Origin of the sequence: Candidatus Nesciobacter abundans (assembly GCF_008189525.1) — a bacterium.
GTDB classification, from domain to species: Bacteria; Pseudomonadota; Alphaproteobacteria; order CAJXXZ01; family 1604HC; genus Nesciobacter; species Nesciobacter abundans.
Genome location: NZ_CP043314.1, coordinates 288,358 through 346,028, shown reverse-complemented (window position 1 = coordinate 346,028; position 57,671 = coordinate 288,358). Strand labels below are relative to the sequence as shown.

Here is a 57,671-nt window from a genome sequence, read left to right as displayed (position 1 = left end):
AGTAACTTCAGTCTCTTGTGCTGACATAAGATTACATTCCTTTCGATTTTTGAGGGGAAATTTATCTAGTCATGGTATATGTTTTATAGAAAAAGGTCAAATGATTACCTTATATAGTATATTTTGTTTTAGATTTTGGGATTACATATATAAGTTACATGTAATTGAATTTTTTTTAATTTTAGATTTAATATTAATATTTATCTTATTTTGCAATAGAATAAAAAGTATGTACTTATTATTATTCTTTATAACACTGCTTAATACTGTATTTATTTCTGGGGAAAGCAATTCTAGAGCAGAGTCTAAAAACGAAATTACAAAAACCAAAAACATTACTCCATTAAAAAATTCTGTTAGTAAAAAAGAAAATAAGAATTCAGTAAACAAAAAATCAAAATATGTACAAATAGGAAACCTAAATTATACAAAAAGTGATTTAGATGGAATAAGTAAATTCTTAGATTCTGCTTATTCTGAGTTGATGAAAGTTCCTAACTTTATGCCAGCTCAATCTTTAAGAAAATTCAATGTAGTAGATTTCTTAGTTGAGTGTGAAGCTGTTTTGGTTGGAACTGAACAAAATTTGTCAAAAATGTCAAATAAAGAAGAACTAGAAAAATATTTAGGCTCTATTATAAGTTCTGAACATGAAATTAAACAAAAGTTTATAAGAATGATAATTGGTCAAATGTCTATTCTTTCTGTAAATAATAATCAAGGTAATGAGTCTAAAGTTGAGTTAAATCACAGTAAATTAATAAAAAGTTTTAATGTCATTCTTATAAAATCTAAAAAGAAATTAGATTTAGAGAGATTTAAAGGAAGAGTTGCGAAAATAGAAAAAGAACAATATTTCTCAGAAGTTATAAAAATGGATTATTCTGTATTCACAGTGCCAATACATGAGTATCAATTAAATTCCAAAAATACGAAAGTAATAAAAGATACATTTTTAGGTGAGTTTTCAGAAATAGTTTTTGAAGAAGGTTATTATAAAATATTCTTTGTAATAGATAGTAATTATTTGAATATAGAGCTAATAAACAAGATCAGAAATTCTCAAGAGGCAGAAAATCTGTACAGGAGAGTAGTTAGATTTAATAAGCCTTTAGTTTATGTTAAATACTTTTGATTATATAATTTAATTTCAAATACATGTTATCAAATTTTATCAAATGTGTTTTTGTAGTGCTTAGGTTATATCTACAAATTGTGAACAAGCTTTGTGAACAAATCGTGAATTTGAATTAATAATATACCAATAACAAAATAATAAACTAATAATGAATTTAGGTTTTATTATTTTTATTCTCATTACAAGTTTTATCTCATTTCAATGTCTTATCTCAAATTTGTTTAATATAGATTTATTCTATTGGTGAGGTTATGTATACGAAATTTGGCTCTTGCATGCTTTTTAGAATTATAGGTTTGTTTTTTCCATGATATTCTACTTTTATATTTCCAGAATTAAATGCTCTTAGAAAATCCATCCATGTTTGAAATTGTATTTTAAATGAAGATTCATCTCCCAAATGAATTCCATCTATATCTTCTTTACTTGATCCATAATTGTCATTGTAGCACTCTAGATTCATTTTGGATTTCAAGTTTACAGATATATTTTTCAAACTGTCCATAGAAATAGTTGAAACTCTATCTAATACTTCCTTTAAATCCTCCAAAGAGCATTCAAACGAGCTTTCTTCATTTTTTAGTACTAGATTTTGATAGTCTTTTGGAAAATTTTCAGGTAAAAGTCTGCTTGTTAAAGAAAAATTACTAGATTCTATTTTTACATGCTGTTCATTTTTGTAGAAACTTAGTTCAGTAGAATCTTCAAGTAATATTAAAATTATTTCTACTAATTTTTTAGAAATCATAAATTTAAATTTATTAAACACTTCTAAGCTTGTATTGTTTTTTTGTAAATCTTCATTTGAGATTATATCTCGAGAATATATAGACATTCTAAAGGAATCTGTTGATGCGAATACTACATCCTCACCATTACATTCCAACAAAACTCCATTAAAAGAAGATCTAATTGCTTCATTTGATGATATAGATGTTTTTGATACTCTAAGTATTTTAATAAGCTCTGCTGATTTTCCTGAGAAGCATTTTTGGTGCTCTTGTTGGGTTAATTTAGGCCACTTTTCATGATTTATTACCTCTAAATCAAAAGATCCTTTTTTATATTTTACGCAAGCGCTTTGAGTCGAGGTTTGAGATATTTCTATTTTAGTGTCAGATATTTTTCTTACTAAATTATAAAACATGTTTCCAGGCAATGTTATAACTCCCTCACCTATTATATCCACTTTAGTTTTGTGATTTAGTAAAGTATCTCCATCAGTGCTTTCTATAACCAGACTATTGTCTTTTGCTTCTAATTTAATATAAGAGAAAATTATTTGAGTTGGTTTCTTGTCTATTATTTGTTGATGTACCCTAAGGGATTTTATTAGTTCGCTTTTTTCTATGACTACTCTGAACATTTCAAGCCTTCCTTTATTATTAGTTGATGTCGATTTAATAAACTGTTTTTTAATTTTTTAGAGTTTTAATCTTAACCTTTTTATTCTATATAATTATGATTTTATACAATATATATGATTAACACTACCTTATCTTATTATTCTGATTGGATTTTCAATATTTTGTTTTAGTTCTCTAAGAAACAGAGCAGCATCATATCCATCTATTATTCTATGATCTATGGACAAAGAAAGATTTATTCTATTGTTTAATCCAGAACCTACAGCCAATATTGCTCCTTGAGGAGGATTTATCACAGCATCAAAGGACTCTATTCCAAGCATTCCTAGATTTGAGATTGTAAAAGTTCCTCCTTGGTATTCATGGGATTGTAATTTCCCAGACTTGGCTTTTTCTGCTAATTCTGATGATATAGAAACTATTTCTTCCAAAGTTTTTTGTTCAGCTTTCCTAATTACTGGAGTAATCAATCCACCATCTATCGTTACTGCAAAATTTAGATCTATATTTTCGTAGTTTTTAACATAAGATTCAGATTCAGAGACAAACAAAGCAGAATTCATGGATGGAAACTTTTTAAGAGTTTTTGAAGTCATAAATAATATCCAATGATTTATAGTCGTTTTTAATCCATCTTCTTGTAGATCAGATTTCAAAGACTTAAGTTTTGAAATATCTGCGCTAAGCCTTAAGTAAGCATGCGGTATACTTTGCTTTGAAAAAGACATTCTATCTGAAATAACTTGTCTCATTCCTGAGAGAGATGTTTTGGTATGTTTTGGTTCATGTTCAGAGAACATTTGACAATTTGTATTGGTATCATTTCTTCTAGAGCTAACTGCTGATCTAGAGTTAGTTTGGTTTGGTTTTGTTTTTAGGTAAGAAACAACATCTTCTTTTACTATCCTACCATTTGGACCTGTTCCATTTATATTATTTAAATCAATGTCTTTTCCACTAATCAATCTTTTCGCTAAGGGGCTGATTTTTATTCTATTAGCATGACTTGTATTTGAATTATTCAAAGAATCAGTATTAAAGTCAGTGCCAGGTTTTGTAGAATTACAATCACTTCTGTCATTAGAGTCGCTTACGTTAATTTCTCCTACATTTATATCACTTCTTACAGAGCTCAGGTTATCTGCTAATTTTGTGTTTTCTAAGCAACCGTTAGAACTATTATTTTTTTCATTAGAAGATTCTAAATTCTCATTTTCTGAAGGGTTGGTTTTTATATAATCTTCCAAATCTGCTATTGTTTCATCTTCTTCTAAAATCCACCCTATAATTGATCCGACAGGTATGTTTTCTTGACCATTTTTTACGAGTAATTTTGCTATGGTTCCATCTGTTATAGAGTCAAACTCCATTACAGATTTATCAGTCTCAATTTCAGCTATTATATCCCCTATTTTCACTTCCTGTCCTTCTTTTACAGTCCATTTTGTAAGAGATCCTTTTTTCATTGTAGGTGATAACACTGGCATTTTGATTGAAATAGGCATTTAAAATTTATAACATATCTGGCATGCAAAAGTAACCTAAGCACAAAGCACTTATTATTTATTATATAATAACGGTTTAATATTAATTGTATAAATGCAAATGGTATGAAAATTAGTTTAAAAAACATATTTATATTGAGGTTTATAATAAGATTTACAATTATTAATAGTTTAATATTAATAATATTTATTAGATTAAATTTTGTTAGTTAAGTATTTAATTTTATTTATTATTTTTTCTACAGTAGGTACTGCAAGTTCTTCTAAGTTTTTTGCATAAGGGAGTAATGTATTTTCTGCCGTAACCCTTAGTGGTTCAGCATCTAATGAATCCCATGCCTTTTCATTTACTATAGATATAACCTCTGATGCTATGCCAGAATACGCCCAACCTTCTTCGATAGCCAAAACCCTATTAGTTTTCTTTACAGAGCTTATTATTGTTTTTTCATCTATAGGTCTTAATGTTCTTAAATCTACAACTTCACAGGAAATTCCTAATTTTTCACATTCTTCTGCAGCTTTGAGTGCAAAACCAACCATTCTAGAGAATGAAACTAAAGTTACATCAGTCCCTTTTCTAATAACAGCAGCTTTTCCTATCTCTACTTTTTCATTTGTAAGTGCGAAACCTTCTCCATACATAAGTTCCTGTTCCAGAAATACAACTGGATCTGGATCTTTTATAGATGCCTTTAGTAGTTCTTTAGCGCTATGTGAGTCGTAAGGAGAAATTACTTTTAATCCTGGGCAATGTGCGTACCAGCTTGCAAAACATTGTGAATGCTGAGCTCCAGTTCCTGCTGCCATTCCGTTAGGTCCTCTAAATACTATTGGACAAACAGCTTCTCCTCCAGACATGTAACTAGACTTTGCTGCAGAGTTTATAATATGATCTATAGCTTGCATTGCAAAGTTGAATGTCATGAATTCAACAACTGGTCTTAATCCAGATAATGCAGCTCCAACACCTATTCCACCAAATCCCATTTCTGATATTGGTGTATCGATTACTCTTTTATCACCAAATTCTTTATGCAATCCTTCAGTTACTTTGTAACTTCCTCCGTAATGTGCAACATCTTCTCCCATTACAAAAACAGTTTCATCTTCTCTCATGCATTCTGCCATTGCGTCTCTAAGTGCTACTCTTACAGGTACTTTTTCTGAATTCATTTTCACTCCTATGTTTTTTTATTTGTACTAAATCTTATTCTCTCGATTTGCTGATTCTTTATTTTTTTTATCTATGTTTTATTGATTGATTTCTAATTAATCATATTTTTTATAAAGATTTTGTATAAAGATCCTCAAACATTTCATGATTTTCTGGAAATGGAGATTCTTTCGCAAACTTTACAGATTCAGAAACAATTTCCTTAACTTCTTTTTTGATTTGCTTTACTTCATCTTCGGTCATGAATTTATTTTTTAAACACTTTTGTTCATATGAAGAAATTGGATCCAAAGCTTTGTACTTATCTATTTCTTCTTTTGATCTGTGCTTGTCAGGATCTGACATTGAGTGAGGCCTAAACCTGTAAGTTGCAGCTTCTATAATATATGGCTTTCCTGATCTTGCTATGCTTAAACCTCTATCTGCAGCTTCTGACATCTTTTCTACATCCATTCCATCAACTTCTTCTGAGTCAATTCCGAAACATTCACCTCTTTTATGTAATGGACCTCCAGCAGCAGATCTTTCTACAGACGTTCCTATCGCATATCCATTATTTTCTATTATATAAAGTACTGGTAGATTCCATAAAGAAGCCATATTCATAGATTCGAAAAACTGACCTTGATTTGAAGATCCATCACCTAGAAATACAACACAAACTCCATTGTCTTCTTTGTATTTATGTGAAAATCCTATTCCAGTTCCTAAAGAAGTCCATGCTCCAACTATTCCATGACCTCCATAAAATCTGTTTTTTATAGAAAACATGTGCATGGATCCACCCTTACCTTTTGAGCATCCAGTCGATCTTCCAGTTAACTCTGCCATTACAGATTTAGGATCACATCCAGCTATGATTGTATGTGCATGACATCTATATCCTGTTATCATGCTGTCTTGAGATTGCATTTTTGAATTTATTCCAATTAAAACAGCTTCTTGTCCTATATAAGGATGACAAAACCCTCTTATTAGTCCTTCTCTGTAAAGTTGAACAGTTGCTTCTTCGAATTTTCTAGCAAGAAGCATTTGCTTATATATTTTGTGATACTTATTATCTTTATCCACAAATAATGTTGGCATAATAAACTAAATTTATCAATGAAATCACCAAAACACTCAGTATAATCATGTTATATATTCATTATTATTGTATAAGTAAAATTGCCTATAAGATTATATTTTTATAAACCAATACGTATTGCAGTAGTGATATTAACTATTTCTAAAATAAAAATTAGTTATAATTTTGAATAAAATGTAATTTAATATTTTTATATAATTGTATATTATTTTACTTTTGTTTAATCAAAAGAAATTAATCTGTGTTTTAGAAGGGGTTCTTTACTTATGAACATGAAAAAATTCGTTTCTTTTGCTATATTAGGTCTTTGCTGTTTTAATGCTGAGGCAGGTTTTAGAAGTAGTTTGAAAAAAGCTGCTGGAGGTGCTTACGGTGCTGCTAAAGGTGCTGCTAAAGGAGCAACAAAAGTAGCTAGTTCTGCTGCTAACGTAGCTTACCAAGGAGCTAGCTATGCTGGTCACGGGATTTACAACGCAGGAAGATCTGCTATAAACTCACAAGCTGGACAAAATGCTATATCACAAGCAAAACAAGCTGCTACTGAAGCAGGAAATGTAGCTTACAATAGTGCAAAACAGACTTGGGATGAAGGAAATTACAAAAATAGAGTCTTTGACCCAAATAAAGTTTCACAGGTAGTTACAGGAGTTGCTCAATACACAACAACAGGAGATTCTTCTGGGTTGAAAAACACAGCTAACAACTTCTATGGAAGAGCAAAAGATGCTGCTCACACAGGTTATGTAACTGGTGTAAGTAATGTAACTGGTGCAGTAGGATCACATGTTACAGGAAAAATAAATGGAATGTCTGGTTACTCAAATGAAGGAATGCATCAACCATCTGCTCCTCCAATGCCAAAAACTGGATCTGACGTTTACTAAACACGGAATCTGATTTTTAAAAATCACTAAATGCCTCTGAGTGATTTACTGATTAAACTTACATTAAGCAGTTTATTAGAGGCTTTTAGTTTAAAGCTATTATTAACTTTTAAAGTTATCTTAGAGTTTTGTTACTATTTAATTTTACTTAACCAACAGCTATTAACTACATAACTGTATTAGTTTTTATTGGCTTAGTATTAATTTAAATATTGTACTAATCAAACTTCTTACCAATTATTATTTATTATTTAATTGAAAATTACTAAATTACTAAATTACTAAAATTTACTTTTACTTCTTTTGAAGATATGAGTTTAAATTGAAGATATGAACTTAAATGACAGTAATATTACAAAAATAATTTGTGAAATATAGAAATACTTTATATTTTCATTATATAAATAGCTAAATTTAAGAGCATTCCATTCCAAAGCATTGAGATAACTTAGCTTTCTTATATTTTTTGTTTGATATGAAAATAGGAATTATTGTCCAAAATGAGATTAACAATGATGTTCCTCCATGACTTATAAAAGGTAATGTTATTCCTTTTGTAGGTATTATCCATAATGCAGAAGCCATATTTATCCAGGCTTGTATAAAAATCACAAAAACAGAGCTTAAGATCAAATAATATTCTGGGTATGGCTTTAGTATTTTTGATTTTCTTACATTTGATAAAACTATATATCCAAAACAGTACAAAATTAGGAAACACCCTACCATACCTAGTTCTTCAGCTATAACAGAAAATATAAAATCAGAATAAGCATCTGGAATGTATTTTTTAAACACGCCTTTTCCTAATCCTAACCCTAGCAGTCCACCGTTTTTTATTGCTTGTACAGACCTAAATCCTTGGTATCCACCCTCTAGGATGTTTTCATTTCCTAAGAAGAAGTTTTTTATTCTAATTCTGACATGTGGGAAATATATTATTACAAAAATACAGAATACTAATCCTAGCCAAAACAGTGGATATAGCTTTTCTTTTTTAAAGTCAGAATATAAAAGCTGAATTATCATTACAGATCCTAAAAGTAATGTTGATCCAAAATCAGGTTGAGTTATTAATAAAATAAAAGAAACAAAATAAGATAAAAAGAAATGTTTTAAATTGTTTTCATATATATAATTTGCACATATCGCTATGCATGAGCTCTTTAATAACTCGGACGGTTGTATAGAAAGTCCAGCAATGCTTATCCATCTTTTTGACCCCTTTGTTACTGTTCCTTTGAAAAAAGTAAATATAATTAAGAAAACAGATATAAAAAACAGTATTCTAGAAATTTCTATATATGAATCATACCCTTTTTTCGTAATGAAATTTATTAAGAAAAAACCTACAACCCATATGATTATATGTCTGAATATTGATATGTTCCATGGTATGTAAGCTGCCATGAAAAATGTACTTATTAGGAAAAACATTACAAAAGGGAAAAATGTCCTTAAATCTAACCTTCTAAACATAATTTCTAATTTCTTTATCACAAAACTATTTTACTTTATTGTTGAGAAAATTCCATAATACTATTCAAATATTGGATTGTTTTTGAATAAAATATTCCCTAAATACAAGAAACAAAATTGAAAATTAATTGTATGAAAATGTATCATATTATATGTGATTACAACTGAAGAATATGAAAGAACTAAAATTTTAAATGAAACAAAAAACGAATCAAAGCAAGAACTAATAAACAAACAAAACAACTTAACTGTATCAGAAGAGTTATCAATGTCAGAGAAATTATCTAGCATATCAAGAAAATTATGTATGCCAAGACGCTTATCTAGTAAATTATCCAAATTAAGAAATATGCTTACTTCCTTTTCTCATAAAAAGAAAAAGCAGTACGATTGGAACAATTTGGCTAGGGAATCTCAGAGAATTCCACAATCAAATTGGGATACATGGTTAATAATGGCTGGAAGAGGTTTTGGAAAAACAAGAACTGGAGCTGAATCCATAAAGTTATTGATAGAACAAGGCTACAAAAGAGTTTGCTTGTTAGGAAGAACTATAGATGAAGTTAAAAAAATAATGATAAATGGGAATAGTGGATTGCTAAACATATACCCTGAAGGAAATAAGCCTAAGTTTTTAGAATCTAAAAATATTATAAAGTGGAAAAATGGAGCTGTTGCAGAAATACATAGTTCAGAATCTTATGAAAGCTTAAGAGGACCGCAATTTGATTTAGCCTGGGTAGATGAATTAGCAAAGTTTAGCAATGTAGATCAGGTTTGGGATCAGCTCATGATGACAATGAGATTAGGGAATCCTAAAACAATAATTACAACTACACCTCGTAATTTAAGTTTGCTAGATAAATTAATGAAACAAGAAAATGTGTTTGTTACAAAAGGTAAAACTTTAGAAAACAAAGAAAACCTTTCAGAAACTTTTTTGAAGAATGTTTATGGTCAGTATTCTAGTACTAATTTTGGGTTGCAAGAATTAGATGGAGAAATAGTTAAAGAGTTTGAGTTCTGGAATCAAAGTATGTTTGTTTATGAAAGTCTAGATAACTTGGATATAAGAATGTCAGAAAAAATAGTTATTTCAATTGATCCAGCTATAACAAGTAAAGATAATAGTGATGAAACTGGAATTATAGTTGGAATGAAGCTTAATAATGGTAAGATTTATATTTTAGAAGATTGTAGTGGAAAGTGGGGAGTTAATCAGTGGCCTGCTCTTTGTGTAGATTTGTATAAAAAATACAAAGAAAAGTGTAGGAATGTGAGAATCATAGCTGAAAACAATCAAGGTGGAGATATGATAGAGCAATTGATCAGAAGTGAATTACGAGACGTTGATTTTCTCTCTAAGAGGAGCTATCAAAGTAAGAAAAACAGAGCAGCCCCTATTTCTTGTTTGTACCAAAAAAACAAAGTTATTCATGTGAATAAATTTGAAAAACTTGAACAGCAAATGATTGATTTTCCTTCAAAGAAATCTCCAGATAGGCTTGATGCACTGTGTATGTCCGTAAATGAATTACAGGTTAGTGACTCATCTTCTTATAGCAAAATCATGTTTATTTAAATTTATGTTTATTTTGAATTAATATTTATTTATTTAGTATAGAGAAAACATTACATCTTTCTATTAACATATGCTTTATGCTAGAATCCCTCATGGCGTTTTCTATAAACATGGTAATAGTATCTGGTAATGTGGGCAGTGATCCAGAAATAAAGCAAATGAACAGCGGAAAAGGTAAGTTTGTTACATTTCCAATTGCTGTAGAAGAATTTTGGACAAATAAAGAAACTGGTGAGAAAAATTCTAAAACTAGTTGGTTTAAAATAATATCTTTCAATCCTTACTTAGTTGAGCTTTCAGAGAGAAAAATCAACAAAGGTTCAAAGGTTTTTATTAAAGGTAAATTAAAGAAATCTACATGGACTGATGAGAACAACAAATCTATGAGCTCCATAAACATAGAGCCTTCAGATATTTCTGTACTTGGATCAAAAGCAAACGAAGGAACTTCAGAAGGTGGAAATGACTTTGAATCTTCTGGAAATGAATTCGAAGATCTACCAATATAATTAAATAAAATCTCGTTACTTAGTTATTTAAATTATTTGTATAATTTATATGAATGATTAAGTATTATAAGTGATTTTACTTTATATAATCTTGCTCATAGCTTTGTTTTATGTAATTTATGAATTGTTTCTTATGTTATTTAATGAGGCTAATTCAATCTAAAGCAAGATTAACTCGATCTAAAATTTCAAATCTTAAACAATACTAACACTAATTAAACTATTTGTAGTATTTGTGCCTAATACTCTTTTATATTTTACTATAAATATTTTCTACTCAAGCTTTTTTTACTGTTAAAGATTTTTTAATAGGAATTTTATGTAAAAAAAATAAAAACTATACTACAATGTAGGGATGCTTAAGAAAATATTAAAAAAATACACAACGTTTATTGCTTTGCTTGTTTTTATTCCAGTTATTTATATTTTCTGGTTTAAGGATTGCAAAATTTGTAGAAGAGGAATGAAAGTCTATGGAGAGAATAAAAAAGTAATCGATATTAGGAAAATGAAAGATCCTTCTATAATTGCTTTTCTTTCTATAGATTTTAAAAATTTACCTATTTCTAGAGAAAATTACCTTATGATATTTCAAATGAATAATGTACATGATTTGATGGATAAAAATAATATCAAACAAATTATAGTTATAGATGGTAGAAATATTAAACAAGAACAAGAAGAATCTATAATAAGTGGATTAAATAAAATAAAAAGAGGAAATAAAAGCGATCTTGAGTTTTATATAGATAGAAATGGTAGTGTGATTAATCTGTTGAAATTAAAATCCTTCCCTAGCCTAATAATGATAAAGAATGGTAAGCAGTTATTCAAAACTTCCGAGGTTTCTGATCTTAATATTTTTAATATGTTTAGTAATATTTCCAGTTACCTTGGAATAAGTATAGGAACTTCTTAAGTTCATTTTTTGCTTAGTCCTTTATAATATTTCCATTGCTTCTGGCTATTTCTGTGATTTAGATTAAAATGAACTAAGTTTGAGTAAAGTGAATTCTAATTTAAAAAAAATAGCACATGTAATATCTTTAAAAGGGTTTACCAGTAGAAGAAAAGCTGAGAAGTTAATTAATGAAGGTAAGGTTTTTGTAAATGATACAAAAGTAGAATCATGTGCAATAAGAATTTCTGAAGATGATTCTATAAAAATAAATGGAGTTCATTTAGAAAAAGCAGAGTTTGAATTTTATATTCTTTATAAGCCGATTATGTATATATGTAGTCATAATGGACAAAATAAATTTAAAACTATATTTGACTATGTTAAGAGAAAAAATTTACCCTATCTAACTTTTATAGGAAGATTGGATTATATGTCAGAAGGTTTAATCTTTTTAACAAATAATTCCACACTAGTTGATAAGTTTTCTAAATTATATAAAAGAGTATATGAGTTAAGAGTAAACAAGGTGCCGCAGTCTTTTATAGAAGATATAAAGAATCCTATAGTAGATTTTATGAATTTAAAGCCTATTAAGCTTCTTAAAAACGAAATTTTTATGCAAAAAGTAGGTAGAGTTGATAAAGATATTAATAAAAACAATACGGTTAATGAGCATAAAAGTAATAATTGCTTTATAAGAAAAGAAAATGTAATAACTTTAGAATTATCAGAAGGTAAAAACAGAGAAATAAGAAAACTATGTGAAAAACATGGAATGACTATTTTCATGCTTAAAAGAATATCTTACGGACCGTTTAGTTTGGCTGATTTAGGAAGAAATTCAATAAAGAAGATTAGTAAAGATTCTTTCTTAAAAAAAGTACCAAGCTGCGATATTTAATAATTAATAGCTTTATTAAAATGCTATTTTTCTTGAAATTGTTAAGAGTTTTTTATAGGTACAGTGAGATTGTTATTTATTACTTTGATAATTATTTAATGAATCAAATATATAAATGATTGTATGCATGATTGTATGCAAGGTATAAAAAACATAATATAAAAAATTTCAATTATAAAACTATTTTTATTTTGAGGTTTAAAAAACAAAAAATCCATTTGCTTGATATGTATTTTTTTTACAAAACTGTATTAAATATTAAATTTAAGGTTAATGTGCTTTATGAGCATTATGCTCAAAGCTATTTTTATTATAAATATAGAAATACTTATTCAGAAATTTCTTCATCTTTTATATCTTTTACAACTACTACATCAGATATAGCATCACTTTCTTGTAGCTTTGTTAAAATCACACCCTGAGTTTTCCTTCCAGAAACTCTTATATTTTCAACATTAAATCTAATGACCTGCCCTTGCTTTGTCATCATTATTATTTCAGTTTCATCAGAGACTTCATAAGCTCCAACTACTTTTCCAGTTTTTTCTGTGACATTTAATGCAGAAACTCCTTTTGCTCCTCTTCCAGAGATTTTGTAATTGGATTTCGAGCTTCTCTTTCCATATCCTTTTTCACTTATTGTTAAAATAAGGCTGTCTTTTGATTCTCCAATTAGATCCGCAGAAACTATTTTATTCTTTTCTGTATCACTTAGGTTCATTCCTCTAACACCTCTGGAAGATCTGCTCTGGAATACTCTTATATCAGAAACAGAAAATCTAGTAATTTTTCCTAAAGAAGAAACTAATAATATATCATCTATGTCTTGGCATACCAAAACTTTTAATAGATCTTCGCCTTCATCAAGCTTGATGGCAATTTTACCGTTTGATCTTATTTTTTCGAAATCTGAAAGGTTATTTTTTCTGACATATCCTTTAGATGTGATAAACATTAATCTTAAGCTATCTTCTCTTGTAAGAGGAAATACCACTGATCCTGTTATCTTTTCATTCTCAGAAAGTGGGAAAATATTTACAATTGATTTTCCTCTACCTTGTCCTGAAGATATCAAAGGAAGTCTGTATGTTTTTATAGGATAAGCGTATCCTGTGTTGCTGAAGAATACTATTTCTTGGTGAGTATTTGCAGTGAATATGTTTTCTATTGGATCAGAAATATCCATTCCTTGCTTCCCTTTTCCTCCTCGTTTTTGCAGTCTGTATGAAGAAAGTGGGATTCTTTTTACATATCCTTTTTTACTTATACTAACTACCATATCCTCAGATTCTATGTAATCTTCATCTGAATCTTCTCCTAATGAACTTTCTATAGCGCTTCTTCTTTTATTTCCGAATTTTTCTTTTATCTCTATAAGTTCATTTTTTATGATTTCAAATCTTTTTTCAGAATTGTTCAATATTTCTATATATTGCTTTATATTATCTCCTAAGATTTTTATTTGCTCTTCTAATTTATCTCTTTCAAGTCCTGTAAGTTTTTGCAGCTTCAAGTTTAGAATTGCTTTTGCCTGTTCTTCAGAGAATGTATAAGTTTCGTATACGTTTGTATCACCTAAGATTTTTAAGTAAATTTCTATATCATTCCACTTCCATTTTATGCTTTGTAATTTCTCTTGCGCTTCAGATGTGTTAGAAGATGATTTAATGCATGCAATAACTTCATCTAGCTTTCTGAGAGCTAAAGCCAGTCCCCACAAAATATGAGATTTAGATCTTGCGTTTCTTAGGAAGAAATTTGTTCTTCTTATAAGTACTTTTTCTCTGGAATTTAAGAATATATCTAATACTTCTTTAAGTCCTAATCTTTGAGGTCTGTTTTTGTTCAATGCAAGCATATTTACATGCATAGAAGATTGCATTTGAGTGAATTTGTATACTCTGTTCATTACCAAGTCAGAGTTTGAATCTTTTTTAAGCTCTAAAACAACTCTCATTCCATCTCTGTTTGATTCATCTCTAAATGTATGGATGCTAGACAGTGTTTCTGTTTGCATTAGCTCAGAAATTTTATCCATCAATATTTCTTTATTTATTTGATAAGGTATAGATTTTATAACCAATGCATCTCTTCCATTTACATTTTCTTGTGTTATTAACCCTCTTACTACAAAGCTACCTTTACCTTTTTCATATACATCTTTTAATCCTTTGCTTCTAAAGATTATTCCACCTAAAGGGAAATCAGGAGCTGGCAAGTATTCCATTAAAGATAGAGAATCTAAATCTCTGTTTTCTATCAAAGCACATGTAGCATCAATAACCTCTGACAAGTTATGCGGAGGTATAAATGTAGCCATTCCTACAGCAATTCCATTTGCACCATTTACCAAAAGGTTTGGGAAACGAGCAGGAAGTACGTTGGGCATTTTTAGAGTTCCATCATAGTTCAAAGACATGTCTACTGTGTCTTTTTCGTAATCCTCTAAAAGATAGTTTGAAACTTTAGAAAGTCTAGCCTCTGTATAACGCATTGAAGCAGGCTTATCTCCATCTATAGAACCAAAGTTACCTTGTCCATCTATAAGTGGAGCGTACATAGAGAAATTTTGCCCCATTCTAGTCATAGCATCATATATAGCAGCTTCACCATGAGGGTGATACTTACCAAGAACATCACCAACTATTCTGGCAGATTTTCTGTGTGGATTTTCGTATACACAGTTCTCTTCTATCATTGAGTATAAAATTCTTCTTTGTACAGGTTTTAATCCATCATAAGCATCTGGAACAGCTCTGCTTATAATAACACTCATTGAGTAATCTAAATAAGAAGCTTGTAGCTCTTTTTCAAAAAACTTAAATGGTTTTGAAATTTTTTGTTCTTCACTAGGTGTATCTGAAAGATCTTTTATATTCATCTGTATTTATATTAAATTTTATTATCTTTTATGTCTATCGTTAAGCTTGCTAATTAAGCTGTATTTAGCTAATTAGTCAGGTTTTTGCATATATGGACTGGTTAAAAGTAAATTTGGCATGATTTGCACAGTTACACTTTGTTTTGTTTATTGTAATTTTAGGGTTGTGATAGGAATAATAAGACAGTGTTTAAAGTATGTTAAATAAATCATACTCATATTCAAATAAGTCATGTTACTGTTTTTATTTTAGTGTGTAAGTTTAATTATCTTACTTTTATATCTGCAATTCCAGAATCTTTTACTTTGTTAATCTGAATATTCGCTATTTGTCTTGCAATTTTGCCCATTACACCCCTACTTGCTCCATCTTTACTAGACCCATGAGGTAATGCAAATCTAACAGCCATATTGTTTATGTGAAAACTTACATGAGATCCTTTTATATTAATTTTATTTACTTCGTCATATAAATTTGTGTGTTTTAACCACTTTGATATAAGCTTTATCATATTTTGTTTTTTTAACGATTTTTTATTTTCTGCATGGCTATATAAAGCTTCTGTCATAAAATCTATTTTTTCATCTTCAGTGCTTTCTATTACAAGTTCTTCTTCAGGTTCAGTATTGTTTTCGTATTCATCTTTGCTCAATGGTGCGATTTCTATTTTATCTTGATCTTCTCCATGTGTTTCTGATTCTTTCTCATCTATTTCTACTTCTTTGCTTGTTAATTCTTCTATTTCATGTTCCGATTCTTCTACGAATTCTTCTTCACACTGTTCTTCCAACTTTTCTGTAACTTTTATTTTACTAGATTTATTCTTTCTACTCTTATGTTTTTTACCTTTCTTCCCTTTTGCCTTCTTAGAGATTGATTTTGCTTTTTTTAGTTCTTCTTCATTTTGTTTTTCATATTTTGCTAAATATTCAGAGAAATCTAAAAACAATGACATAGCAGTATCAATATCACTTTCTGTAACAGTTATGAGCTCCATTATATCAAAAAACATTTTTTGAGTTATTTGGTTAAACATATACATTTTATCTTTTTTACAAAATAATTCATTTTTATATTTTTTAATAAAATTTTTAACTAGACATGGTTTTTCTTTTTCTATGGTGCTTTCATGTTGGAAAAACATGGAATTCTCAAAATTTCTTTCTATTCCATATGAAAGAATAAAATTAAGGTAACCATGATCTTTTGAAATTCTAAATAATGGTTTTTCAAAAATTTTACCTTCATGAATTAATACTATAAGTGAGTGTCTTCCAATAAAAATACTTTTATAATTCAGCTTTAGGATTGTATCAAAAACAAATGGAATACTTCTGCCAAGGCAATCTTTTATAAATATTATTTTAAGTGGAGCATTATTTTTAGAATTATATAACCCTTTATAATTTATTGTATATTCTGCTCCACTTTTTATTTCTAACTTTACACTAACCCTATTGAAAAACTCAATTAAATTTGAGAATCCAGTACAAAATTTTTCATACTTATATTTTTCTATTTTTTCGTTCAAGTCTTTAGGGTTGCTATGTTCAATCTGTTGTTCATATAATTCCGAATCAATTCTCATAAATTCATAGAACCTTGCTAAGTAGTGTATAATAAGATGTTTATTTTTTAATAACTCTTTGAGCCTTTAGGGTTTTCTATTAATTCTGTAAATTTAAGTCCCTTGGCTGCTTCTATGGCTTTTATATATTTCTCAGGAAATTCCGTAAGCTTAACCGAATTTTGAGTGTCCATCAATTCTGGGTTTTCCCTTAATCGTTGTTGTAGACCTGATTCTCCTATTGAAGCTGCGTTTGTGCTTAATATGTGAAAAAATAAGCTTAGTAAGATTAATTTCTTATTCATTTTTAGAATATACACGTAATGTTTGTAGTATTGTAGATTAATAATTGTTTTTTATTTTAATTTGCAGAAAATAATTTAAAAAGATTGTTTGTTTAAATGAAATGGTTGAAATAAATTGGCTTTTCATGCATTTGGTGTACTTTGGGTATAACTTAAGTTTCATTTTAAAGTTATTTTTAACTGTCTTTTGGTGGGTTAATATAGTTAATGTTTATTAAAACCTACAAGTATCATATCACTAACATATGATATTAGGCTTGGTTTATAGATAGATTTCGATTTTTATTGTAGAATTTAGTCATGAACTGGTTTACGGATTGGGTAAAACCAAAATTAAAAAACAAAGCATTGAAAGAAAGTGACTCAAACTTATGGATAAAATGCACAGGGTGTGAAAAGATGATCTTTCGTGAAAAATATGAAAAATTTCTGTCTGTTTGTCCTGAATGTGGATTTCATGGAAGATTAAGTGCTTTAGGTAGAATAAAACATACATTAGATGAGGGCTTTGAGTTGATAGAGTTCAAAGCATCAAAGAAAGATCCTATATCTTTTTACGATGTATCATCCTATATAGAAAAAATAAAAAAAGCACAATCTAGAACTGGGTTGGAAGATGCTTGTTTAGTTGCTAGAGGTAAAATTTTAGGAAGAGAATGCATTGTTTTAGCTATGGATTTCGCTTTTATAGGTGGATCGATGGGTACTTTTGTTGGGAACTCTATATTTGGAGCATGTGAAATGGCAGAAGAAAATAATCTTCCATTTATAACATTTTCTTCTTCAGGTGGGGCTAGAATGCAAGAAGGATTATTTGCTTTAATGCAGATGCCAAGAAGTGTTTTGGCCATAAAAAGTTTAAAGAATGCAAAATTACCATATATTTCTGTAATGTGCGATCCTACTACTGGTGGTGTGGAAGCTTCTTTTTCAATGCTTGGTAGCATAAACATATCAGAACCAAAAGCTACAATAGGATTTGCTGGGATAAGAGTTATTAAAGAAACTATAAACCAAGAACTTCCTAAAGGATTTCAGAAATCTGAATTTCAATTTAAGCACGGTTATTTAGATCAAATAATTGAAAGATCTAAAATGAAAGATGAGCTTTCGAAAGTACTAAGAATATTAAATTGATAAAAAACTAATTAACTTATAATTAGTGCTTTTCTATTAATTTCTATTCATAAAAATAAAGTTGTTTGCTTTGATAATATTGTTTAATTTTTTATTACAACATAATAAATGCTTAAAATAATAGATTAAAAGAGCAAGTTGTTAGTGTTTAGGTTTTTTCTTCTTAATCAGCTGGTTATTAAATAATCTGATAAATTCTATTTTATTGTTTTGATATTTTTAATTATTTCATGCCTGCTTGAATTGTGTGAAAAGCTGTAAGATATGATTTTTTAGATTAATTATTACTACTTTTCTCTGATTCTTGCTTTATTCTAGATATTTGTTTGGCAATTTTACCCATTACATTTTTGCTTGCTCCGTCTGAACTGGATCCATGTGGTAATGCAAACTTAACATACATATTATTTATATGAAAACTTACATGAGATCCTTTTATATTAACTTTATTTACTTTGTCATATAGATTTGTGTGTTTTAACCAGTCTGAAATTATGCTTAGCATGTGATCTTTTTTGAAAATAGATTTTCCTTCTACTTTACTAAGCAATGCATTACTTATTAGATTGATTTTCTCTTCTTTGCTCAAATGAATTGCTCTTCTATTATCAGAAGCAACTTCATCTCCTTCATTTGTTTCTATTGCCAACTCTTCTTCGGTAGCACTTTCTGAATCAGACTTAATCTCTCTTGTAAATTGATCTTCATCTCTTGTGGCTTCTGTATCACTAACTGCCCTTACATCCTGATTGTCTATGATTGCATTTTCAGATTCTTCAATTGTTTCAACATTATCTATATCTACTTCTTCAACTATTTTTTCTTCTTGTTCAGATTCTAATGTTTTTTTAATTTCATGTTTACTTGACAAGATTTTTTTCTTATTTTTTTTCTTTGAACATGTGTTTTTTTTACTTTTCTTCTGAATTTTATGTTCTGTTAGAATTGATTCATGTTCATGATAATTATCTATAGTTTGTAGATAATTAATTAACCCCAAAATTATTTTTTGAGCAGAATCTTCTTGAAAAGTTGCAAGTTTCATTGTATCAAATACCATTTCTTTTGTAATTTTTGTGAACAGTGTATCTTTGTCAGGAAATCCATATCTTTTTATTTCACCAGAGAAAATTATTTTGTCTTTATATTTTTCTACTAATTTTTTCATTAAATCTGAGAATTCTTTTTTCTCTGAATCATTATATAAAAGCTGAGAAACAAAAGTAGCGCTATCTAATCCTTCGCTTTCTCCATATACGAAATGTATACCAGTGTATTTTCTTAGTTCACATATATGTATTGCTGGTTCTTGAATTACATTGCCATTGTAGATCCAAAGTTCAGGTGTTCCAATAAAGCTCCCTAAGAAAATTTCTTTTACACCTAACTTGCAATTTGCATCATAAATAAATGGAACTTTTTTTCCTATATGATCTGTTATAAATCTTATTTTTAGCTTCATTGTGTTTACATCACATTTATCATTTATACTAAAAGCTCTAATATGCTTAGATACACATGTAAATTCATTTTCTAACTTTACTTTTTCATTGACTCTATAAAAAAATTCCACCAGATATGCTATTTCATTCTTGAATTTCTTATTTAGTAATTCACGTGAAGGTTTATCGCTTATGCCTTCATATCTCAAATCTTCAAGTGAATGGTTTTCAAGAATTACTTGAGATTCATATAAAGCAGTCATTATTAGAATTTTATTTTCAAGAATTTCTCTAGAGTTTTTTGGATTTTCTTTGATTTTTAATACTGTATCTGTTGTGACTTCTAATTCCAATTTTTTTGCATCAGTTTCTTTTATATCAGAAAGCATGTTTTTAATCCAAGTTGATATTTTGGTTTGTAGATCTTCAAATGTTAGTTCTTTTACTTCTTCCACTGTTTTGGAAAGATATGCATTTATACTTTTTTTAGTTGAGAGAAATGTATGGCCAAGAACTGATGTTTGAACATTTTTATGTAGATTAGATAGTTCTAATTCATAACTAGAAGTTATATGGTTAGTTAATAATGCAAACAGAATAAGTTTATTTTTCATAATTCTATTTTATAATTCTTTAGAATATTTTCCAGCTCTTTATGTATTTTACCTTCTAATTGCTAGTATGATTTAAAACTCAAGGATAGGAAATTTGTAGCATATTTTTTCTATTTCAGATTTGAAATTATTCTTTCCTTTTGAGTTTATAATTTCTTTAATATATCTTGATATTTCTATAATTGTAGATTTATCTACTTTTCTGGAAGAGCAAGATGGAGTTCCTATTCTTATTCCAGATGTTTCTGCAGGAGATTTTTTATCATTAGGCACTGTGTTTTTATTAACTATAATTCCAGATTCTTCTAACCATTTTTGAGCCTCTTTTCCAGAGCAATCATTTAATTTGACTACAAACATATGTGTATCTGTTCCTCCAGAAATTATTTCAAAATCTGTTGATAATTCATCAGCCATAAGTTGTGCATTTTTAATTACATCTTTTATATAGTTTTTAAAATTTTCTTGATTTGCGCTTTCAAAACAAATTGCTTTTGCTGCTATAGAGTGCATCATAGGCCCTCCTTGTACTGCAGGGAAAGTTCCTTTATTAATCTTATTAAATATATCTGAGTTGTTTGTAAGAATTAGACCTCCTCTTGGTCCTCTTAATGTTTTATGTGTTGTAGATGTTACTACATCTGCTTCATGTATTGGATTAGGGTATTCTTTTGCTGCAATTAATCCAGATACATGAGCTATATCACAAAGCAAAATAGCGCCTACTTCATCACATATAGATCTAAATTTCTTCCAATCTAAAATTCTGCTGTATGATGATATTCCGGCTATAATCATTTTTGGTTTATGTTTTATTGCAAGATCTCTTACTTCATTCATATCTATGATCCCATCGTTATTCACGCCATATGAAATTGAATTATAGAATTGTCCAGAGAAGTTTACTTTAAATCCATGAGTTAAATGCCCTCCAGATTGTAAGGACATCCCTAAAATAGTATCTCCAGGGTTTAAAAGTCCAAAGAAAACTCCCATATTTGCCTGAGATCCAGAATGTGGTTGTACATTTGCATGCTTGGCTCCAAATAATGCACAAGCATTTTCAATCGCTCTTTCTTCTATTTTATCGACTACAGTGCATCCGCCATAGTATCTTTTTCCTGAATAACCTTCAGCATATTTATTTGTTAAGCAAGATCCTTGGGCAATCATAACGTCTTTGGATGTTATGTTTTCTGAAGCTATTAAAGATAAAGTTTCTTTTTGTCTTTTTTCTTCTTCTTTGATTAACTGAAATATACTTTCTTTATTTGTATATTCTTTATTCTCTGCGTTCATATATATCTTATAACATTTTTAAAATTGTATTGTATTATGATTTTAATACTTACTTTGTTATTGATATTTTTTAATTCGTAAAAGAAAAATTTAAGTGAACAAGATTTGTGAGATTATGAACAAGGTTTATGAAAAGCACTAGATATTTCCATTATTTACTCAAGAGATTTTATGATTTTTTCCATTGATTCAAATGTCATGAGGTTTGAATCGTTAATAGAATGTATGGTTACTTTAGATCTGTGGTCTGTAATTCTGTTTTGTGGAAAATTATATGTTCTAATTTTTTCAGATCTATCGGCTGAACCTATTTGCTCCTTTTTTATACTAGCTAAATTTTCTTGTTCTTTTCTTTCCACCATATCTACTAACCTGGTTTTCAAAACTTTCATTCCTTTTTCTTTATTTTTATGTTGAGATTTTTCATCTTGTATGCAAACTGTAATTGTATCTAAATCAGGATCTGAATAGGTTAATCTAACTGCGCTATCAGTTGTATTTACAGATTGCCCGCCAGGTCCGCTAGATCTGTATACATCTACTCTAAGATAATTCTCATCTATTTTTATATCTACATTTTCTTTTTCTTGCATAACAGATACAGCTGATGTAGATGTATGTATTCTTCCAGATGACTCTGTTTTAGGAACTCTTTGCACTCTATGTACACCAGATTCATTTTTTAGTAAATTAAATGCATTTTCTCCACTTATATTTATAATAACTTCCTTCAATCCACCTATATCAGTTATATTTTGGTTTATTATTTCGAATTTAAATTTTCTGTTTGTACAATAATTTGCATACATTGATAATAATAAAGAAGAAAATAAAGCAGCTTCATCTCCTCCTACACCAGGTTTTATTTCCATTATAATTGATTGATCAGATTCTTGGGTTTTGTTTTTTAAATCAGAAAAATCAGTTTTTAATTTTTCTAAATCATTTAAAAGGTCTGATTGCTCTTTTCTTAATTCATTTGCAAATTCATCTTCTTGTTCAAATTTCGACAACTCTTCAATTTGCAAAATGGTATCAAAAGCTAATTCTGCTTTTTTGGATATTTCTAATTCTTTAAAAATCATACCCATTCTCTTATAAACATCTGCTTTTTCTGCTCCACTTAAGAACATATCTTCAGATTTTTTTTCAAGAAATGCATATTCTTCAATGATTTCTTTCCACCAATTATTTTGTTTTGCTTCATCGATTTTAGACAGGATTTTCAATGTATTTTTACTAATATTCCCTGATTTTATATTCATATTAACTCCATTATAATGAATAGTAATTTTATTTAAACAAGAACTGTTTCTATATCATCATAAGAAATGTTTTTTTGCTCTTTTGTAGAGCAGTTTTTTATAGTAATTTTCATTTCATTTCTTTCTTCTTTTCCACAAAAAACAATCATGCTAGGATTTATTTTAGAGAGCTTTTTCATAGATTTCTTCCACTCATCGTGGAACAGAATTAATTTTATGTCACTGTTCTTGTTTATATTTTTTCTAATTTTTTCAGCAACTTTCATTACATAAATATTATTTAAAATATGCTCTTTTTCTGCTTCACTTTCTTCTGGATTGTTCTGTTTTGATTTTTCTAGATTTTCTCCTTCTATACTTATTTCTTTTTCTGCTTTGCTTGTTTTGTTTATAGGAATCACAGCTATGATGTTCTCTTCTGATAATTTGTCAGTATTTATTAGCAATGCCATTCTTTCTAGTCCAAAAGACCATCCAACTCCATTTATGTCAGGACCTCCTAGGCTTTTCACTAAGCCTTGATAGCACCCACCACCTAAAATAGATTTTCCTAGAGATTCGCTTTCATCCTCAAATTCAAATACTGTGTGCTTATAATAATCCAATCCTCTTACTAAATAAGGATCAACTTCAAATGGAACTTTCATTTCTTTAAGCGCTATGCAAACCTTACTAAACCTATCTAAAGATTCCTTGTCCAGAAAATCACTTATTTTTGGAATATTTAATAGCACTTTTTCTTTTGAGCTCATTTTGTCTAGAATTCTTATTGGGTTTTTAATGTCAAAGCTTTTAATTTTATTTATAATCTCAGTTAATTTTTCTGATTTCCTTGGCCCTTCTTCAAAATCTTTTGTATTCTTGCTTGCGCTATTCTCTTTTAAATTTACGAAATCTGTACAATCTTCATGCTTTAGCTTGTAAAATAAACTCTCAATTTCTTTTATATACGTATTTAATGTTTCTTTAGATCCTAGAGTGTTGATTTTTATACTAATATTAATATCTAAATCTTTAACAATTTTGTACGCACATAGAATAACATCTGCATCTACATATGGACTATCTTCTAAAACTTCGCAACCAAGCTGTGTAAATTCTCTTAACCTACCCTTTTGAGGTCTATTGTGTCTGAAAACTGGCCCATAATAGGATACTTTCTTGTTTTGAATTGAGTTGCTTTCTAGCAATGCTCTGATTACAGATGTTGTAAACTCAGGTCTAAGAACAGTATCCATAGAATTACTTTCTTTAGAAATCACGTAGAACATTTCTTTGTTCATTATATCTGAATCTTCGCCTACGCTCCTTGAAAAAAGAGATGCATTTTCTAATATAGATGGATTTATTTGATCAAATCCATGAGTTTTAGTATGAGCTTCGAAAACATTTATTATTTCTCTGTACTTTTTGTAATTTTGTACCCAATCTTTCGTTCCTCTTACTCCCATAAAACCCCTATCAAGGGAATTGTAGCATTAAATGTGATATTAAATGTAGATTCAAAAAATATAAAATAACACTTAAAATATAAAATAATACTTAGTGTGATCAATTTACAAATATTCAATAAATTTATACTTAATAATTATTTTGTGAAAAATAAATCTTTGATTAACTATTGAATATCTATGACTAACTCTTTGACTAATTACTCTTCTCTCTCCATTAGTTGTCTGCACATCCATATAAAAACTTCATCATTAGGAGTTGTCTCTCTGGCCCAGGTTTCTAGATGTAATGCATCTGCATATAGAGCGCTTTTACCTCTCATTCTATAGTGATATTGTAAAAATCTAATCCAAGACCAAGGACTATCTACATTTTGCCACAACCTCATTCTTGACTCTAAATCTTTTGAGTTCAGACTAGAGAACGTTTTTTTCTCTTCTGTGTTAAGAGTTTTTAGCAAGCTTTTGTCTATAAGGTTAATTTTATTTGCGTAATGTAGATCATATAAGTTTTCTACCCAAAGAACATCTTTTACATCATCAAACTTATATCCAAATAGAGAAGAGTAGAAATTAATGAATTTAGTTTTATTCATGATTTTACAATCAACAACTGCTATGTCAGAATAATTTTTTTCACTTTTCTTTATTTCTATTTTTTTATCTACACAAACTATACATTCCCTTTTCCAATTTCCTACATTTAGCTTAAGAATTTTTTTTGCATTTGCTAAAGTAGTTTTGATTTTTACAGGTGGGTTTTGTATTAAACCTAAGCTTAGCATTATGTTTTCTGAAAACTGGTCAAATTCTACATTCTGACCAATAAATTCATCAAAAAAACTTGCAGATAAGGAATCTTCCTCTGAGTAAATAAATATCAATTTATTTTTATTTATCAATCCAAATATATCTGAATATATGTCATAAATCATTTTTCTAATTTCCTATTTAAATTTAATTTTTTATTCATAATTTTACTTTCTTTTATGACTTCCTTCTCATATAACATTTCTTTTATGCTTAGTATAATCTTTTGTACACTTAATTCAATTTAATCCTTTTCCCATTCTGTTCCATTTTTTGTGTCTTTAATAGAAATTCCATTTTCTTTTAATTTATCCCTTATTTCATCAGCTTTTGCGTACATTTTTTCTTTTTTAAACATTTTTCTTTTTTCTATAAGAATTTCTATTTCTTCAGTTAGTATTTGATCGTTTGCCTCGAATATTATTCCTATTAAACTGCAGTTAGCTGCTATTCTACATAACTTCTCACTAACATAGTTACTTTCTGTTCTTCTTGCGCTGTCTATTTCTTTCTGATCATTTAAACCTGATTTGTTGATTTCGTTTTGTAAGCTTTTTAAGTCTTTTGATATTTTTTTTATAGCAGTTGTAGTATTCAAATCATCTGAAATTATTTCTATAAACTCTTCAGTAGGGTTTCCTGGCTGTATTCCTATTAGTTTTTTGCTCCATTTTTTATAAATATTTGATGCTTCATCCAATCCTGACTCAGTCCAATTCATAGGATGTCTATAATGAGCCATAAGTAAGAATAGCCTTACTACCATTGGGTTGTGATTTTCTAGAACATCTTTTAGCAAAAGTGTGTTTCCTATACTTTTAGACATTTTTTCATTATTCATATTTACAAAATTATTATGTATCCAATAATTTGCACATTTTTTCTGACACATTCCCCATGTTTGAGCTATTTCATTTGTATGATGAGGGAAAATTAGATCCTGACCTCCACAGTGTATATCAAATGGAAATCCTAATATTGACTTGCTCATGGTTGTACACTCTATGTGCCAGCCTGGACGACCTCTTCCCCAAGGACTTTCCCAGTAAACATCTTCACTTGGCTTCCATAACACAAAATCTTGATCGGATTTTTTTAAATCATTTTTCTCGATTCTTGCCCCAGACAAAAGATCAGATTTTCCAGAAAATTTTAAGTATTCTTCATATTTTGAAATTTCAAAAAACACATGCTGTGATTTCAGATCAATAGATGAACTTTTACATAAATCTTGAGATTTTATAAAAGCATTTTGATCGTTTGATTCATCTTTATTCTCATTTTTGTTTTTAGAACTGTGCTCTGTTTTATACTCTAAAGAATTACCTTGTGTATTCTCACTTCCATTAGAATTTAACTCAAGATTATCATCAGAAACGTAAGCAAATCCATTTTTTATCAATATTTCTATATCTTCTATTATTTTATCAATAAAATTAGTTGCAAATGGCTCATGAGTAGGATCTAAAACATTCAAATCTGCGCAGTCTTTTTTGAAATTCTTAAATACATTTTTTGTTAGATCTTTAAATTCTATATTTAGCTTTTTTGCTTCAATAATAATTTTATCATCTATATCTGTGACATTTCTTACATATGACACTTTAGGATAATAAAACTTCATTAATCTGAATAAGCAGTCAAAAACAACAAATGATCTAGCATTTCCTACATGTGGAGATCTATATACAGTAGGTCCACATGCATAAATTTTTACATTCTTTTTAGATATAGGGTTGAAAATTTCTTTTGACTTAGAAGCGGTGTTAAAAAGCTTTATTTCAGGTTTTTTTTCATTTCTTGCTGTGCTCTTTTTTGCATTTTGTTCTATATGTATGTTTTTCTCGTTCAAATTTTTCAAAATATCTCCCAGATTGTTGCTTAGTTTATTTTTTTGTATTGTTCTTGATTCTGTAATTATTTTTTAAATATATAATTTGATCATTATTATTAAAGTTTTAAAATTAAAGCTTCATAAATTTGCTTCATAAATCTATTAAAAAAATAGTTTCATATGCCAGCATCTAAATAACATACTTTAAACAATTGCATACTCTAAAACTTCTTCTACTTTGTCACAAAGCATTATGTTAAGTGTTTTTCTAACATTTTCAGGAATCTCTTCTACGCTACATTTATTTTCTTCAGGAAGAATTATATTTCTTATTCCACTTCTATGAGCAGCCAATACTTTTTCTCTAACTCCTCCAATTTTAAGCAACCTTCCTCTTAAGCTGATTTCTCCTGTCATGGCAAGATTGCTTTTGATTTTCTTAGAAGTTAAAGCAGACAAAATAGAGCAGCATGTAGTTATACCAGCAGAAGGTCCATCTTTAGAAATTGCTCCTTCTGGAAAATGAACATGTATATCAGAATTCTTCAAAAGATCTTGATCTATTTTAAATTCTTCTGCTTTGGATTTTAAGAGGCTTAATGCAATTTGTATGGATTCTTTCATAACATCACCCAACTTACCTGTAGTGACTATTTTTCCAGAACCTTTGTAAATTGTAGCCTCTACATACATTATATCTCCACCCATAGGAGTCCAACCCATTCCAGTTGTTACTCCAGTTCTGTCAACTAATTCAGCTGCATCAGATGAGTATTTCTCTATTCCGCAGAAATCTTTTACATTTTCTTTGTGAATTTCTATAGAATTTATGCTTTCACTTTCTATTTTCTTCAAAACTTTTCTAGAAATTTTTGCTATCTCTCTATCTAAGTTTCTTACTCCAGCTTCTCTTGTGTGTTTCCTAATTACTTCTTCTATTGATCCTTCAGAAAAAGTAATTTCATCGTTTTTTAGGTGATGAAGTTCTTTTTGCTTAGGTATTAAATGTTTCTCAGCTATTTTCACTTTTTCTTGTTCTGTATATCCACTTAGGTTTATTACATCAAGTCTATCTAAAAGAGCTGGAGGTAAGTTAAGCTCATTTGCAGTTGCTATAAACATGCAATCAGAAAGATCGTACTCTAGTTCTAAATAATGATCTTGGAAATGAGAGTTCTGCTCTGGATCTAGAACTTCTAGCAATGCAGAGGCAGGATCTCCTCTATAACTGTAATTTATGCTTCCTATTTCATCTAATAATACTAATGGATTTGAAAAATTTGCTTTCTTTAATCCTTGAATGATTTTTCCAGGCATTGCTCCTACATAAGTTCTTCTGTGTCCCCTAATTTCAGCTTCGTCTTGGACTCCTCCTAAAGGTATTCTTACAAATGATCTGCCCATTGCTTCAGCTATGTTTTTTGCTAAAGAAGTTTTTCCTACACCTGGAGGTCCTAAGAAACAAAGTACAGAATTTTTCACACTTTTAGATCTTTTTTGCAAAGCAAGTAATTCAAATATTATTTCTTTTATTTTTTCTAAACCATAATGATTATTATCTAGAATTTTCTTTGCTTTTCTAAAGCTTTCATTTAATTTCTGCTTTTTATTCCAAGGTAGTTCTAAAACAACTTCTAAATAATTTCTTACTATAGAAGCTTCTGAAGAAAGTGGGCTCATTGTGCTAAGCTTTTTTATTTCTTGATTTAATTTTTCCTTAGCTTCTTTAGAAAGCTTAAGAGTTTTTATTTTTTTCTTATAATTAGATATTTCGTTTTCTTCACCAGAGTTCAATTCTTTTTGTATAGCTTTTATTTGCTCTTGAAGAATATAGTCTCTTTGTGTTTTTGCAACTTGTTTCTTTATCCTTTTTCTTATTTTATCTTCTAATTCTACAGCTTCTATTTCTGATTCTATTAGTTGATTAATGAGATTTACTCTTTTTTCTAAATTAAGCTCTTCTAAGATTTCTTGTTTTTGATGAAGTTTCAAGAATGTATTTTCAGTTATAATATCTGATATTCTTCCTGCATCGCTCATAGAAGATATGGAAACAAGAAGATCTGAAGGATATTGCCCAACTATTTTTAAATATTGCCCAAAAGATTTTATCAAACTTCTTATTGAAATAGATTCACTTTTAAATTCATTTTTTTCTTCTTGTAAAATTTCGAAAGTTGCTTCTAAAAATGGATCAGTTTTTAGTTCCTTTTTTATTTTTACTCTTTTCTTTCCTTCTACAAAAATTTTAAGAGTTCCATCACTAAGCTCAAAAACGTAAGCTATCTCTCCTAATGTTCCTATTTTATATAAGTCATCGAATGTTGGGGATTCTACTAAAGGATCTTTTTGTGTTAAAAAAACAACCTCTTTCCCTTTTTTGTACTCAATAGCTTTTGCAGATATTTTTCTTCCTATAAATATTGGCAAGACACTTCCAGGTATCATGACAGAATTTTTCAATGGTATAACTGCTATAGATCTTTCTGACTTATCTAAATGAATTTCAGAATTTTTTTCTTCTAAGGTCATCCTTATTACTTTGACAATTACTTTCAAATGATGCAATAAGTAAAACAAAAAAAACAAAACAAAATCAATTAAAATTAAGTAAAAACCAATTAAATTTAGTTTAAATTAACCATTTATCCATTTTTTTAAGGTCTGCACTGTTTTTTTACAAGCTTCTGAATTTATTTCATGATTCATTCCTTCTATAACATGAAAATCGTGATCTATATTCCAAGATTTTAACGTAAAGATAGTTTGTGCAGACCAAAGAAGTGGGATTACAGAATCTTCTGTTCCATGTATCATGCAAAATTTAGATTCTAGAGATGGCTTTTTTTCTAACAAAGCCCCTCCAGATAAAGAAATAGCGCCAACTATATTTTGACAATTATCAAAAGATTCTTTTCCTAGGAATGCTGAGTAAGCAGAAACTATCCCTCCTTGAGAAAATCCTGTAAAAATAATTTTTCTATCCAGAATTCCATGATGATTTATTCTTTCTTTAATATAATCAAAGCTATTTCTCATTCCAGATATCCAGTTGTTTATATTTTTGCCCATTTTGAACCAGCTGTAGCCGCCTTGCTCTAATTGCAAAGGTGCATTTATTCCTAACACACAGGAATTAGGAATTTCAGATTTTATTCTTGTTCCTAGTGATTCTAGATCAGGGGATGATGATCCATATCCGTGCAAACAGATGACCACATCTCCATTTCCATCTATTATCCAATCTTTTTCTACATAACTAATCATGTAGTAAAAATATTTCAAAAAAAGATCAAAATCTATAGAAGAATAAATAAATATTTTAATACAATATGATTTTTGTGATTTATATAATTATTGTAATGTGACTTATATTATATCTAGTCTTCTTTTTATTTTAGAAATTCCTATTTTCCAAAAAATGACAGTCATAATAACAAGAACTGTTAAACATTTCCAAATAGGTATGAATTCTCCTGAGCTGAGGATTATTCCACGCATTGCTTCATTTGCGTACATATATGGACTAACAAGAGACATGCAAGCAACAACATTAGATATTGATTTTGCTGCTGCAAACGAGAACTGATACCCTCCCATAAACCATATAGGAAATAAAACTCTCATTAAGGTATTTCCAATTTTTTGCATGCTAGGGGTATAAGCTGTAAGAAATATAGAAAATGTAGCAAATAAAGAAGCTATAACTATCACAACTAAGTAGAAAAGTGCGAAATTTATGTTAGCTATGTTGATTTGATTCCATAGCACTGCTTTTAGAACTAACAAAGTTACTGTAGACATTATAACTCCGTTAAGTGCAAAAATTACACATAATCTAAAAAACACAACATTTGATTTTATTGGAAGAGAAAAATAGTAAAGAATTATTTTTTCACCTTCAATATCGCTCAAAAGCCTAAATATTGTTCTGTAAGTTTCAAAACCTACAGCGCTTGTTATCAAACTTGCTGCTTGGAATTCTCCATAATTTTTTGACATACCAAATGATTGCAATATGTATCCAGATGTAACAGCAATCATGGCAGACCATATAACTGAGTTTATTATTGCATCTTTCAAACTTTTTATAGTTACAGATACTTCTGATTTTATAAAACTCCTTACGCTTCTATTAAGAATAGTTTCTCTTAATGACTTAAGTTTATAGATCATTTTCATTATTCACACTCCTCTTCTGCAAGTTTATTAAATATTTTGTCTAAATCACTGTTTTTATTTTTCTTAAGTTCATCCACAGTTCCATCAAAAAATATTTTTCCCTTACTTAGAATGCAAAGCTTGTCAATTAAGCCTTCTATTTCGTCCATATAATGTGTCGTAATTAGCACAGAACAGCCCTCTTCTTTTAGGTTTTTTACAACATCCCAAAGACTTTTTCTGGTATTTGGATCTAACCCTAAAGTTGGTTCATCTAATATTATTAAAGAAGCTTCGTGCATTAGCGCTCTTGCTATAGAAACTCTTTGTTTGTAACCGCCAGATAAAGCTGCTGGCTTAAAGTCTAAATACTTTTCTAAATTGAATTTCTTAATAACTTTTTTTAAATTAATATTTATTCTTTCATCGCTAATGCCAAAAAAAACTGCATCATTTATTAAGTTCTCTCTTACAGTAAACCTGTTATCCAGATTAGTTCTTTGAGGACAAAGTCCTATAGTCCTTTTGTATTCATCTATGTTTTTATAAGCTGTTTTTCCATTAAGAAGAACATCTCCAGATGTACATGGCTTTAATCCAGACACTATTGAAGATAATGTTGTTTTTCCTGATCCATTTAAACCAACTAAACCAACTATTGATTTTTCTGGAATTGAAAAAGAAACATCTTTCAATATGTCTTTCTTTCCATACCTTTTGAAAATATTTTGAATTTGATATAAATTACTATTCACATGAGCATGTTAAGGAAAATTGGCAATTTTGTCTATCTTAAAATTAATGAAATTTTTTGTAAAAATGCAATTTTATGTAAAACTTTTTGTTTTTCGAGATTCTTTTTCTTGTTTTTCTATTTCATAGTAAAATCCTTGTACTTATTTATAAAGAATGGATTTTTAGGAGAGTTTTATGAAAGTGTCATAAACCTTGATATTTCGATGCTTTCTGATTTCGATGCAGAGCTATTGTCTACTTGGGTAACACTAACTCCTGGCACAATAGCATTTGATACGATTAATTTTGAAAGCAAAAATGGTAATTCGAAAAAAATAATTATGATTCACTCTATAGTAAAAGATCCAGAAAATGACATACAAAAAATGATTTCTTGCATCATAGACATTAGACAAACAAAGATTAAAGCTAGCTAAAGCAGATTGTTGCACGTTATTCTATTTAACTAATCAGCTTTTTGACTCATTGCAAAGAAAAGTAAAAAAACCAGTATACCTAAAGAATAAGAGTCAAATCCTTTTAGTATGTTTCTGCTTATATGTGCAAACAAAACTCCTGTAGAGATAGAGTAAATTAGATTTATAATATTTTTTGGCCAAATTTCATAGCTAAAAAGCCTTAATAAAACTACTGAGAATAGATAAAAAGAAACAGAAAGCATCAAGCTGAATTTAGATAAAAACGTTGATATTATAATAGCCTGTAAAATGATTGTTTTCATAATACAAATAAAATAACCTATTTTATTATTCTTTTTGCTAAAAAAAACATTAGTTTTTAGGTGTTTTTACTTTATTTTACTTGTTTTTATTTTATTTTTTTTAACTGGAATGTAATAAAAATCTAAAAAGAGAGAGTTATATTGTTATGTTTTTAAAAAATTCAGAAATAAGATATTTTAGAAAAGTTCTTTTAGGAATGAAAGAAGAGCTTAGCTCAATTATCACAGACGAACTAGAGTTTGAAAAATCTGCTGATTCTTATGATGCAGCTTTAAACGAAAAATCATCTAACACAAGAGTGATAGAAAAAACCAAAGCAATGGAAATGCTAAAACAAGTAAACATGGCTTTGAGCAGAATAGAAACCAACAAATTTGGCATATGTATGAGAACGGGAGATCCGATAGATATAAGGAGATTAAAAGTAAATCCAGTTGCTGTTTGTAATATAAATATAGAAACTTAGTTTAGTTAAATATAGAAATTAATTTAGTATGTTAATAATGATTTAAACTGCATGATTACAAATAAATATAAAATAAGTTAAGCGAAAACTTTAATACGAAAATTATATAATATATGTATGTTATACGCGTGCAGAATGCACATATATAGTGAAATAAATTTTTTATAAAGTAACTTTTAATCTTGTTTTGTGTTATATTTCTTTAACTACTTATTAACGATTAATTTTTGAGGTTAATTTATTTGGTTTGTGTTTAATATGTATTTTTTAATAGTTGGGTACGGTTTCTATTCTAGCTTTAATATTCGCCAGATTTATGGTTTGGTTGTGTGAATTTAAATCTGATTTGCTAGGCATGTCAGAAATAGGTGTTATGTTAGGATATTTTAATAAAACATAAACAAACATTAAACTTTACATAAGATTTTTATTAAATAGAATGGAGTTTATGGTTTCTAATCTTTTTCCGAGAAATGTTATTGGAGATTACGATATAAGAGGAAAGGTAGGAATAGATTTTTCCGCAGAACATGCCTACCAAGTTGGACTTGCTTTTGGGTCTATAGTTCAACAACAAGAAGGAAAAACTGTCTCTGTTGGGCAAGATAGAAGAAAGACGTCTCCTATGTTTTCAAGCATGCTTATAAAAGGTCTTCTAGATTCTGGTGCAAATGTTATTGATTTAGGAAAAACCACAACTCCTTATGTAAGTTCTTCATATAATTTTATTGATTGCGATGCTTCTATTTCAGTAACCGCATCTCATAACCCAGCTCATTACAATGGATTTAAGTTTTCATTATTTGGGAATTCATTTTTCGGAGATGATCTGCAAAAGATGTACGAAAGAATTGTAAACAAATCTTTTAGATCTGGATCTGGGAAACTTACAAAAAGAAGTTTTGTAGATAATTATATAAATTATATAAAAAGGAATTTTAATATTTCTGAAAAATCTAAAGTAATATGGGATTGTGGGCATGGTGCTGCTGGTGAGTTTATAGAGCTGGCTGTAAAAGATCTAAAAGGTGAGCATAAGATCATTAGATCAGAACCTAAAGATGTACCAGATTATGATAATAGCAAGATTTCGTTTTTAGAAAAAACAAAAGAAGAGTTAGATAAAAATCCTGGTTTCATAGCTTTTACTTTCGATGGAGATGCAGATAGATTAGTTATAGTTGACGAAAAAAAAGAAGTATGGACTGGGGATGAAGTTTTGTGCTTTTTGAGTTTAGTAAAAAGAATCAAATCAGGACAAAAAATTTCTACAGTTTGGACATCTAAATCTAGTAAAAAAATAACAGATTGGTTAAAAGAATTTGAAATAGAAAGCTTCTTTAGTAAGGTTGGACATTGTTATTTAACAAATGCAATGAACAAGAATCTCTCTTCTATAGGAGGAGAGATAAGCGGTCATTACATATTTAGAGATAATTTTTTCACCATAGATGATGGAATATTTACAGCCTTAAGATTTTTAGATTGTATGAGCATATTTCCGTATAAATTAAATCAAATTAAATCAATATTCCCTAAAGTATGGGTCAGCCCTTCTCTAAGAATAAAATGTGGAACTTTGAAAAAGAAAGAAATCATGGAATATGTAGAGAATATCTTGGTTATATCAGATCATTCTTTTGAATTAAAAGATGATTCTATAATCGTTAACCACCCTATGGGTTGGTGGCTTATCAGACCATCACAAACAGAAAATGTTGTTTCACTTAGATGTGAGGGATGGAATGAAAATGGATACATGGAAGTTAAAAACTTCATGGAAACAACTTTAGCAAATATAGGCTTGATTATATAATCTAAATAAATTCACCTCAGGACAATATATTTTACTGGACAAGCTCATATGAAATTATTTAATAAGCTGTTTTCTAATCTATAAAGTATTTGCTTTTTGAAGTATTATCTTCTTATGGATTTTTTACAATTACAAAAGTTGCTAGAATCAAAATTAAAAAAAATAGACAATGAACTAAAGTTTATTTTTTACCCATCCAATAATTATTCTGACATATCTTCAAACGCACCAATAATAATAAGCAAAAAGATGAAAGTCAGTATTGATACTTCTTTTGAAATGATAAAAAATAAACTGCTTGAGAAATCAGATACAGAATTACAAACATTTAATAATGAGAAAACTTCAACAGAACATAATCACAGAAACCTATATAAATATATAGAAAAAGCATGGTTACAAAATGGGTTTCTTAATATAAATGTATCTGATAATTTCATAATAAGTGGACTGAACAATGTTTTAGATGACAGTTTTCTTGAAGTAGAAAAAAAAGGATTAAATGTTAACTTGGAATATGTTTCTGCAAACCCTACAGGCCCTCTTCATTATGGAAACTCTAGATCTGTATATGGAGATTCATTAGCAAGGGTTTTAAGATTCTTAGGATATGATGTCTTGACAGAATATTATATAAACGATGCAGGAGCACAAACCATAACACTAGCGCACTCTGTGTTTGAAGAGTATAAAAAAATCTCTTTATCTAATAAAGATGAGCTTAAAAATTATACAGATTTAAATCCTAACAAAGGTTTAGAAATACTTTATAAGGGGCAATATATAATAGATATAGCTCAGAAAATATTTAAAAATGATGGTGATATATGGCTATCTAAAGATTATATAGAGCATTTCAAAAAAATAGCAATTTATGATGTGTTACAAATAATAAAAAAAGATTTGTTATCTGTTGGAATAGAACATCAATCTTGGGTTACAGAATCTTCTGTACAAGAAAAAGCTATAGAAGCTATAGAAATATTGAGATCTAAAGGTTTAGTTTATGAAGGTATATTGGATGAGAAAAAAAGCTCTAAAGGAAAAGAGTACAAACAAAAATTACAAATATTTGCTAGCAAAAAACTTGGAGATGATGAAGACAGAGCTCTTACAAAACATGATGGAGCAAGAACTTATTTTGCAAACGATATAGGGTATTTCTACGATAAAATACAAAGAAAATTCGATTGGTTAATAGTGATTTTAGGAGCTGATCACGATAGCTATGCAAAAAGACTATCTTATGCTGTAAAAAGCCTTGAAGATGTAAAACTGACAATCAAAACATGTCAGATGGTTACCTTTAAATCTGGAGAAGAAGTTATTAAGCTGTCTAAAAGATCTGGAAACGCACTGAGCTTAAGAGAAACTGTAAATAACATCGGAAAAGATATTTTTAGATTTAGCATGTTAAGCAAAAACTTAGATTCTCATCTTTCTATAGATATAGATAAAATAAAGGAATTTTCTACAAACAATCCATTTTTTTACATACAACATGCCTATGGTAGAATCGCATCTTCTTTAAAGAATTTTACATATTCGAAAGAAAATCTTTACAAAGAAGAAAACAACTTGAATGATGACAAAGATAAGGTTAACTGTAAAACAAATGGAACCAGTGGCTCAGAAATAATAAAAGAAAGTATTCTTTTGGATGAATTGGGTGGGGAAATAAATTCTATAGATGATTTCACTAACTCTATGAAACAAATGTCTAAAACCATATTAGAATGGAGAAGGATAATTGAATCGCTGAGTAGAAATTTAGAGGTTCACAGGATTTCGATTTACTTAAACAAAATTGCAGAAAATTTCCATGTTTTGTGGACTGAAGGCAAAGAAAATGAATCTAGCAAATTTTTACATAGCAATGAAAGACTCAAGCTCATACTTTGTGCAAGGAAGATAATCAGAAAATCATTAGATTTACTTGGCATAGAAGCATACGAAGAATTCTGAAACATTCAAAAATATAATTCTGTAATTCTTATAATGAACTCCTATAATAAAATTATTCAAAAATCAAAATAAATTACCTAAAACAAAACAAGTCACAATAAATTGTTAAATAAACTTATTACATTAACATTAGCTTTTTATTACAATTCTAAATTTGAGATTAAATTCTGGAGATTTTCATTTGCTTTATAGAGAGAGCTTTAAATTCACATGAACATGAAACAAGTTATCTATGTTAATTAATTTTAAGATATTTTGATTCTTTGGTTTTGTATAGGATATGTTAAATTAAGAGTCATAACCGCAGGATGTAGGAAATTCTGAAGTGTTTGGAATCATGGAACTTGAGAGTGTATGGTTAAATTAAAAAAAACTTCTTAATCAAATGCAAATATTAATGTAATTCATAAAATACAAAAGTATGCCCGGATTGGTTTAGTGGAATAAATACATCCGTATCAGTAAAAGTTAATCTTAGCTTTTAGTAGTTTTTCTGTATTTCTTTGGTTGATGCATATGCATAGCTGCATCATAATCTAATTCATTGTAATTCCTAGAAAAAATTACACGATCTCCATTTGAATCTGATTCATCACTTTCGCTTTCACTAGCTCCACCAAAAGCTTCCAAAAGCTGCTGATGGTAATATTCTGGTGACCCAGCAGGAATTTCTGTTGCAGATTCCAACTTACTCTGCAACCCTTTTTCTAGTACTTTCTTAGCTGCGTTGGATCTTAATTTATTTTTATATCCTGAGAATATATTTGTTTCAGATAAATATACATTGTCATTGCCCCCAGAATTTTGACTAGTTTTATATGTATCTTTTTGTGGAGAATTAACTGCTTTGATTATGTTTTTATTTGTTGTTTGCATAAAAACTTGCCAGAAATCATCAGGTTCAAATTTAAGTATTTCACTTATACACACGCCAATAGGATTAGAATCATATCCAACTTTATCTTCATAAGTTATTAATCCATTAACTCCAATACTACTGGTAAGCAATCTACGAGAAACTTCAAAATCTAACAAGAAGTCCAGAGCATATCTTTCTCCTGTATAATTTCCATAATCTTGCTTAAATCTTTGGTGATGTTCAGGGGTTTTTCTTGCATTATAAAACCCATCAATAATTTTTTTTAATTTTTTATTTTCTTGTAATGCTTTTAATTTTTCAAAAACATCACTGTACTTTCCTTCTTCTAACACCTTAGCATTTCCTGCTTGATTTACTGAAGGTAATAGCAATAAACTCACTACACACTTGGATTGATCTTGATTCATAATGAGAAACTTTAGTCCCCAATTAGCATTATTATTATATGGATCAATATTAAACATCTTACATAAACAAATATATTTGTTAAGGGAATATAAGTGCAATTCCCTGATCATAAGTATTCTAGTTCTATGTGAAAAACCAGTTAAATCTACTTGAGGAATTTTTTGTTCATCCATATCTTTTTTAGCTGCATCTACAATTATTCTAGCAGCTGGGTTTTTTGTACTTCTTAGGAAAAACAAATCATTTGCTACTTGAGCGTTTTTGTACATCTGATCAGAATTAAGTTCTGTAACTTGCATTTTTGCAAATCTCTCTAAAACCCTATCACTTTCTGCTTCAGAGGTTCTTGATTTATTAGTATGATTACGTGGATTTAAATTGCGTGTGAGAGATGGCTGTTGATCAGAACCTGGATATTCATACTCAGGTTGTGAAACAGATTGTCTACCTTTATTTAGTGAGTCTTCATAGATTGGATTCATTGCCCCCACAAGCATGCTTCCTGACAGAATTAAATATGTCAGTGTTTGTTTTATATTCATGTGGTGACTTTAGTAAAAAAGTTATTTTATGTCAAATATAAAGTGAGATCCTCGAATGAAAACGAACTTCAGATCACTTAACTGCTTCTCAGTAATTTAGTATTGTTAAGTTGAGTAATCTTTTCAAATTATATTCATTAAGTTTATCATGATTCTCAGCAAACAGAATCATATATCTTGCAGTAAAAGCGTTCAAAATAAAAAATCAATGAAATAATGCTGGTGGTGATGTATTCGTAGATGCAGCTTTGCTTATTTGATCCAAACTAACGTAAGATGGAATCTTAATTCCTCTTTCATCAAAAACTATTTTTATCATTTCATTCATGGCTCTATGTATCTTGAACTGAGAACCTATTTTTGCCTTACATTTAAACATCAACGTCATGTATAGACCTGTAACTTCAGAAACACCTCTTTTTTCTATAGGTAAGATTATTTTATGCTCGAATTCTGCAGAAGTCCTTACTCTAAAAAATGCTTCTTCTATAGCAGCTGTAGCTTCTTTTATATCTGTTTCGTATGTCACTGCAACATTTAAAACTATACCAATAAACTCTCTACTCTTATTAAATACTTCCTCTACTTTGTGAAAAGGTATTGTAATTAAAGTCCCATTATCTAACCTAGCTCTCATATATCTCAAATGAACATCTTCTATGATCGCATTAGAACCATTAATTAGAATTATATCTCCAACTGTTATTGTGTTATCCAAAAGAATCAATATTCCATTTAAAAAGTCTTTAATTATGCTAGAAACACTAACTGTAAGACCAGCTGTCAAAAAACCTAAAGCAGGGATTATTGGAGATATCTCCAGTCCGAGCAAAGAAAGTCCAAACAAAAAAGCTCCTAACCATATAACTCCTGAGGTTATCGAGCTAGTTATTTTGAAAATTACTTTTAACCTTTTGCAATCATCTTTTTTGGACTTATGAAAAATCCAATAATGCAAAACATATTTTGAAAACTTGAATAGAAAATATGAAAAAAACCACAATAAAAACATCTTATATAAAAGGTGCAAAAAATTTGGATTTATTACTCTGTACAGAAAACCTTCAAATGGTATGTTCCATATTTTCAGTGTTGCTAAAATTGAAACAGGAAAAAATAAAAATTTAGTAAGTTTTTCAAAAACAAAATAAAAGGATATTATATATTTCCTTTGGTTGTAATTTATTGATCTTATTTTCTTAGAGATAGAGACTCTTACATAGAGAGATGAGAAGTAAATTATTGGCCAAATCATAAAAGATGCAATCATTCTTGTAAGCTTGTTTGAAGTGTCGTGCCATTCTACCCATAGGAACAAAATAATAAGTAATATCAAAAGATTTAAAGCCACAGGACCAGTAAGCTGCCTTATTACGTTTTTCTTATTAAGCCTTAATATAAGTTCTGAGATTATAGTTCTAAATGAAAGAACAAAATTTATCATTATTATAGTAAAGAAGATATTAAATATAAAACTTATGTTGTCAATTATATCCTTTTCGAAAAAATCTTTATTTTGGATTAATGGTATTTTTATAAACTCTGTCAAACTTCCAAATATAAAATAAATCAACAAAATACTCAAAATATTCTTAGAGAAAACAACCAGGCTTTTTTTACATATTTTGTAATTATTTAATATATTCAAATCGTAAAAACTAAACTTAAAAAGATCAAACACAAGTAAGTAGAAAACTATTTTTTTGATTAAGTTTGACATCCAATAAGTTTCTTGTGGCAAGTTTCCACACCAAATATGAATAGAAAAAAGTAATGACAAATATAAAAACACCTTAGGAATAATACTTACTATACTTTTTAAATACGCACTGTCTAATCTTTTCTTTATGAAAAAAACAATTGTTTTTAGGAATCCGAAAATCATACAATTATATAGAACTATATAAAATATGCTTTGTATTGATTTATAAAAAACTTCTCTAGTTTTTTTATGCTGAATCATAAATTCTAATGATTTTTTTATATTTAGGAATATATCTACCCAGTTTTGATATATCTTTTCTAAAAACTTCCAAATCCCTGAAAAACTACCAACATTTAACAGTCCACTTCCATGGTATTCAGAATAGTTATTTCCTTTTAATACATTAGTTTTTATTTCACTTATTTCTTTGTTTATTTTTTCAATTTCATTTTCAATAACGCTACTTTGTTTTTGTATAAGGTCTATCTTCCCTATAATTGATTTATTTGCATGTAAAGATATTGATACACTGCTTAAAATCAAAAAAAATAGATTTAATTTTTTAAAAAAAATAGCTGGTGATTTAAATATATTTAGTTTGTTTATCATTTTTTTGAATGTCTTCAGATTTCCATAAATAAAACGCTTTGTTTTAGAGGTTTTATTTCCACTAATATGCTCAGGAATCATGCTAAAAATTCTACCTTATGTTTAATCAATAAATCACCTGCTATTGATTCCATGCTTAAATCTTGCAAATAATCATTTATGTAAATTTTCATTTTATTCACTTCATCTCTTGCAGACAAATCATTTCCTTTAGTTGGGTCATATGATTTATCAACAGAAACAAGATAAGTTCCATCCCTAAGCTCTTCTGCTATAATACTTCCTACTTTTGTTTTGAAAAGCATTTTTTGATAAATATTCTTTGCTTTATCAGAAGAAATAAGTGCAATCCTTTTTGGCAAAAGATTCCTATTCTTTGATACGCTTACTTTTTTAGCATTAAACAAATAAGCATACCTTTTTACTATATCTTTTAATCTTTCTTTTTCAGAATCAGATTTTTTTAATATATTTCGTTTAGGTATAAAAACAAACCTTCCACTTCTTTTTTCTCGTAATTTGCTCACATAATCTACTGCTATTTTTTCAGAATTAAAAATATTTTTATTTACTGCGTGTTCAGATACTTGGTCTAATATCTTCTTTTGCATTTCTAGTTTTTGTATATCTAGAAAAACCTTATAAGGTATTTTTCTTTCTTTCAGTATTAATTCTATTTTTTCAGGATCAAACTTTCCATTGCTAAAAAAATGCTCATTATTGTAAATGTATTGCAAAATATGCTTTTTGGAAAAATTAATTTTCATTTCTTTGAACTTCTCATCTACAACTAAAAGCTTCATAAGATTTGAAATATTTCTTTGCATAGATTCTTTTGTATCATTTCTCAAATTGTAGTACCTTATCATAGACACAATATCTTGTCTCGATACTTTTCTATTTCCTACCCACGCTATTTGATTTTGATCTTGCTTCGAGAATAAATTAAAAAGCAAAGGGAAAACAAGCAGGGCAATAGAAATAGTCACTAATTTTTTTCTGTAAGTTTGCATAATGAGCTCCTAAAAAAATCATAAAGGTTTTGACCACATAAACCAAGCTTTTTTTAAGTTATTACAGATAGATTTCATGTCTTTTTTTGTCAAAAAATGCTCTGATTCGATTAATTTTATATGATTATGTAATACTATATTAGAAATGCTGCTTATTAAAAACTTCTTTGTTATCCAACCAGAGTCCATATTTATATAACTGTTCTTTTCATAATTACATAATTTCCTTGAATAATTTGCTAAATATGGAGTTTTTATAACCTTACCATTATAAAACTTCACTATATTCTCTGAAGCTAATGTTAATTGATTGAAGATTAAGTCTTCAGAGTTATATGTCTTTGTACTTAAAAAGAAAAAATCTCCTTTATTTCTTGAAACCAAACAAATTCTTTCTTTTATTTTTTCAAGTAACTTTATATCTCTACATTCTTCTTTGAAAGAAATTATACCTGAGCAATCTATAAATAAAAAATCACCTACTTTTCTGATCATGGATTTATTTAAAACCTGTTTCCCAAACTGCCTGTAAAGCTTTATTTTAAAAGCTATAGAACTTTTAGCATCTAAAAAAACAAAACATTCTAAATTGTTTTTCTTAAACTCTCTGTATAGGGCTGTAAGAAGACCTATGTCATGAGAAAATATCACAACTTTCTTTGTTGTTTTTTCTTTATTTGTAATATCTATTTTGTTGGTTACTAAGAAATCTTCCATACAATGCTCTATACTTGGGGGTATTGGCTTATCTTTTCTAAGATAATTTATATATATATTATTTTTTATTGACCAACCAAGGAAATCTGCAAAATAATTTCCAGCCCTACAATTCCATAATATTATACTTGGCTTAGCTTTCTTTATAGTATTTTTTATATTTTCTATGTTATCAGAATCTAATATTAACTCTCCTATGATTTTATATTTTGCAAATACAGGCCATTTATGCATGATTTTTTCACTTATAATTATTACATCAGGTATAAGTTTGCTATTTCTTTTATATCCTAAATAGCTTACATAAAAATACATTACTGAATAAGATGCAAAATAAACTGAAACATTAAAATATTTAGAAGCAAAAAATGCAACAACACCAAAAACAGCTGTTTTAGATATTTCTACAAAAAAATCAGATTTCAATTTAAAATTCGATACATTCTCAAAACAAATAAAATACCAAAAATGTATTGCAAATAAATACCCTAAATTTTTAGAGTACGCATATTTTATTTGTAAAAAGATAGATATAGAGCTGATAAACAAATGTTTTAAAAGTGAAAATTTTCTAAATACTATTTTTATCAAAACTAAATCCTTTTTAAATCTTTTTCTTTCAATCTTAAATTAAGAGCTAACAAGAGCATTTTTCAATTATTTATTTCATAAAGGTGATTTTCTTATAAAATATATTTTGTCATAAGAACATGAGTAATAGAAATATAAAATACCATCATATGGAAAATAATTCGAAATATGGCCAAAATAAAGAACTCAAGTGAGTTATTCTTTAAATAAATTATTCTTCAAATGAGTTGTTCTTTTTCTTTATTATGAAACTCTCTATCTTGTCTCCTATAGCATAATCTGTGTACTCATCTATGATTATTCCACATTCTTGACCACTTTCCATCTCTGTCTTGTCATTTTCTCTTTGTTTCAAGCTATTTATCTTACCTGTATATATAACTTCACCTTTTCTAATTACTCTAGCAAAGCTACCTAGCTTCACAACTCCTTTTTCTACTTCACAACCAGCAATTGTTCCCAATTTCTTTTTCTCAAATATAGCTTTAATAAATGCCATACCCAGAGAAACTTCTTCTTCTTTTGGAGCCAAAACATGTTCTGCAAAATTATTAATATAGTCTAATACTTCATAAATTATTGAGTATGTTTTTATTTTCACTCTCTCTTTTTTAGCAAGCTTTTGTATCCCTGAAACAGCTTTTACATTAAATGCTATAATTATTGACCCAGAACTTTTTGCTATCATTATATCATTTTCATTTATATCTCCGGTTCCAGATCTAACAATGTTGATATTCAATTTCTCAAATTCTATCTTATTTACAGCTGCCTCTAAAGCTTCTAAAGATCCGAATGAGTCTGCTTTAATAACAAAATTCATTTCAAAGTTTTCTTCAGATTTGAAGTAATCCAATATATCTACTTCTTTTTTATCATTGCTTTTACTTTTATCTTTATTATTTTCTCTATACTCAGCAATTGCCCTAGCCTTCTTTTCATTTTCAACAACAATAAGCTCATCTCCAGAAAATGGAACTCCCTTTAATCCCATTATTTCCACTGGCATAGATGGAAGTGCTTCTTTTATTTTCTTCCCATCAACGGAATTCATTATCCTAGCTTTTCCATAAGTATTTCCTACTACAAAAGCATCTCCAAGTTTTAATTTTCCATTTTTTATCAAAATAGAAGAAACAGGGCCTAAATGTTTATCAAGTCTAGATTCTATAACTATTCCACTAGCCTTACATTCGTAATGTGATTTTAGATCCATAATTTCTGCTTGCATTAATATGGTTTCCAAGAATTTGTCTAGATTTTCTCCTGTATGAGCAGAAACTTCTACTTCTAAAGTTTCTCCACCCATTGATTCGACAACTATATCGTGTGATATAAGCATTTGTCTGATTTTATCTATATTTTTTCTACCCTTATCAATTTTTGTGTAACAAACTATCAAAGGTGCATTGAAAGCTTTGATATGATCTATTGCTTCTACTGTTTGCTCTTTTATTCCATCATCACTAGAAACAACTAGCACAACTATATCAGTAAGTTTTACACCTCTTGCTCTCATAGAACCAAAAGCTTCATGCCCTGGAGTATCTACAAATGTAACAAATCCTTCTTTGTCTTTCAGGAAGATCTGAGAAGCACCTATGGACTGTGTTATACCACCAGCTTCTTTAGAAGTAACATTTGTTTTTCTGAGAGAGTCAAGTAAAGATGTCTTACCATGATCTACATGACCAACTATAGTTACTACTGGAGCTGATCTTTTATGTTCAGATAATTCACCTTTTTCAGGCTCTATATTCATTTCTGATCTCTCAATTTTATGCTTATGACCAAAAGATTCTACAATAAGAGAAGCAACTTCTGAATCAATCATTTCATTAGAATTTTTTACACCGAATTCTTCTAATTTCTTTTTAATATCTTTAGATCTAACAGCTATTTGAGTAGACAAATCAATAAGCGAAATTCCTTCTTGAGGTATAATAGCAACTCTAATGACATTATCTTTTTGCTTTTTTCTATCTCTAGGTTTTTTAAAGTAAGATGAAGAAGAAAAATCCACATCATCAGCAGAATGTATTTGTCCTAAAAATCTGTGTGAAAATTTTTCGTTAGAATTTTGATCTGATCCTCTGAATCTAGATTTTCTTTCATCCCCTCTTCTATCTGAATAATTTCTCTTTACAGGTGTAGAAAAGTTCCTTCTAACAGTCCTTTTTTCAAAAATATCACTCTGGCCGAATTCAGTTTTTTTAGCTCCTCCAGGACCAGAACTTCCTCTTCGTGCAGTGGATGGATTATTTCCGCCTTTGTTAAACCTATCTAATACATTTTTTCTATTTCTATTCTCTTCATTGCTTAAGTTTCTAGGTCCATAACCTGATCTACCGTCAGAAGATCTATTATAAGATGGCCTGTCTCCAAATCTATTTCCGCTGCTGTATCCTGGTCTATCTCCAAATCTTCTTTCTCCACCGAATCTTCCTGGACCATTATTATTATAAGAAGGTCTGTCTCCAAACTTTCTTTCACCTGAAAATCTATTCTCACCTGATCTACCATCAGAAGTTCTATTGTAAGAAGGTCTGTCACCGAATCTTCTTTCTCCCCCAAATCTGTTATCTCCAGATCTGCCATCAGAGGACCTATTATATGAAGGTCTGTCTCCAAATCTTCTTTCACCTGATCTATTATCATCAGAAGATCTGTTGTATGAAGGTCTGTCTCCAAACTTACCTGAGTTGTTATAACTTGGTCTATCACCAAATTTTCTTTCTCCTCCAAACCTGCTATCTCCAGATCTACCATCAGAGGATCTATTATAAGAAGGTCTGTCACCGAATCTATTTCCACTACTATGCCCTGGTCTGTCTCCGAATCTTCTTTCGCCACCAAATCTTCCTGGACCATTATTATATGAAGGTCTATCTCCAAACTTTCTTTCACCTGAAAATCTATTGTCACTAGACCTATCATCAGAAGACCTATTGTATGAAGGTCTTTCCCCTAACTTCTTTTCTAATCCTACTCTATCCCCATATCCAGGCTTATCTCCGAATCTTCTCTCTCCTGAAAACCTGCTATCACCAGATCTTTCATTAGAAAATCTATTACCTGTTGGTCTGCCTTCAGAGGATCTGTTATAAGAAGGTCTGTCTCCAAACCTTCTGTCTCCTCCAAATCTACTTGAATTACTGTATCCTGGTCTATCTCCAAACCTTTTCTCGCCACCGAATCTTCTTCCTTCAGAGGAGCTGTAAGATCTCTTTTCTGAATCTTTATTGTCAGAAGATCCTTTTCCACCAAAGTACCTTGGTTCAGATTTTTCGGATTTTTTACTAAGCAGGCTGTCAATTTTCTTTACAGCAGCATCTCTTACTTCTTTTTCTTTTGTGGATAACTGGTTAGCATTCTTAGTATCTTTTTTAGCAACATTGTTTTTCCCTCTAACTTCTACGGGAACTTTTCGATCACCTTGATTAATAGTGTAATTCATCTAATAAACATGATATATGAAAAACTTTGTAACAAAAAGGCTTTTAAGAGAAGTTTAAAGTTAATTAATTTAAATATATTTAAAGAAAAAACAATAATAAACTAAGTTGAATAAAAAACATCACAAAGTTATACAAAAACACCTACATCAAAACTTTTATAATAAACTAGCCTTATTATAATATTTATTTCTCTTTTTCAGACATAAGAAAATTATGAAAATTGTAACTTATATTAAGTTTCAGAATTTATCTTTCTAAGATATTGAGCATGCCCACCTGAGCTATATATAAAAATATTATCTTTTTGTGAATATTCATGTGAGTATAGGAATATCTTAGAATTATCATTTCTAACCAAAAAAGTTTTCAACCCAATAATATTTCCTGTCATTATGATAAAATCGTAATTAAACCAAGTAAAACCTGATCCAGAATCTAAATACATATTCATAATTCCTTTTATGTTCCATTTTTTTTCTTCGTGCATTTCATGTGCAAATCTTATTAAAGGCTCTATATATTTCTCAGGAAGCACAGTAGAGTCATATTTTCCATCAAATTGGTTTTTACTTTTAAAGTAATCAACAAACTTCAAAATAAGACCATCACTCATCTCATCAGAGTTATTTTTAAAAAAATCAGAAACATCACTGAAAGTAGATTGTTTTAAATACTGTGAAGGAAAGCTAATTTTATTAATTTTAAAATTAACTTTATGGTCAGCAAAAGCACTATTAAAAAAAGAATTAAAAATATAATTACTTTCTTCTTCTGTTAAATCTTTTTCTAGATATTTTTTAAACAAAGAATAATATGCATTTTTCATGTTTTCAGAATCAAGTTTTCCTGTTTTATTATGATCAATCGATAAAAGCTTCTTTACTTCTTCTTCATAATTCACATTTGCATATAATTCATCTTCTGGAGTTCCAGCTTCTTTCAATCTATCAAAATAATCTTTTAAGCTTGCTATAAAAGCTCTTATGACACAAAGACCATCTCCTGGCACATTAATAATTTGGTACTTCTCACCACCAAAATATAATCTATTTCCAAAAGCAGTATTTACAACACTTGGTTTATCTTTGCTAAGATGCTTTATATCCAAAATCAACTCTTCAAGTTTTCTCTCTAATCCCTTCTCATGATTAATATAATAATCAGATTCATTTCGCTTTTCAAAAACATCCTTTAAAAAATCAGTAATTTTTTCTTCTACAGAAGTTTTGTCAAGCTTAGATAACAGTGAGCTCACAAAATCTTTTTTAACTATTAGCTCATTATTTTTTAATTTAGAGTTCGTAATAAAATCTATTGAGTTATGCTCATTAATTTCGAAAAAATTAAACTTTAGTTCTTCTTTCTTGACAAAAATTAACTTCTTGTCACTTGTTTTTTGTACAAAACCAATCAAGTTTTCTCTATTTGGATCTACAGCTTTAGATATTACCAATCCTCTACAAATTTGCTGAACATCTGTATTTAGATCAGCTCTCAAATCAGATCTAGATAATAAAAATAAAAAACTAAAGTAATTAAATAGTCTTATAATTAAGTTCATGCTTCTATTATAATCTAATTTATTAAATTTACAAAATAATATACAGGCTAATCTTCATAAAAACTTAAAGATTAATTTATACATCTTTAAATAAACTGAAAGTTGTAGATTTAAGTTTTATAAAAATCAGAACCAGGAAGTACATAATTTTGATTCGAAGCTATGTTTTCCACCAAACCAATACAAATCCAAATAGAAAGAAGAGAAGATCCTCCATAAGATGTAAATGGCAATGTAATTCCAACAACTGGGCAAAGCCCTACTGACATAGCAATATTCATGTAAGCTTGAAACAAAATATATGAAGATATACCTATCAATAACATTCTGTAATATTTTATTTTTACATTTTTTATCAATTTATAAATCTCCAATAAAATTAAGAAGAAAAGCAAAATTATAATAAAAATCCCAATTAAACCTAACTCTTCAGCTATGTGAGATATTATAAAATCTGTATGTTTTTCTGGCAAAAATCCCATTGTGCTTTGCGTAGACTTCCCAACACCTTTCCCCCAGAAACCACCAGAACCTATGCTTATTATAGATTGATTAGAATGATATCCTATCCCCTTTGTGTCTAAGCTTGGGTTTAGAAAAGCCATTATTCTGTTTTTTTGATAAGAGTGTAGAAATTTCCATACAAATGGAACGAAAGAAACTCCTGACAAAAAAATAGATAAAAACCACCAGAAATTATGCATATAAATCATACAAATAGCAGTAACTAATATGATCAAAGAAGTACCTAAGTCTGGTTGTTTCATAACAAAGAAGAAAGGTATAAAGACTATGCACAGAACATATGCAAAACTTTTAAATGAAGAGCTAGATATGTGCAAAAATTTACTTAAATACAACAAAACTCCTACTTTCATCAAATCAGAGGTTTGTATTTTTATAAAAAATAAATTAAGCCACCTATATGCTCCCATATGCTTTTTAGAATATAAAAATGTAAATAATAACAGCAATACACATATAAAATAGAAAAAATCAGAAAATGAAAAAATCAAACTAGGCCTAACTTTTCTAATCAAATAAGATATAGGTATCATAGCAATAAGCCTTACTAAATGACTTAAAGCTTTCTTGTTTTCAGACATAGACCAAAGAGCAAAAAACCCTATAACCTGCAACAAAGATGCATAAATTGGCAACTTTGTGTTAAAAATTTTAAACCTGTGTTCATTTCTAAATATTCTTGCATTCACAAAACCAAATTATGTTTTAAACACAAAAAAATCAACGCTTAAGAAAATAAACTTACTTTAAACCTTAATATAAATAATTTCAGACATAAAAATATCTGCACTTTGAGAACCTATCTTTATCTTCATCTTTACTCAGCTTATTTTTTTAAACATTTAACCTGAATTACCAAAAAAATGTTTTTTAAATCTGTCTAGTTTGTATATCAAAGAATGTTTTATAAATACCATTTTGTTCTTTTAGCTCTTCATGAGAACCAATTTGAACTATTCTGCCTTTATCAAATACAAAGATCCTATCTGCATCAAAAACATTGTACAGTCTATGAGCGATAATTATCTTTGTTTTTGAGCTTTCTATATCATTTATAGATGCAAGTATATCCTTTTCTGTCACAGTGTCTAAAGCAGATGTTGACTCATCAAATATAAATATTTTAGCATCCCTCAAGAAACCTCTAGCTATTCCTATCCTCTGTTTTTGACCACCAGAAAAATTATTATTCTTCGCTATAGTTTCATATTTATCTGGCAAAGAGCTTATGAAATTATGTATATTTGCTCTTTTCGCTGCATTTATTACATCTTCTTCAGTAGAGCCAAAGCTTCCATATTTTATATTGTTCATTATTGTATCTTCAAACAGTGAATTGTCTTGAGGAATTAAAGCAAAGCTCTTTCTAAGAGAATCAGAACAAACTTCTTTCGTATCAACTCCACCAACCTTAACAGAACCAAATTTAGGGTGCATTAAACCTAACATAAGCTTTATAAATGTACTTTTTCCACTACCAGAAGCTCCTACTAGCCCTATTTTCTCTCCTTGTTTTATAGCTATTTCTCCATTATTACTGAAAACATCTCTAGATCCTGAGTATCTAAATGAAACATCGTTGAATAGAATATCGTGGCTTTTTATTTGCACATTGCTTGTCAAAAGTGCTTGTTTTAGAGGAGTTTTAGTCATATCTAATCCTTGGCTTATTTTTCCTAAATCAGATATAAACCATGAAAAGTCCTGTGCAAAATCCCATAAATTTGCCCCTATAGAATGTATTGTTTCTGTTATAAGAATAAAATCACCAGCAGTTACTTGCCCCTGCTTAAACAAATTTAACAATGTAAAAATTGAAACTATAGTAACCAATATAAATACAGTTCCTTGTATAATATTTATATTCAATATAAATACATTCATTTTCTTTTCTTGTATCATGGTATCATGTGAGAATTTCATATTTTTAGAAGACTCGTAATTAGAACCATTATATATAAATACAGAATCTACATTCTTAAATGTGTCATTCCATTTAGAAGACAAAGTACTTCTGCTATCAGCAAGATTGTAAGCTAACTTATTTGCTCTCTTTGCTAAAAATATTGATAAAATTATCCAAGATATTACCCAAGCAAGACCTATTACACCTATAGTAAAATGCACTGAAAACATCAAAACAACTGCCAATACTAAATTCAAAAAACCTTTAAAGAAATCTGACAAATAATCTATTATAAGATCTGATACTGATTCTGAGACTTGGAAAACAGAGAAAACAAACTTACTAGCATCAAAATCCTTAAAAAATACATAGGGATAGAAAAGTATTTTTGAAGAAAGAATGTCAACTACATTTTTCTTTAATTTAGGTACAAATCTTATCTCTAGATATTCTCTAGCTCTCAAAGCTATTTGGTAAATAATTACATTAGCTATTAGAAATAAAAGAGAGATGTAAACTTTGTCCAAGTTTCCAGTTTTAGAATAGACATCAAACCCATCAACTAAATACTTTGAAACAACATGAAAGCCTGAAATCGCAATAGATATAAGAGCCACAACAGCACCCATAAGGAATATTGCACCTCTAAATGGCTTAATAGAATCTAAAACAAACTTAGTTATAGTCATATATGAATCCTTTTACTAAAATAATAATTTTTTTTATACAAATTTTGCTATTTATATCCATCTTTTAATTCTCTTTCTTATACTTATATTTTTTAATTTTATTCCCTGTTTAGGTTTTTGTTTAAAAATCATTCTAATAAACATTTGTTTTATTATTTTCTTCAACATAGCTTTATATTTCATAAACAACTCGTGTCTTTTTCTAATTTTTTTGGTACATACTTATCTCCATTATTTATTATATGCATACCTAACGAAGCTGCTACAGAAGCGTTTAAAACTGGAAATTCAGGATTTGTATCTATAGAAATAAATCCATCACATTCTGACTTGATTCTATCACGAATTCCAAAACCTTCGCTTCCTACAACCAAAACAACTCCTTTTGTTATATTTCCGCTATATTTTTTATATTCGTCTTTTTCATTGCCTTCTAAACCAAAGCACCAAAAACCATTCTTTTTCAACCTTATTAAAGAATCAGCTAAATTTACAGCTTTTAATATATGGACTCTATCTATCCCACCACAAGATGCTTTTGCAGCAACTCCATCTAATTCAGGACATCTATCTTTTGTAACAAGCAGGTGCTTAAAATTAAAAGCAGCCATTGATCTCATTATAGCTCCTATATTTTGTGGATCTTGAAGTTGATCCAAAGCCAATATATTGTCATCTGGATTAATATGATCACATGTAGAAAGCTTACAAGTATTTAATGAAGAACACATTAATAATATACCTTGATGTTGAACACCCGGCAAAATATCATCTAAATGCCTTCTATCAACAATTTTTATACTTACTCTTCTGATTTGTTTAACTTCTTCAGCGTATTTTTTAATACAAATAATACTCTCAACTTGTCTTTGTTTATTGGAAAGAGCTGAAAACACAGCATGCCTACCCCATATTCTTATAGTTCTCATAAATTTTCAGGTTTAATTATATTAAATTAATTATATAATTTACATATGCATAATTCATTTTCTGAACAAAATATAGGTTTTTCTGCAAAAAATAAAGAAAAAACTGACAAAAACAATCAGCCAGAATCATTTTTAGGGCAAAATTCATCAACTCAAGATCTTTTAGATAAAAGTCATACAAAACAAAGTATTAAGAAAAAAAGAATACTCACTGGAGATAGACCAAGTGGAAAATTACATTTAGGTCATTATGTAGGATCACTACAAAACAGAGTGAAAATGCAAAATTCACATGAACAGTATGTAATGATCGCTGACCTTCAATCTCTAACAGATGAAAGTTTTAAGTCAGAAAACATTCTAGAAATCATGAAAGATTATATATCTGTAGGAATTGACCCAGAAAAAACAACTTTCTTACTTCAATCCCAAATAAACTCACTTTACGAACTGACTTTTTACTATATGAATTTAGTGACTTTAGGAAGATTAGAAAGAAATCCAACTATAAAAGAAGAAATATTACAAAAAGGATATAAAGATTCAATAAAAGCTGGGTTTCTTTGCTATCCAGTAAGTCAGTCTGCAGACATAACAGGAATACAAGCTGATGTAGTTCCAGCAGGTAAGGATCAAATTCCCATGATAGAGCAAACAAACGAAATTGTAAGAAAATTCTCACAACAATATAATTCAAACTGCCTAAGAGAAGCTGAAATACTCCTATCAGATCAACCTAAATTAGTAGGAATAGATGGAAAATCAAAAGCAAGCAAGTCATTAAATAATGCGATTTATCTATCCGACAATGAAAAGACATTAAGAGAAAAGGTTTTTAGTATGTATACAGATCCAGATCATATACATGTACATCAACCAGGGAAAATAGAAGGAAATGTCGTGTTTTCATATTTAGATTCATTTTACGAAGACAAAGAACATTTATCAGAGCTTAAAGAGAACTATAAAAAAGGTGGGCTTGGAGATATAAAGATAAAACAAATTCTTTTTGAATCTTTAAGAGCATTTTTAACACCAATACAAAATATACGATTACAGTTAAAAGATGAAGATATGATATCTATATTAAAAAATGGAACTTATAACGCTAATATAGAGTATGAAAAGACTATACAAGAGGTTAGAAAGTCTATTGGAATATATTCTTTTGATTGAAAATTATATATACAAACTATTAATCAGATAAATCGTTGATTTTTTTTGTTTTTAAAATTAATATTTCCCTATGATATCTCCTAACTTATTAACGATATTCAGAATATTTGTCACTCCTTTTATATGTTTATTAATAATATTTAAAATGAAACTATTATCAGCAGTTCTATTTCTTATTGCATGTATTTCTGATTTTTTGGATGGTTTTATAGCAAGGAAATATAAATCTAAGACAAGTATAGGCCAACATTTAGACCCTATGGCAGATAAAATACTTTTAACTTCTATTTTAGTAACTTTAATACAAACTGGGCATATAAAAGGCATACACACCACAACTGTTTATTTAATAATTGTAAGAAATATATTTGTTTATTTCTTGAGAAATTATATGAATGCAATAAAAAAGAGAAATATTTATGTGAATAATTTTGGAAAAACTACTACAATATCTCAGATGGTAAGTATGGGAATGCTTTTGCTAGATATAAAGGGAGGAATGTTACTTCTTTGGCTTTCTATGCTTTTTTCCTTTTTCAGCCTTTTTGTATACCTACACAAATCACTTCTAAATAATAATCCAAACAAAATTTCTTAAAGTATTTGATTTTCATTAATTGATATTTTTGATTTTTTCATATAGCTATTTTCTATAAACTAGATTAATAACTTTGAAATCTAATAGATATATTTATGCATTCCTAAACCATGTTTATATAAAACATACATAAACTTGCCCAGTTATTTATTAATTTTTACATATAATGATTTTTAATATTGATATTAACTGATTTAAGTATATATTATTTCCATGATATTCAAGATAAAACTACTTGATGAAAAGTGTACACCACAGAGAATGACAGAAAGAAGCGCTGGATTAGACTTAAGAGCTAAAATAACTTCTGAAATAATCATACATCCAAGAGAAAAAGTTTTAGTGCCTGTAGGGTTTTGTATGGAGATTCCTGAAGGATATGAGGCTCAAATAAGATGTAGATCTGGTATAGCTTTAAAACATGGAATTGTGGTACTAAATTCTCCTGGAACTATAGATTGTGATTATAGGGATGAAGTTAAAGTCATTTTGTCTAACCTTGGAGAGGCAGCTTATGCTTTGCAGCCATATACAAGAATTGCTCAAATGGTAATATCAAAATATGAATCTCCAGAATTTCAATTAACAGATAAATTAACTGAATCGGAAAGAAAAGGTGGATTTGGATCCACTGGGAATAAATAATACTTAAGATAATATTTTAATTGATTATAATTCAGTTTTAGAGCATTTTAGAATATTTTCTTTCTTGGGTTTTATTTAAAATACATTTCCTATAAATAAGTAATCATAGATCAAGTAAGATACTTACAAACGGCATTATATCTCATCAATCCAGATTCAGTAAGTTTCATTCTTTTATCAAAAATTATTAAATATTTTGAATTAATAAGCTGCTGTAATTTTTCTTTATTGAAAAGAGATTCGTACTTAGACTTGAATCTATTTTCTAATTCATCCAAATCGATACCATCAACATTTCTTAATCCCATCATTATATTTTCCAAGAAATCTTTTTCAAAATTTATATGCTCTTTATCCACTAGCGAGGATCCTTTTTCTTGTACATTTAAAATCCATTCTTCTGGAATTTTACTATTCTCCAAACCATACAACTTTCCATCAATCTCAACCCTGCTACAAGCTCCAGGACCTATTCCTAAAAACGGTTTACTTGTCCAATATGCTAAATTATGCTTACATCTATAATCGCAAAATGACTTATTGCTCTCGTTTGAACTGCCTGAAAAGCTATTTATATTTTCTAAGAATTTATCTTTACTAAAGAGCTTGTCTTTAATATCTTTATTATAGTTTTCACTTTTTGTTATTTCACTATCTATCTCACATATTCTATCCACATCATTATTTTCTAACACCACTTTTTGATCACAAACCTTAACTACTAATTTCTTTGCAAAGTTAGATATTTCGTACTTTTCGAATCCATGCTTTTTACAAATTTGCATTATTTTTTTGTAAAACATAAAAACTTTATCATCGTCTGGCAATGTTAGATGATTTTCTTTGATTTGAAAGTGTAATAAAGTGCCTTTTTGCACAGTAAGTTCATATATAGAAATATGATGAATGCCAGTAGATATAAGCCTTTCAAGAGTATCTTCCAAAACCTCAATTGATTGATTTGGCAATCCATACATAACATCAACAGATATGTTGTTAAATATTTGCAAGCCTTCTTTTATATGATCTAACGCCTCTTGGCCAGAGTGTGTTCTATTTATCGACTCAAGAATTTCATCATTTAAAGATTGTACACCAAATGATATTCTATTTATTCCAGAGTCACGAAACTCTTTTAAAGAATTAGTCTCTAAGTGAGATGGGTTGGTTTCTAAAGTAATTTCCAAGTAATCAGGGTATTCCCAAAGTGATTTTATATGGTTAATTATTTTTCTTATATATTTAGGTTTTATTAGAGATGGAGTCCCTCCTCCAAAAAAAATAGTTTGTACGAAATCATATGGCAAATTCTCTTTCCAATAGTTAATTTCTGATAAAATAGCTTCAATCCAAACTTCTTGATCGACTGAATCTCTAACGTGGCTGTTTAAATCACAATAAGAACATTTCTTTCTACAAAATGGCCAATGAATGTATAAGTACACTCCTTTTCTCAATTTCTTTTTATCAATTATACTATCCAATTCAGGCATCAAATAATGCTTTCGATCATTTTTCTAGCTTCATCTTTACCATATAATTCGAAAAATGGGCCTAACCTTGGTCCAGACTCTTCCCCAAACAAGATTCCATAGATAGCTTTGAACCAACTTTTTAAATCTGCTACATCATTATTAAAAACAGCTTTGTTTCCAAGTAAGTACAATTCTTGCTGCATATCATTTCCAGACTCTAATGAATCTAATTTCTCCAAGAAAACTTTCATGTAAGATTTTATCCATTCTGGAGTTTCAGAAGGTTTTGTTTTGTAAGATTCATAAAACTTAAAAACTGATTCTACAACCTTGTCTTCTGTTATATTTAATTTCCCAATCTTATTTTCTATAAAATTTTTGAAAGTAAGGAAATCAGGGCTTCTTAATCCTTTAGCAAGATTTAAAATCATACTATATGAAACTCTAGACACAGGTGGAACTACACCTTCATGCACATAAAAAACAGGATTTTCAGTGATATTTCTATAATCATGCTCATTTAAAACAAAATCTTTTCTAGAACTATTATCCAAAGCAGAGCTAGGATGATTATCCAAAGCAAAGCTAGGATGATTAGGATGATTATCCAAAGCAAAGTTAGAATGTAAATCTGAATTTGATATTGAATTCCTATACTTCTCAAGATCTGACAAGTAATTATCTACATATTTATGCAAATCCTTTTTGTCTAGATTTTTTGCCCTATCAGGATTCAAAAACAAAAAGTGCTTTACACTATCTTCTGTTGCATAATTAAGCCATTCTTCCAAACTTATTCCATTACCCTTAGATTTTGATATTTTCTTTCCTTCTGAATCAAGGAAAAGCTCGTAAACCATATTATTAGGAGCTCTGGATCCTAAAATTGTACATATTTGTTTAGAAACAGAATAACTATCTATTAAGTCCTTGCCGTACATCTCAAAATCGACTCCAAGAGCAGCCCATCTCATTCCCCAGTCCACTTTCCACTGAAGTTTACAATTTCCACCAGTTACCGGCATTTTAACCAACTCACCTTGATCATAGAAGCATATACTTTTTTCTTCTTTTAAATACTTTTCTATCTTAACTTCAAGAACATGTCCATTTTTCTGAGATATAGGCAGAAATGGACTATAAGTTTTCTGTCTTGCTTCTCCTAAGGTTGGTAACATTACATTTAATATTTTTTCATAATTATTAAGAACCTGAACCAAAT

Annotated in this window: 43 protein-coding genes and 1 pseudogene (1 of these 44 running past the window's edge); 14 read left to right on the top strand and 30 right to left on the bottom strand. The window is 28.8% G+C overall.

The genetic code is table 11. The features are described 5' to 3' along the window. Positions 1–229 precede the first annotated feature (229 nt). Entirely contained in the window at positions 230–1,135 is a 906-nt protein-coding gene (locus FZC36_RS01550) for a hypothetical protein (RefSeq protein WP_148972242.1), read from the top strand. Positions 1,136–1,370: 235 nt separating this feature from the next. Here the strand turns inward: FZC36_RS01550 and dnaN are convergent, their stop codons facing one another. The 4 genes and pseudogenes from dnaN to pdhA form a co-directional block, all read right to left on the bottom strand. Continuing rightward, positions 1,371–2,504 carry a DNA polymerase III subunit beta gene (gene dnaN, locus FZC36_RS01545; RefSeq protein WP_148972241.1) on the bottom strand — a complete coding sequence of 378 codons (1,134 nt, stop codon included), beginning with the start codon at positions 2,502–2,504 and terminating at the stop codon, positions 1,371–1,373. A 129-nt stretch (positions 2,505–2,633) separates the two neighbouring features. Continuing rightward, a complete protein-coding gene (locus FZC36_RS01540; protein ID WP_148972240.1) occupies positions 2,634–4,010 on the bottom strand; it encodes a dihydrolipoamide acetyltransferase family protein in 1,377 nt (458 codons plus the stop codon). A gap of 195 nt (positions 4,011–4,205) precedes the next feature. Then, positions 4,206–5,177: pseudogene (locus tag FZC36_RS01535) on the bottom strand (pyruvate dehydrogenase complex E1 component subunit beta); the annotation flags it as partial. Between the two features lie 118 nt (positions 5,178–5,295). Continuing rightward, on the bottom strand, positions 5,296–6,273 hold the full coding sequence (gene pdhA, locus FZC36_RS01530; protein ID WP_148972238.1) for a pyruvate dehydrogenase (acetyl-transferring) E1 component subunit alpha: 978 nt from the start codon (positions 6,271–6,273) through the stop codon (positions 5,296–5,298). A 267-nt stretch (positions 6,274–6,540) separates the two neighbouring features. Between pdhA and FZC36_RS01525 the strand changes: the two genes are divergently transcribed. Further along, complete coding sequence (locus FZC36_RS01525) at positions 6,541–7,158, top strand: hypothetical protein (RefSeq protein WP_148972237.1); 618 nt, start codon at positions 6,541–6,543, stop codon at positions 7,156–7,158. Positions 7,159–7,572: 414 nt separating this feature from the next. Here the strand turns inward: FZC36_RS01525 and FZC36_RS01520 are convergent, their stop codons facing one another. After that, positions 7,573–8,658: an FtsW/RodA/SpoVE family cell cycle protein gene (locus tag FZC36_RS01520; RefSeq protein ID WP_148972236.1), complete on the bottom strand. Its 1,086-nt coding sequence runs from the start codon at positions 8,656–8,658 to the stop codon at positions 7,573–7,575. A gap of 133 nt (positions 8,659–8,791) precedes the next feature. On the opposite strand from FZC36_RS01520, the gene FZC36_RS01515 reads away from it, so the two are divergent. From FZC36_RS01515 to FZC36_RS01500, 4 genes are all read left to right on the top strand, one after another. Then, the gene (locus FZC36_RS01515) at positions 8,792–10,219 is read left to right on the top strand and encodes a terminase large subunit domain-containing protein (RefSeq protein ID WP_148972235.1); all 1,428 of its coding nucleotides are present in this window, start codon (positions 8,792–8,794) and stop codon (positions 10,217–10,219) included. A gap of 92 nt (positions 10,220–10,311) precedes the next feature. Continuing rightward, entirely contained in the window at positions 10,312–10,728 is a 417-nt protein-coding gene (locus FZC36_RS01510) for a single-stranded DNA-binding protein (RefSeq protein ID WP_187440080.1), read from the top strand. Between the two features lie 355 nt (positions 10,729–11,083). Next, positions 11,084–11,647: a hypothetical protein gene (locus FZC36_RS01505; RefSeq protein ID WP_148972233.1), complete on the top strand. Its 564-nt coding sequence runs from the start codon at positions 11,084–11,086 to the stop codon at positions 11,645–11,647. Positions 11,648–11,735: 88 nt separating this feature from the next. Further along, positions 11,736–12,530 carry a pseudouridine synthase gene (locus FZC36_RS01500; RefSeq protein WP_187440079.1) on the top strand — a complete coding sequence of 265 codons (795 nt, stop codon included), beginning with the start codon at positions 11,736–11,738 and terminating at the stop codon, positions 12,528–12,530. A 328-nt stretch (positions 12,531–12,858) separates the two neighbouring features. Here FZC36_RS01500 and gyrA read toward each other — a convergent pair whose 3' ends face one another. The 3 genes from gyrA to FZC36_RS01485 form a co-directional block, all read right to left on the bottom strand. After that, positions 12,859–15,411: a DNA gyrase subunit A gene (gyrA, locus tag FZC36_RS01495; protein ID WP_148972231.1), complete on the bottom strand. Its 2,553-nt coding sequence runs from the start codon at positions 15,409–15,411 to the stop codon at positions 12,859–12,861. A 266-nt stretch (positions 15,412–15,677) separates the two neighbouring features. Beyond that, entirely contained in the window at positions 15,678–17,000 is a 1,323-nt protein-coding gene (locus FZC36_RS01490; RefSeq protein WP_148972230.1) for a hypothetical protein, read from the bottom strand. A 47-nt stretch (positions 17,001–17,047) separates the two neighbouring features. Beyond that, complete coding sequence (locus tag FZC36_RS01485; RefSeq protein ID WP_148972229.1) at positions 17,048–17,284, bottom strand: hypothetical protein; 237 nt, start codon at positions 17,282–17,284, stop codon at positions 17,048–17,050. A gap of 300 nt (positions 17,285–17,584) precedes the next feature. Between FZC36_RS01485 and FZC36_RS01480 the strand changes: the two genes are divergently transcribed. Then, on the top strand, positions 17,585–18,421 hold the full coding sequence (locus FZC36_RS01480; protein ID WP_148972228.1) for an acetyl-CoA carboxylase carboxyltransferase subunit beta: 837 nt from the start codon (positions 17,585–17,587) through the stop codon (positions 18,419–18,421). Positions 18,422–18,698: 277 nt separating this feature from the next. Here the strand turns inward: FZC36_RS01480 and FZC36_RS01475 are convergent, their stop codons facing one another. From FZC36_RS01475 to FZC36_RS01430, 10 genes are all read right to left on the bottom strand, one after another. Further along, a complete protein-coding gene (locus tag FZC36_RS01475) occupies positions 18,699–20,477 on the bottom strand; it encodes a hypothetical protein (RefSeq protein ID WP_148972227.1) in 1,779 nt (592 codons plus the stop codon). A gap of 72 nt (positions 20,478–20,549) precedes the next feature. Then, the gene (glyA, locus tag FZC36_RS01470; protein ID WP_420887541.1) at positions 20,550–21,782 is read right to left on the bottom strand and encodes a serine hydroxymethyltransferase; all 1,233 of its coding nucleotides are present in this window, start codon (positions 21,780–21,782) and stop codon (positions 20,550–20,552) included. 149 nt (positions 21,783–21,931) lie between these two features. After that, the gene (locus FZC36_RS01465) at positions 21,932–23,041 is read right to left on the bottom strand and encodes a PCRF domain-containing protein (RefSeq protein ID WP_148972225.1); all 1,110 of its coding nucleotides are present in this window, start codon (positions 23,039–23,041) and stop codon (positions 21,932–21,934) included. 32 nt (positions 23,042–23,073) lie between these two features. Further along, positions 23,074–24,492: a histidine--tRNA ligase gene (locus FZC36_RS01460; RefSeq protein WP_148972224.1), complete on the bottom strand. Its 1,419-nt coding sequence runs from the start codon at positions 24,490–24,492 to the stop codon at positions 23,074–23,076. A 200-nt stretch (positions 24,493–24,692) separates the two neighbouring features. Beyond that, positions 24,693–25,427, bottom strand: coding sequence for a hypothetical protein (locus FZC36_RS01455; RefSeq protein ID WP_148972223.1), 735 nt, complete (start codon positions 25,425–25,427; stop codon positions 24,693–24,695). Between the two features lie 119 nt (positions 25,428–25,546). Next, the gene (locus tag FZC36_RS01450) at positions 25,547–27,163 is read right to left on the bottom strand and encodes a cysteine--tRNA ligase (RefSeq protein WP_187440078.1); all 1,617 of its coding nucleotides are present in this window, start codon (positions 27,161–27,163) and stop codon (positions 25,547–25,549) included. Between the two features lie 177 nt (positions 27,164–27,340). Next, positions 27,341–29,668, bottom strand: coding sequence for an endopeptidase La (gene lon / locus FZC36_RS01445; RefSeq protein ID WP_148972221.1), 2,328 nt, complete (start codon positions 29,666–29,668; stop codon positions 27,341–27,343). A 105-nt stretch (positions 29,669–29,773) separates the two neighbouring features. Then, complete coding sequence (locus tag FZC36_RS01440; protein ID WP_148972220.1) at positions 29,774–30,403, bottom strand: alpha/beta hydrolase; 630 nt, start codon at positions 30,401–30,403, stop codon at positions 29,774–29,776. Between the two features lie 102 nt (positions 30,404–30,505). After that, positions 30,506–31,318, bottom strand: a complete 813-nt coding sequence (locus FZC36_RS01435) for an ABC transporter permease (protein WP_187440077.1) — start codon at positions 31,316–31,318, stop codon at positions 30,506–30,508. Then, on the bottom strand, positions 31,318–32,052 hold the full coding sequence (locus FZC36_RS01430; protein ID WP_148972218.1) for an ABC transporter ATP-binding protein: 735 nt from the start codon (positions 32,050–32,052) through the stop codon (positions 31,318–31,320). The genes FZC36_RS01435 and FZC36_RS01430 overlap by 1 nt, the downstream gene beginning before the upstream one ends. Positions 32,053–32,187: 135 nt before the next feature. Here FZC36_RS01430 and FZC36_RS01425 point away from each other — a divergent pair, with 135 nt between their 5' ends. Beyond that, positions 32,188–32,469: a Na+/H+ antiporter subunit E gene (locus tag FZC36_RS01425; protein WP_246119862.1), complete on the top strand. Its 282-nt coding sequence runs from the start codon at positions 32,188–32,190 to the stop codon at positions 32,467–32,469. Positions 32,470–32,498: 29 nt separating this feature from the next. Here the strand turns inward: FZC36_RS01425 and FZC36_RS01420 are convergent, their stop codons facing one another. Continuing rightward, positions 32,499–32,774: a hypothetical protein gene (locus FZC36_RS01420; RefSeq protein WP_148972216.1), complete on the bottom strand. Its 276-nt coding sequence runs from the start codon at positions 32,772–32,774 to the stop codon at positions 32,499–32,501. 146 nt (positions 32,775–32,920) lie between these two features. Here FZC36_RS01420 and FZC36_RS01415 point away from each other — a divergent pair, with 146 nt between their 5' ends. The 3 genes from FZC36_RS01415 (at position 32,921) to argS (ending at position 37,022) form a co-directional block, all read left to right on the top strand. Continuing rightward, complete coding sequence (locus tag FZC36_RS01415) at positions 32,921–33,241, top strand: TraR/DksA family transcriptional regulator (protein WP_148972215.1); 321 nt, start codon at positions 32,921–32,923, stop codon at positions 33,239–33,241. A gap of 448 nt (positions 33,242–33,689) precedes the next feature. Then, complete coding sequence (locus FZC36_RS01410; protein WP_187440075.1) at positions 33,690–35,057, top strand: phosphohexomutase domain-containing protein; 1,368 nt, start codon at positions 33,690–33,692, stop codon at positions 35,055–35,057. Between the two features lie 114 nt (positions 35,058–35,171). Further along, on the top strand, positions 35,172–37,022 hold the full coding sequence (argS, locus tag FZC36_RS01405) for an arginine--tRNA ligase domain-containing protein (protein ID WP_148972213.1): 1,851 nt from the start codon (positions 35,172–35,174) through the stop codon (positions 37,020–37,022). Between the two features lie 474 nt (positions 37,023–37,496). On the opposite strand, the gene FZC36_RS01400 is transcribed toward argS, so the two are convergent. The 9 genes from FZC36_RS01400 to FZC36_RS01360 all read right to left on the bottom strand — a co-directional run bounded on the left by FZC36_RS01400 (position 37,497) and on the right by FZC36_RS01360 (position 52,555). Then, entirely contained in the window at positions 37,497–38,852 is a 1,356-nt protein-coding gene (locus FZC36_RS01400; RefSeq protein WP_148972212.1) for a hypothetical protein, read from the bottom strand. Between the two features lie 205 nt (positions 38,853–39,057). After that, complete coding sequence (locus tag FZC36_RS01395; protein ID WP_187440134.1) at positions 39,058–41,100, bottom strand: mechanosensitive ion channel family protein; 2,043 nt, start codon at positions 41,098–41,100, stop codon at positions 39,058–39,060. Positions 41,101–41,243: 143 nt separating this feature from the next. Then, entirely contained in the window at positions 41,244–42,179 is a 936-nt protein-coding gene (locus FZC36_RS01390) for a SurA N-terminal domain-containing protein (RefSeq protein WP_148972210.1), read from the bottom strand. Positions 42,180–42,197: 18 nt separating this feature from the next. Next, positions 42,198–43,487, bottom strand: a complete 1,290-nt coding sequence (locus FZC36_RS01385) for a hypothetical protein (RefSeq protein WP_148972209.1) — start codon at positions 43,485–43,487, stop codon at positions 42,198–42,200. 211 nt (positions 43,488–43,698) lie between these two features. After that, the gene (gene infB / locus FZC36_RS01380; protein ID WP_148972208.1) at positions 43,699–46,944 is read right to left on the bottom strand and encodes a translation initiation factor IF-2; all 3,246 of its coding nucleotides are present in this window, start codon (positions 46,942–46,944) and stop codon (positions 43,699–43,701) included. Between the two features lie 233 nt (positions 46,945–47,177). Further along, entirely contained in the window at positions 47,178–48,506 is a 1,329-nt protein-coding gene (locus FZC36_RS01375; RefSeq protein ID WP_148972207.1) for a hypothetical protein, read from the bottom strand. Between the two features lie 110 nt (positions 48,507–48,616). After that, positions 48,617–49,720, bottom strand: coding sequence for an FtsW/RodA/SpoVE family cell cycle protein (locus FZC36_RS01370; protein WP_148972206.1), 1,104 nt, complete (start codon positions 49,718–49,720; stop codon positions 48,617–48,619). A 181-nt stretch (positions 49,721–49,901) separates the two neighbouring features. Next, positions 49,902–51,626: an ABC transporter ATP-binding protein gene (locus FZC36_RS01365; RefSeq protein ID WP_148972205.1), complete on the bottom strand. Its 1,725-nt coding sequence runs from the start codon at positions 51,624–51,626 to the stop codon at positions 49,902–49,904. 179 nt (positions 51,627–51,805) lie between these two features. Beyond that, complete coding sequence (locus tag FZC36_RS01360) at positions 51,806–52,555, bottom strand: TrmH family RNA methyltransferase (RefSeq protein WP_148972204.1); 750 nt, start codon at positions 52,553–52,555, stop codon at positions 51,806–51,808. A 189-nt stretch (positions 52,556–52,744) separates the two neighbouring features. On the opposite strand from FZC36_RS01360, the gene trpS reads away from it, so the two are divergent. The 3 genes from trpS (at position 52,745) to dut (ending at position 54,974) form a co-directional block, all read left to right on the top strand. Further along, positions 52,745–53,731, top strand: coding sequence for a tryptophan--tRNA ligase (trpS, locus tag FZC36_RS01355; protein WP_222912615.1), 987 nt, complete (start codon positions 52,745–52,747; stop codon positions 53,729–53,731). 70 nt (positions 53,732–53,801) lie between these two features. Continuing rightward, complete coding sequence (gene pgsA, locus FZC36_RS01350; protein WP_148972202.1) at positions 53,802–54,329, top strand: CDP-diacylglycerol--glycerol-3-phosphate 3-phosphatidyltransferase; 528 nt, start codon at positions 53,802–53,804, stop codon at positions 54,327–54,329. A 213-nt stretch (positions 54,330–54,542) separates the two neighbouring features. Continuing rightward, entirely contained in the window at positions 54,543–54,974 is a 432-nt protein-coding gene (gene dut / locus FZC36_RS01345; protein WP_148972201.1) for a dUTP diphosphatase, read from the top strand. Positions 54,975–55,084: 110 nt separating this feature from the next. Here the strand turns inward: dut and hemW are convergent, their stop codons facing one another. Beyond that, entirely contained in the window at positions 55,085–56,467 is a 1,383-nt protein-coding gene (gene hemW / locus FZC36_RS01340) for a radical SAM family heme chaperone HemW (protein WP_148972200.1), read from the bottom strand. Beyond that, a protein-coding gene (gene lysS / locus FZC36_RS01335) for a lysine--tRNA ligase (protein ID WP_148972199.1) crosses the window boundary here: on the bottom strand, positions 56,467–57,671 show its 3' portion. Its footprint extends 451 nt past the window's final position; 1,205 of the gene's 1,656 nt are visible here — the last part of the coding sequence; its start codon lies beyond the right edge, outside the window; it ends in the stop codon at positions 56,467–56,469. Before lysS ends, hemW begins: the two co-directional genes overlap by 1 nt.

What these genes read in the sequence shown, in the direction of transcription:
- FZC36_RS01485 (WP_148972229.1), bottom strand. Translation starts at nt 17,284, where the DNA reads ATGAATAAGAAATTAATCTTACTAAGCTTATTTTTTCACATATTAAGC.
- FZC36_RS01475 (WP_148972227.1), bottom strand. Translation starts at nt 20,477, where the DNA reads ATGAAAAATAAACTTATTCTGTTTGCATTATTAACTAACCATATAACT.
- FZC36_RS01460 (WP_148972224.1), bottom strand. Translation starts at nt 24,492, where the DNA reads ATGGGAGTAAGAGGAACGAAAGATTGGGTACAAAATTACAAAAAGTAC.
- FZC36_RS01390 (WP_148972210.1), bottom strand. Translation starts at nt 42,179, where the DNA reads ATGCAAACTTACAGAAAAAAATTAGTGACTATTTCTATTGCCCTGCTT.
- FZC36_RS01400 (WP_148972212.1), bottom strand. Translation starts at nt 38,852, where the DNA reads ATGAATATAAAACAAACACTGACATATTTAATTCTGTCAGGAAGCATG.
- gyrA (WP_148972231.1), bottom strand. Translation starts at nt 15,411, where the DNA reads ATGAATATAAAAGATCTTTCAGATACACCTAGTGAAGAACAAAAAATT.
- argS (WP_148972213.1), top strand. Translation starts at nt 35,172, where the DNA reads ATGGATTTTTTACAATTACAAAAGTTGCTAGAATCAAAATTAAAAAAA.
- hemW (WP_148972200.1), bottom strand. Translation starts at nt 56,467, where the DNA reads ATGCCTGAATTGGATAGTATAATTGATAAAAAGAAATTGAGAAAAGGA.
- FZC36_RS01435 (WP_187440077.1), bottom strand. Translation starts at nt 31,318, where the DNA reads ATGAAAATGATCTATAAACTTAAGTCATTAAGAGAAACTATTCTTAAT.
- lon (WP_148972221.1), bottom strand. Translation starts at nt 29,668, where the DNA reads ATGACCTTAGAAGAAAAAAATTCTGAAATTCATTTAGATAAGTCAGAA.
- pgsA (WP_148972202.1), top strand. Translation starts at nt 53,802, where the DNA reads ATGATATCTCCTAACTTATTAACGATATTCAGAATATTTGTCACTCCT.
- FZC36_RS01490 (WP_148972230.1), bottom strand. Translation starts at nt 17,000, where the DNA reads ATGAGAATTGATTCGGAATTATATGAACAACAGATTGAACATAGCAAC.
- FZC36_RS01510 (WP_187440080.1), top strand. Translation starts at nt 10,312, where the DNA reads ATGGCGTTTTCTATAAACATGGTAATAGTATCTGGTAATGTGGGCAGT.
- FZC36_RS01415 (WP_148972215.1), top strand. Translation starts at nt 32,921, where the DNA reads ATGTTTTTAAAAAATTCAGAAATAAGATATTTTAGAAAAGTTCTTTTA.
- FZC36_RS01420 (WP_148972216.1), bottom strand. Translation starts at nt 32,774, where the DNA reads ATGAAAACAATCATTTTACAGGCTATTATAATATCAACGTTTTTATCT.
- FZC36_RS01480 (WP_148972228.1), top strand. Translation starts at nt 17,585, where the DNA reads ATGAACTGGTTTACGGATTGGGTAAAACCAAAATTAAAAAACAAAGCA.
- infB (WP_148972208.1), bottom strand. Translation starts at nt 46,944, where the DNA reads ATGAATTACACTATTAATCAAGGTGATCGAAAAGTTCCCGTAGAAGTT.
- FZC36_RS01365 (WP_148972205.1), bottom strand. Translation starts at nt 51,626, where the DNA reads ATGACTATAACTAAGTTTGTTTTAGATTCTATTAAGCCATTTAGAGGT.
- pdhA (WP_148972238.1), bottom strand. Translation starts at nt 6,273, where the DNA reads ATGCCAACATTATTTGTGGATAAAGATAATAAGTATCACAAAATATAT.
- FZC36_RS01410 (WP_187440075.1), top strand. Translation starts at nt 33,690, where the DNA reads ATGGTTTCTAATCTTTTTCCGAGAAATGTTATTGGAGATTACGATATA.
- FZC36_RS01550 (WP_148972242.1), top strand. Translation starts at nt 230, where the DNA reads ATGTACTTATTATTATTCTTTATAACACTGCTTAATACTGTATTTATT.
- dut (WP_148972201.1), top strand. Translation starts at nt 54,543, where the DNA reads ATGATATTCAAGATAAAACTACTTGATGAAAAGTGTACACCACAGAGA.
- dnaN (WP_148972241.1), bottom strand. Translation starts at nt 2,504, where the DNA reads ATGTTCAGAGTAGTCATAGAAAAAAGCGAACTAATAAAATCCCTTAGG.
- FZC36_RS01440 (WP_148972220.1), bottom strand. Translation starts at nt 30,403, where the DNA reads ATGATTAGTTATGTAGAAAAAGATTGGATAATAGATGGAAATGGAGAT.
- FZC36_RS01375 (WP_148972207.1), bottom strand. Translation starts at nt 48,506, where the DNA reads ATGAACTTAATTATAAGACTATTTAATTACTTTAGTTTTTTATTTTTA.
- FZC36_RS01465 (WP_148972225.1), bottom strand. Translation starts at nt 23,041, where the DNA reads ATGAATATAAAATCAGGGAATATTAGTAAAAATACATTGAAAATCCTG.
- FZC36_RS01455 (WP_148972223.1), bottom strand. Translation starts at nt 25,427, where the DNA reads ATGATTTATGACATATATTCAGATATATTTGGATTGATAAATAAAAAT.
- FZC36_RS01540 (WP_148972240.1), bottom strand. Translation starts at nt 4,010, where the DNA reads ATGCCTATTTCAATCAAAATGCCAGTGTTATCACCTACAATGAAAAAA.
- FZC36_RS01505 (WP_148972233.1), top strand. Translation starts at nt 11,084, where the DNA reads ATGCTTAAGAAAATATTAAAAAAATACACAACGTTTATTGCTTTGCTT.
- FZC36_RS01525 (WP_148972237.1), top strand. Translation starts at nt 6,541, where the DNA reads ATGAACATGAAAAAATTCGTTTCTTTTGCTATATTAGGTCTTTGCTGT.
- FZC36_RS01360 (WP_148972204.1), bottom strand. Translation starts at nt 52,555, where the DNA reads ATGAGAACTATAAGAATATGGGGTAGGCATGCTGTGTTTTCAGCTCTT.